30 protein-coding genes and 2 pseudogenes are annotated in these 41,750 nt (G+C 67.0%); 17 read left to right on the top strand and 15 right to left on the bottom strand.

Going from position 1 to position 41,750, the window contains the following annotated elements:
- The first annotated feature begins 79 nt into the window (after positions 1-79).
- The 6 genes from VGF12_RS00345 to VGF12_RS00370 all read left to right on the top strand — a co-directional run bounded on the left by VGF12_RS00345 (position 80) and on the right by VGF12_RS00370 (position 8,203).
- Complete coding sequence (locus tag VGF12_RS00345; RefSeq protein WP_331174059.1) at positions 80-1,201, top strand: sn-glycerol-3-phosphate ABC transporter ATP-binding protein UgpC; 1,122 nt, start codon at positions 80-82, stop codon at positions 1,199-1,201.
- On the top strand, positions 1,198-2,367 hold the full coding sequence (gene malE / locus VGF12_RS00350; RefSeq protein WP_331174060.1) for a maltose/maltodextrin ABC transporter substrate-binding protein MalE: 1,170 nt from the start codon (positions 1,198-1,200) through the stop codon (positions 2,365-2,367). The genes VGF12_RS00345 and malE overlap by 4 nt, the downstream gene beginning before the upstream one ends.
- Positions 2,364-3,944: a maltose ABC transporter permease MalF gene (gene malF / locus VGF12_RS00355; protein ID WP_331174061.1), complete on the top strand. Its 1,581-nt coding sequence runs from the start codon at positions 2,364-2,366 to the stop codon at positions 3,942-3,944. The genes malE and malF overlap by 4 nt, the downstream gene beginning before the upstream one ends.
- 5 nt (positions 3,945-3,949) lie before the next feature.
- Positions 3,950-4,840 carry a maltose ABC transporter permease MalG gene (malG, locus tag VGF12_RS00360; RefSeq protein WP_331174062.1) on the top strand — a complete coding sequence of 297 codons (891 nt, stop codon included), beginning with the start codon at positions 3,950-3,952 and terminating at the stop codon, positions 4,838-4,840.
- A 4-nt stretch (positions 4,841-4,844) separates the two neighbouring features.
- Positions 4,845-7,232 carry an alpha-amylase family glycosyl hydrolase gene (locus VGF12_RS00365; protein ID WP_331174063.1) on the top strand — a complete coding sequence of 796 codons (2,388 nt, stop codon included), beginning with the start codon at positions 4,845-4,847 and terminating at the stop codon, positions 7,230-7,232.
- A 77-nt stretch (positions 7,233-7,309) separates the two neighbouring features.
- Complete coding sequence (locus VGF12_RS00370) at positions 7,310-8,203, top strand: hypothetical protein (protein WP_331174064.1); 894 nt, start codon at positions 7,310-7,312, stop codon at positions 8,201-8,203.
- A gap of 722 nt (positions 8,204-8,925) precedes the next feature.
- Here the strand turns inward: VGF12_RS00370 and VGF12_RS00375 are convergent.
- The 4 genes from VGF12_RS00375 to glk form a co-directional block, all read right to left on the bottom strand.
- Positions 8,926-10,236, bottom strand: a complete 1,311-nt coding sequence (locus VGF12_RS00375; protein ID WP_331174065.1) for an alpha-amylase family glycosyl hydrolase — start codon at positions 10,234-10,236, stop codon at positions 8,926-8,928.
- 13 nt (positions 10,237-10,249) lie between these two features.
- On the bottom strand, positions 10,250-11,764 hold the full coding sequence (locus VGF12_RS00380) for a tryptophan halogenase family protein (protein WP_331174066.1): 1,515 nt from the start codon (positions 11,762-11,764) through the stop codon (positions 10,250-10,252).
- Positions 11,765-11,835: 71 nt separating this feature from the next.
- On the bottom strand, positions 11,836-14,610 hold the full coding sequence (locus VGF12_RS00385) for a TonB-dependent receptor (RefSeq protein WP_331174067.1): 2,775 nt from the start codon (positions 14,608-14,610) through the stop codon (positions 11,836-11,838).
- A 419-nt stretch (positions 14,611-15,029) separates the two neighbouring features.
- Positions 15,030-16,022: a glucokinase gene (glk, locus tag VGF12_RS00390; protein WP_331174068.1), complete on the bottom strand. Its 993-nt coding sequence runs from the start codon at positions 16,020-16,022 to the stop codon at positions 15,030-15,032.
- A 328-nt stretch (positions 16,023-16,350) separates the two neighbouring features.
- Here glk and VGF12_RS00395 point away from each other — a divergent pair, with 328 nt between their 5' ends.
- From VGF12_RS00395 to VGF12_RS00420, 6 genes are all read left to right on the top strand, one after another.
- The gene (locus VGF12_RS00395) at positions 16,351-18,255 is read left to right on the top strand and encodes a glucokinase (protein WP_331174069.1); all 1,905 of its coding nucleotides are present in this window, start codon (positions 16,351-16,353) and stop codon (positions 18,253-18,255) included.
- A 166-nt stretch (positions 18,256-18,421) separates the two neighbouring features.
- Positions 18,422-19,573: an efflux RND transporter periplasmic adaptor subunit gene (locus tag VGF12_RS00400; protein ID WP_331174070.1), complete on the top strand. Its 1,152-nt coding sequence runs from the start codon at positions 18,422-18,424 to the stop codon at positions 19,571-19,573.
- A 2-nt stretch (positions 19,574-19,575) separates the two neighbouring features.
- Complete coding sequence (locus VGF12_RS00405; protein WP_331174071.1) at positions 19,576-21,591, top strand: ABC transporter permease; 2,016 nt, start codon at positions 19,576-19,578, stop codon at positions 21,589-21,591.
- A 7-nt stretch (positions 21,592-21,598) separates the two neighbouring features.
- Positions 21,599-22,990 carry a TolC family protein gene (locus VGF12_RS00410; RefSeq protein ID WP_331174072.1) on the top strand — a complete coding sequence of 464 codons (1,392 nt, stop codon included), beginning with the start codon at positions 21,599-21,601 and terminating at the stop codon, positions 22,988-22,990.
- On the top strand, positions 22,987-23,325 hold the full coding sequence (locus VGF12_RS00415) for a phosphotyrosine protein phosphatase (RefSeq protein ID WP_331174073.1): 339 nt from the start codon (positions 22,987-22,989) through the stop codon (positions 23,323-23,325). The genes VGF12_RS00410 and VGF12_RS00415 overlap by 4 nt, the downstream gene beginning before the upstream one ends.
- Before the next feature lie 4 nt (positions 23,326-23,329).
- Positions 23,330-24,106 (top strand): glutaminyl-peptide cyclotransferase, encoded by a 777-nt coding sequence (locus tag VGF12_RS00420; RefSeq protein ID WP_331174074.1) that lies wholly within the window; start codon positions 23,330-23,332, stop codon positions 24,104-24,106.
- Positions 24,107-24,123: 17 nt separating this feature from the next.
- Here the strand turns inward: VGF12_RS00420 and VGF12_RS00425 are convergent, their stop codons facing one another.
- Together VGF12_RS00425 and VGF12_RS00430 are read right to left on the bottom strand one after the other, a co-directional pair.
- Entirely contained in the window at positions 24,124-24,585 is a 462-nt protein-coding gene (locus VGF12_RS00425; RefSeq protein ID WP_331174075.1) for a nuclear transport factor 2 family protein, read from the bottom strand.
- Positions 24,586-24,674: 89 nt separating this feature from the next.
- Complete coding sequence (locus tag VGF12_RS00430) at positions 24,675-25,853, bottom strand: acyl-CoA dehydrogenase (protein WP_331174076.1); 1,179 nt, start codon at positions 25,851-25,853, stop codon at positions 24,675-24,677.
- Positions 25,854-26,002: 149 nt separating this feature from the next.
- On the opposite strand from VGF12_RS00430, the gene VGF12_RS00435 reads away from it, so the two are divergent.
- Positions 26,003-26,878, top strand: coding sequence for a LysR family transcriptional regulator (locus VGF12_RS00435; protein WP_331174086.1), 876 nt, complete (start codon positions 26,003-26,005; stop codon positions 26,876-26,878).
- Between the two features lie 111 nt (positions 26,879-26,989).
- On the opposite strand, the gene VGF12_RS00440 is transcribed toward VGF12_RS00435, so the two are convergent.
- The gene (locus VGF12_RS00440) at positions 26,990-27,634 is read right to left on the bottom strand and encodes a PEP-CTERM sorting domain-containing protein (protein WP_331174077.1); all 645 of its coding nucleotides are present in this window, start codon (positions 27,632-27,634) and stop codon (positions 26,990-26,992) included.
- 258 nt (positions 27,635-27,892) lie between these two features.
- Between VGF12_RS00440 and kynB the strand changes: the two genes are divergently transcribed.
- From kynB to kynA, 3 genes are read left to right on the top strand one after another with little or no spacing between them, the layout of a single operon-like run.
- Positions 27,893-28,534: an arylformamidase gene (kynB, locus tag VGF12_RS00445; protein ID WP_331174078.1), complete on the top strand. Its 642-nt coding sequence runs from the start codon at positions 27,893-27,895 to the stop codon at positions 28,532-28,534.
- The gene (kynU, locus tag VGF12_RS00450; protein WP_331174079.1) at positions 28,531-29,787 is read left to right on the top strand and encodes a kynureninase; all 1,257 of its coding nucleotides are present in this window, start codon (positions 28,531-28,533) and stop codon (positions 29,785-29,787) included. The genes kynB and kynU overlap by 4 nt, the downstream gene beginning before the upstream one ends.
- Positions 29,787-30,614: a tryptophan 2,3-dioxygenase gene (gene kynA, locus VGF12_RS00455; RefSeq protein ID WP_331174080.1), complete on the top strand. Its 828-nt coding sequence runs from the start codon at positions 29,787-29,789 to the stop codon at positions 30,612-30,614. Before kynU ends, kynA begins: the two co-directional genes overlap by 1 nt.
- Here kynA and tnpB read toward each other — a convergent pair.
- The 8 genes and pseudogenes from tnpB to VGF12_RS00490 all read right to left on the bottom strand — a co-directional run bounded on the left by tnpB (position 30,548) and on the right by VGF12_RS00490 (position 40,035).
- Positions 30,548-30,712, bottom strand: a complete 165-nt coding sequence (gene tnpB, locus VGF12_RS26205) for an IS66 family insertion sequence element accessory protein TnpB (RefSeq protein WP_414709952.1) — start codon at positions 30,710-30,712, stop codon at positions 30,548-30,550. The two genes, kynA and tnpB, sit on opposite strands and share 67 nt — an antisense overlap.
- Positions 30,713-30,966: 254 nt before the next feature.
- Entirely contained in the window at positions 30,967-31,305 is a 339-nt protein-coding gene (locus VGF12_RS00460) for a hypothetical protein (protein WP_331174081.1), read from the bottom strand.
- Between the two features lie 682 nt (positions 31,306-31,987).
- Positions 31,988-33,031: pseudogene (gene tnpC, locus VGF12_RS00465) on the bottom strand (IS66 family transposase); the annotation flags it as partial.
- A gap of 178 nt (positions 33,032-33,209) precedes the next feature.
- Positions 33,210-33,353, bottom strand: a complete 144-nt coding sequence (locus VGF12_RS00470) for a hypothetical protein (protein WP_331174087.1) — start codon at positions 33,351-33,353, stop codon at positions 33,210-33,212.
- A gap of 279 nt (positions 33,354-33,632) precedes the next feature.
- Positions 33,633-33,704: pseudogene (locus VGF12_RS00475) on the bottom strand (hypothetical protein); the annotation flags it as partial.
- Entirely contained in the window at positions 33,691-34,029 is a 339-nt protein-coding gene (locus tag VGF12_RS00480; RefSeq protein WP_331174082.1) for a hypothetical protein, read from the bottom strand. The pseudogene VGF12_RS00475 and the gene VGF12_RS00480, both read right to left, overlap by 14 nt.
- The gene (locus tag VGF12_RS00485; protein WP_331174083.1) at positions 34,026-38,192 is read right to left on the bottom strand and encodes an RHS repeat-associated core domain-containing protein; all 4,167 of its coding nucleotides are present in this window, start codon (positions 38,190-38,192) and stop codon (positions 34,026-34,028) included. The genes VGF12_RS00480 and VGF12_RS00485 overlap by 4 nt, the downstream gene beginning before the upstream one ends.
- A gap of 211 nt (positions 38,193-38,403) precedes the next feature.
- Positions 38,404-40,035 (bottom strand): secretin N-terminal domain-containing protein, encoded by a 1,632-nt coding sequence (locus VGF12_RS00490; protein WP_331174084.1) that lies wholly within the window; start codon positions 40,033-40,035, stop codon positions 38,404-38,406.
- Between the two features lie 516 nt (positions 40,036-40,551).
- Here VGF12_RS00490 and VGF12_RS00495 point away from each other — a divergent pair.
- On the top strand, positions 40,552-41,750 hold a 1,199-nt coding region (locus tag VGF12_RS00495), incomplete at its 3' end, for an aminopeptidase P family N-terminal domain-containing protein (protein ID WP_331174085.1).

The following is a 41,750-nucleotide window of genomic DNA, read 5'->3' on the forward strand; positions in this document are numbered from 1 at the left end:
CGACTGTCGAAAGATGAAAATTTCGACATCAAAACGAGACAAGCCCGGCCACCCAATCCGGGTCACAGAAAGGTTTGAAGTGGCAGACGTTCGACTGACCGGCGTGGAGAAGGCCTATGGCGACATCCGCATCCTGCACGGCATCGACCTGGAGATCCGCGACGGCGAGTTCATGGTGTTCGTCGGTCCGTCGGGCTGTGGCAAGAGCACGCTGCTGCGCTCCATTGCCGGGCTCGAGGAGATCACCGGCGGCGAGCTGACCATCGGCGGGCGTGTCGTCAACGACGTGCCCCCCAGCGAGCGCGGCATCGCCATGGTGTTCCAGTCGTACGCGCTGTACCCGCACATGAACCTGTTCGACAACATGGCGTTCGGGTTGAAGCTGGCCAAGGTGCCCAAGGCCGAGATCGAGACGGCCGTGCGCAACGCCGCCAGGATCCTGCACATCGAGCACCTGCTGGACCGCAAGCCCAAGGACCTGTCCGGCGGCCAGCGCCAGCGCGTCGCCATCGGCCGCGCCATCGTGCGCAAGCCCGAGGTGTTCCTGTTCGACGAGCCGCTGTCCAACCTCGACGCGGCGCTGCGCGTGCGCATGCGCTACGAGTTCGCCAAGCTGCACGAGGACCTGAAGACGACGATGATCTACGTGACCCACGACCAGGTGGAGGCCATGACGCTGGCCGACCGCATCGTCGTGCTGTCGGCGGGCAAGGTCGAACAGGTCGGCTCGCCGCTGGAGCTGTACGAGCATCCACGCAACCTGTTCGTGGCCGGTTTCATCGGCAGTCCCAAGATGAACTTCATCGACGGCGAGCTCGTGGCCGTTCAGCCCGGCCATGTGGACGTGAAGCTGGCTGGCGGCAGCGTGCAGTTGCGCGCGCTGGTCGATGGCAGCGCGGCGAAGGTCGGCGACAAGGTCACGCTGGGCGTGCGCCCCGAGCACATCCGCACCGAAGGCCAGGGCAACCAACTGCAGAGCACCGTGGCCTTCGTCGAGTCCCTGGGCGGCGTCACGTTCGCCTACTGCCCCTACCCTGGGGTCGAGGAGGCGTTGACCTGCCAGTTCGAGGGACGCAACGGCGCCGACCGGTTGCGCAGCGGCCAGGCGCTGGACCTGCACCTGCCGGCCGAAGCGCTGTACGTGTTCGATGCGAGCGGCACGGCCTTGCGCCGCCTCGCCGCACCGGAGCTGTCGGCATGAGGTGGCTGCCCCTGCTGGCGGCGCTGGCCGCGGTGCCCGCGCTGGCCGAGCCACCCAAGCTGCTGGTCTGGATCAATGGCGACAAGGCCTACAACGGCCTGCAGCAGGTCGGTCATGCCTTCGAGAAGGCCTCGGGCGTCAAGGTCGTCGTCGAGCACCCGGTGGACGCGACCGACAAGTTCCAGCAGGCGGCCGGCGCCGGCAAGGGCCCCGACATCTTCTGCTGGCCGCACGACCGCGTCGGCGAATGGGCCAAGGCCGGGCTGCTGACGCCGCTGCGCCCCTCGCCCAGGCTCAAGGCCGAGGTGGAGGACCAGGCCTGGGCGGCGATGAGCTACCACGGTCGCATCTGGGGCTATCCGCTGGCCATCGAGACCACCGGCCTCATCTACAACAAGGCGCTGGTGAAGCAGCCGCCCGAGACGTGGGACGAGGTCATCGTGCTGGACAAGCAGCTGCAGGCCCAGGGCAAGCACGCCATCCTCTGGCACTACAACAAGAGCTTCTTCACCTGGCCCATGCTGGCCGGCGCCGGCGGCGTCATCTTCGGCCGCGACGCACGGGGTGACTTCGACGCCCGCCAGGTGGGCGTCAATTCGTCGGGGGCGGTGCGCGCCGCGCAGACGCTGGACGGCCTCGTCAGGAACGGCCACATGCCCAAGGGCGCCAACTACGCCGAAATGGAGTCCGCCTTCGCCCGTGGCGAGATCGCGATGATGATCTCCGGCCCCTGGGCATGGGACAACGCCCGCAAGGCCAAGATCGACTTCGGCGTCGCCCCCATCCCGGCCGTCATTCCCGGCCAACCGAGCAAGAGCTTCGTCGGCGTGCTGGGCTGCATGATCGCGGCGCCCAGCCGGAACAAGGACATCGCCAAGGAGTTCATCGAGAACCACCTGATGCGGCCGGAGGCGCTCAAGGTACTGGACGCCGACGTGCCCATCGGCGTGCCGGCCAACAAGGCCTTCTATGCCGAGCTGTCGGTCAACCCGCTGATCAGGGCGAGCATGACCAACGCCCGCAACGGCGCGCCCATTCCCAACATCCCCGAGGTAGGCCGCTTCTGGACCGCGATGGACGCGGCGCTGGAAGCCATCACCAACGGCCTGCAAAGCCCCAAGGACGCGCTCGATGGCGCCGCCGCACGGATGCTGCTGAACAAATGAACGCTGTCGCCTCCCCCCTGGGCCAGGGCAGCTACTCGACGCTGCCGCCCACGATGTCCGAGAAGCTCGGCCGGTGGCTGAAGGGGCCGGCCGTCGCGCTGGCCATCGTCGCCGCCCTCTACCTCGTCTTCGCCATCTACACCACCGGCCAGGCCGCTTGGGCCGCGGGCGTGCTGGTGCTGTTCACGGCCGGCTTCTACGTGTACCTCAGCCGCGGCGGCCTCGCCTGGCGCTACCTCTTCCCCGGCGTGGCCGGCATGCTGGTGTTCATCGCCTTCCCGCTGGTCTACACGGCGCAGATCGGTTTCACCAACTACTCCAGCACACACCTGCTCAGCGAAAGTCGCGTGCGGGAGTACCTGCTGGAGCAGCACGACGCTGTCGAGGCCCAGGTGCTGGGCTACAGCCTGCATGCCAGTGGTGCCGAGTACCGCCTCGTGCTGAGTGCGGACGGCGAAGCGACGCCGCGCTGGGTGTCGCCGCCCCTGGCGCTGCGGTCCGGCAAGCCGCTGCGCGTCGACGTCGCGCCAGCAGGCGCCACGGCGTCACCCACCGATGCCGCCCTGCCCTTGCCCGAGCTCATCCAGCACCGCGACGCGCTGGCACGGCTGGTCCTGGTGCTGCCTGACAAGACCGAACTGCACTACCTCGGCCTGCGCGAATTCGGCCCCGTCCAGCCGCAATGGACGGCGAATGCCGACGACAGCCTGACGCGCACCGCCGATGGCGCCGTCTTCGCGCCCAACCGGGACACCGGCTTCTTCCAGGCTGCATCCGGCGAAACGCTGCAGCCGGGCTTCAAGGCCTTCATCGGCACGGCCAACTACGCCCGCATGCTGTTCGATGCCGAGTTCCGCGGGCCCTTCCTGGCCATCTTCACATGGACGGTGGTGTTCTCGGCGCTGACGGTGCTCTTCGCCACCGCCATCGGCATGCTGTTCGCGGTGCTGCTGAACTGGGAGGGCATGAAGTACCGCACCACCTACCGCACGCTGCTGTTCCTGCCATATGCGGTGCCGGGCTTCATTTCCATCCTGGTCTTCAAGGGCCTGTTTAACCAGAACTTCGGCGAGATCAACGCCATCCTGGACGCCCTCTTCGGTGTCAAGCCCGCCTGGTTCGCGGACCCGCTGCTGGCCAAGACCATGCTGCTCATCGTCAACGTGTGGCTGGGCTACCCGTACATCATGATCCTGTGCTCGGGCCTGCTGAAGGCCATCCCGCAGGACCTGTACGAGGCCTCGGCCCTGGCCGGCGCCAGCCCGGCGACCAATTTCCTGCGAATCACCGCGCCGCTCATCATCAAGCCGCTGGCGCCGCTGCTGGTCAGCGCCTTCGCCTTCAACTTCAACAATTTCGTGCTGATCGCGCTGCTGACCGATGGCCGGCCGGACTTCCTGTCCACCAAGCTGCCGGCAGGCCAGACCGACATTCTCGTGAGCTACACCTACCGCATCGCCTTCCGCGACTCGGGCTCGGACTTCGGCCTCGCCGCGGCGATCTCGACGCTGATCTTCTTCCTCGTTGCGGCGCTGTCGCTGATCAACCTGCGCATGAGCGCGAAGGCACAGAGGTAATCCGAATGGCCATCGTCCTCGGCAAACAGGCCCGCTGGCGCATCCTTGCCGCGCATGCGGTGATGTGGGTCTTCATCGCCATCACCCTCTTCCCGCTGCTGGCCGTCGTGTCCATCTCGCTGCGCCCGGGCAACTTCGCCACCGGCAGCCTGATCCCGACCGAGATCAGCCTGGAGCACTGGAAGCTGGCGCTGGGCATCCCTTACCAGAGCGCGGACGGCAGCCTTGTGCAGCCCCCCTTCCCCGTGCTGACCTGGCTGTGGAACTCGATCAAGGTCGCCACCGCCTCGGCCTTGCTCATCGTCGCGATCTCGACGACCGCGGCCTATGCGTTCGCGCGGCTGAGGTTCAGTTTCAGCAAGCCCGTGCTCAACGGCATGCTGCTGCTGCAGATGTTCCCGCCGGTGCTGGCGCTGGTTGCCATCTACGCCATCTTCGAGACCATCGGCACCTATGTGCCGGCCCTGGGCCTCGAGACCCATGCCGGGCTGGTGCTCGCATACCTGGGTGGCATCGCCACCCATGTGTGGACCATCAAGGGCTACTTCGAGACCATCCCCGTGGAAATCGAGGAGAACGCCAAGGTCGACGGCGCAACGCACTGGCAGGCCTTCAGCCGCGTGCTGCTGCCCATGGCCGTGCCCATCCTGATGGTGGTCTTCGTGCTGGCCTTCATCGGCACCATCATCGAGTACCCCGTCGCCTCCATCCTGCTGCGCGAAGAAGCACACCTCACGCTCGCGGTGGGCTCCAAGTACTTCCTGCACGACCAGCGCTTCCTGTGGGGCGACTTCGCGGCGGCGGCCGTGTTGTCGGGCCTGCCCATCACCGCCGTCTTCCTGCTCGCCCAGCGCTGGATCGTCTCCGGCCTGACGGCCGGCGGCGTCAAGGGGTGAAGCCATGTTGAAGGCCCTGGCGCTGCTTGCGGCGCTGATCTCGCTCGCTCCGGCGGTCCAGGCCGCCGACTGCAAGCCGCCGCCGCTTGGCGACGCTGTCCTCTATCTGCGCGGGGGCCTGAACAACTGGGCCGCCCAGGACGAGCAGGCCTTCGAGTACCGCTGCGACGCCTACTACCTGAACATCACGGCCCAGGGCGCGCAGGAATTCAAGCTGGCGGACGAGGAGTGGACGGCCAGCCTGACCTTCGGCGGCGACGCCCAGGGCCACCCGGCCCGCAGTGCGACAGGCAGCCTCAAGCGCGAGTTCGCGGGCGAACACACGCTGCGCCTGGCCATCGCCGCCGACGGCAGCGCCCGCCTGACGGTCGGTCCCAGGACGTTCAAGCCCTCGCCGCCGCAGGTCCTCACCGACCGCGCTGCGCTCAGCACCCGATTCGACTCTCGAAGTGCCGAGGCCAAGACGCCCTTCGGCGCCCAGCCCGCCGGCACCGAGATCAGCTTCAGCGTCGCCAACGACGTGCCCGGCCTGAAGCAGGCCACGCTGGTCATCGAACGCCGCCGCCTGAGCGGCAACCAGGAGCAGCTGGACTACGAGCCCCTGGCCCGCATCGCGATGACGCCGCAGCCGAACGGCCAGGGCCGCCGCTTCAGCGCGCGCTACCGCTTCACCGACATTGGCGTCTACGGCTACTGGTTCGAGCTGGAAACGGACGAGGGGCGCTACGCGCTGCAGAACAACACCGACACCGTCTACTGGACGCGCGAGAAGGGCGCCATGGGCGCCGCCACGGTGGAGCCTCTGCCCGCCCGCGCCAAGCGCATCCGCCGCTACCGCCAGACCATCTACGCGCCCGACTTCAAGGTCCCCGACTGGGCCCGGGACGTCGTCTACTACTACGTCTTCCCCGAGCGCTTTCGCAACGGCAACAAGGCCAATGACCCCCGCCCCGGCGGTGGTCGTCCGCAGGACCGGTACCAGGACCGCGACGTCGAGCGCCACGCCAGCTGGAACGAGAAGCCCTTCAAGCCGGGCAGCGGCGACGGTTCCGACGCCCTCTACAACAACGACTTCTTCGGCGGCGACCTCGCCGGCCTCATCGAGAAGCTGGACTACATCCAGCGTCTGGGCGCCAACGCGATCTACCTGACGCCGGTGTTCCGTGCGCCCAGCAACCACAAGTATGACGCGGCCGACTACAAGCAGATCGATCCCGCCTTCGGCACGAACGACGACTTCGTGCGCCTGTGCGCCGAAGCGGCGAAGCGCGGCATCCGCGTCATCCCCGACACCTCGCTCAACCACGTGGGCGCGGACTCGCCCTACTTCAACCGCTACCTGAACTTCCCCAGGGGCGGCGCCTTCGACGGCGGCAAGCCCAATCCCGCCTCGCCCTATCACGGCTGGTTCAAGTTCAGGCCGCAGGAGCGCAATCCCGATCGCCAGTACCAGGGCTGGGTGGGCGTCGCGGACCTGCCCGAGATCGACAAGGACTCGCCCTCCTTCCGCGCCTACGCCTACCGAGACGCCGACTCGGTGACGAACTACTGGCTGGACCGTGGCGCAGCCGGCTGGCGCATGGACGTGGCACCGTGGGTCCCCGACGACTTCTGGCGCGAATGGCGCCTGGCCGTGAAGGCCAGGAAGCCCGACGCACTGACGGTGGCGGAGACCTGGTTCGACGCGAGCAAGCATCTCTTGGGCGACATGTTCGACTCGACGATGAACTACATCTTCCGCAACGCTGTGCTGGACTACGCCGCGGGCAAGCCCGCCACGCAGGCGTATGCCAACCTGGAGCTCATCCGCGAGGCCTACCCGCCCCAGGCCCTCTTCGCGCTGATGAACCTGCTGTCCACCCACGACCAGGCGCGCGCCCTTCACCACTTCGGCTACCGCGACGACGGCAATGCCGAGGCGTTGAAGCTCGCCAAGCAGCGCCTGCGCCTGGCCGTGTTCTTCCAGATGACCTACCCCGGTTCGCCCACCATCTACTACGGCGATGAAGTGGGCCTGGGTGGCGGTGACGACCCCTACAACCGTGCGCCCTATCCCTGGGCCGACGAAGGCGGCCAGCCGGACCTGGCGCTGCTGGCTGACTTCAGGCGCCTGACCAAGCTGCGCCACGACCTGCCGGTGCTGCGTCACGGCGCCTTGGGTGCGCCGCTGCACATCGACGAACACGTCGTGGTGCTGGCGCGCCGGGACGGCAACCAGTGGGCCATCACGGCCACCAACAACAGTCCCGAGGCCAGGACCGTGAGCCTTGCGCTGCCCTTCCCGGCCGATCGGCTCCGAGATGCCCTCGGTGGCGAAGCCGTGACCGTCACGGACGGCAGGATCCTGTTCACCGTCCCGCCCCTGTTCGGGCGGGTTCTGGTTCGCCCCTGATCCCGGGCCAGCCGGCCCCGCGCGCTTCGGGTTGACGACAGGGCCCGCCCGCATGCGCGGGCGCATGATGCGGGCCCATGCCACGCCTCACGCTGTCGAACCCGGGCCGCCGCCCCCTGCTGGGCCTGCCCCTGCTGCTCGCCGGCCCCGCCCTGCGCGCGCAGGCCGACGAGTCGGTGCGTCTGCCGCGCCACATCAGCATGCCGGACCCACAGCTGGGCTACGTGCGCCGCGTCGTCGAGCTGGCGCTGAGCCACGTCGGCAGCCGGCTGGAGATCCGCCATGTCGACCTCGACATGACCCAGGGCCGCACGCTGATCGAGCTGGCTGCGGGCCACAGCCCCGTCGACCTGATGTGGACGATGACGGACATCCAGCGCGAGGGCAGCGGCCTGCTGCCCGTGCGAATTCCCATCGACCGCGGTCTGCTGGGGTGGCGGTTGCTGCTTGTGCGTCGCGGCGAGCTGGCCCAGTGGCAGCGCGTACGCAGCCTGGACGAACTGCGCCAGCGCCTTGCCGGCCAGGGCCATGACTGGCCCGACACCACCATCTTGCGCGCCAACGGCCTGCAGGTGGGCACCAGCAGCGTCTACGAGGCGCTGTTCCGCATGTTGGCGGCCCGGCGCATCGACTACTTCCCACGCTCCATCCTGGAGATCGACGCGGAGCTGGCCGGTGGCCGCCACCCCGAGCTGGCCGTTGCACCAGGGCTGATGCTGCACTACCCGGCGGCAGCCTATCTCTTCGTGAGCCCCACGCGGCCCGAACTGGCGGCGGAACTGAAGGCAGGGCTGGAGGCCGCGATCGCCGCGGGCAGCTTCCAGCGCCTGCACCGCGAGTTCTACGGCGGGCTCGTCAAGGCACACCCGGTCTCGCCGTCGCGCGTGCTGCGCCTGAGCAACCCGCTGCTCCCGCCGGAGACTCCCGTCCAGCGCCGCGAACTCTGGCTGCAGCCGGGCGAAGCACCCTAGCCTGGAGATGTCGCGAGCAGGCGTCGGGCAATTCCAGAAGCGAGTCGGTGACCGAGCGGTCTGTCATCGAAAAGTGGGCACAGTCTTTGGCTGTGGCAACTGCCCGATGTCGAACCGAGATGTGAGCCCGGCAGCTGCAGCTCATTGGGTGAGACACAGGTCGGCGGTCAGCCTGTCCTGGGTTCTCGAGCAAGCCCATGTCACGAACAACTTCGGCGACACCATCACTTGCGTCATTCCAACGCAGCCCGACTGACGGCCGCAGTAGTGTTTCGCTTCTTCGCGATGCCTGCGCGCCTGGTCGACGAACGTGCCGGCAAGCTTGGGGACCTGCGCGATCTGCGCTTCGACTACCCCCGCACGCCCCTGGAGAATGCGCTGCTGGACTCGGCCTCCGTTGGATCTGGAGCTCTCCGTCTTGGATCAGCGGCGGCTTCAACGATTGGCAAAGGGCATGAGGATCCAGCACCTCCTGGACGAATGGCTGCTGCACCAAGGTCGCGGGAAGGAGCCGAGAACAGGCGAGCCGCGCTGCTGAGCGGCATTCACGGATCCACACAGGCGCGGCTTGGAGCGCCTTTGGCCGCAGCCCGAAGTCCGCTTCGCGCGGCATTCGCACGGCATGGGTGCCGAATGCTCTTTGCAGCACGCCTCAACGGCGCCGCCTGCTTCTTTGCGGGCGAAATCGCCAGGCCAGGACGCCCTCGGACGCCCAGTCTGGCTCAGGCCAACAGCCACCCCCAGGGGTTGAGCTGACGCCCCCGCCAGGTCTGCTCGACCGGGGAGAGGTTCACGGTGACGCGCACGACGTCCGCACCCAGACGGCGCTCGAAGGCCACGATGTCCGCCGGCGCGTCGAGCAGCTCAACCGGTGCGCCGTACTGGCCGGCGGCCAGCGCAGGATGCACGTGCTTGAGCGCAATGAGCCCGGCGTAGAAGTCGCCCAGCTCGTGACGCTTCCAGTCGATGGCATCCTTCTCGAAGAACGCCAGCCGCTTCGCCAACCCGGACTCCTGGCCGTTGTAGATCAGCGGCATGCCGGGCAGCGTGAACGCGAGCACCGTGAGCGCCCGATGGGCGTCGCCGTACAGCTCGGCGTCCGTGCCGTGCCAGGAGTTGAAGTCGTGGTTGCTCGTGAAGCGCATGCGGTAGGCATGCGCCGGATAGCCCGCCGGCTGCCTGGCCAGCCAGGCCTTCAGCAGCGGCGCCCCCGCTTCGCCCTTGCCAATCTTCTTGAAGACCTGGTCCGCCAGATCCCAGCCATACGTCATGTCGAACGCGCCGCTCGTGTGCAGCTCGACGGCGTCGGACTCGGCCAGCATGAACATGGGCTTGACGGCGTCCAGCGCCCGGCGGGCGCGCACCCAGAAGTCCGTCGGCACGAGGCTGGCCACGTCGCAGCGAAACCCGTCCAGGCCGGTCTCGCGCACCCAGAAGGACATCGCGTCGATCATCGCCGTGCGCAGGCCCTCGCTACGGTAGTCCAGCGCGACGACGTCGTCCCAGTGCTCCTCACCGGGCTGGCCTTCGTTGAACGTGACGGCATAGACCTCGCCCTGGGCATTGAGCTTGTACCAGTCCTTGTGGGCCGAGGCCCAGGGGTGGTCCCAGGCGGTGTGGTTGGCCACCCAGTCCAGGATGACCTTGAAGCCCAGCGCGTGCGCCGCAGCGACAAAGGCCTTGGCGTCCGCCATCGTGCCGAACTCGGGGTTCACGGCCGTGTAGTCGCTGATCGAGTAGTAGCTGCCCAGCGTGCCCTTGCGGTTGCGCTTGCCGATGGGCTGGATGGGCATCAGCCACAGGATGTCCACGCCCAGCCGCTTCAGCCGCGGCAGGTCGGCATGCACGGCAGCCAGCGTGCCGGCCTGGGAGAACTGACGCACGTTGACCTGGTAGATGACGGCCTGGCGGGTCCAGGGCAGGTGCGGCATGTCGGCGACAGCGTGGGCGTTGGCGTGGGCGGTCATGGGGGACAGTGCAATGGAAGTGGCGGCAGTCAGCACGGCACGCCGGCGCAGCGCAAGAGGTGTCATGGCAGGCCTCCGTTCAGGTGGGCGCCGCGCAGTGCTGCGCGATGTAGTCGGCGTGGTCGGGCATGACATCGACACACTTGGCAATGACGTCCCGGACGCCCTCCATGTAGTCGTGCGTGTCCTGCTCGCTTTGCAGGTCGGCCAGCGGATGATGGCGCTGTGGCGTGAGGTTCTGCCCCTCCATGACCTGCACCCAGCCCACCTCGGCAAAGAGCTCGTTGTCGCGCCGGACCACGCGGCCGTGGCTGCCGTACAGCGCCAACTTCTCCTGCAGGGTGTCGGGCACGGTCATGTGGGCGCAGTCCCGCCAGAACGCCGAGTCATCACGCTGGTTCAGGTGGTAGTGCAGGATGATGAAGTCGCGGATGCGCTCGTAGTGGAAGCGGTTGCTGCGATTGAACTCGGCGATGTCCGTGGCACTGAAGCCGCGGTCCGGGAAGAAGTCGATCAGTTGCTGGACCGCGGACTGGATGAGGTGGATGGAGGTGGACTCCAGCGGCTCGAGAAACCCGCTTGCCAGGCCGATGGCGACGACGTTCTCGTTCCAGGCCAGGCGGCGCATGCCGGTCCTGAAGCGGATGGGGCGCGGGTCGGCCAGCGGCTTGCCGTCCAGGTGGGCCAGCAGGGTTGAGGCGGCCTCGTCGTCCGAGGTGTAGCGGCTGCAGTAGACGTGGCCGTTGCCGATGCGGTGCTGCAGCGGGATGCGCCACTGCCAGCCGGCCCGGTGCGCGGTCGAGCGTGTGTAGGGGGTCAGTGGCGCCACCGACTCGCAGGGCACGGCCAGGGCCCGGTCGCAGGGCAGCCAGTGCGTCCAGTCCTCGAAGCCCGTCTGCAGCGTCTGCTCGATCAGCAGGCCGCGAAAGCCCGAGCAGTCGATGAAGAGGTCGCCCTCGACCCGCTCTCCACTCTCCAGCACGACGGCGTCGATGTGCCCTGCATGCGCGCCCTCGCCCCGGCGCGTCGCATGGGTGATCTTGCCCTCGGTGCGCTGCACGCCACGCGCTTCGCTGAGCCGGCGCAGGTGACGCGCATAGAGGCTGGCGTCGAAGTGGTAGGCGTAGGCAATGTCCGCCAGCGGCGAGTTGCCAATGTCCGTGCGCGGCGGCATGAACTTGTTGGCCTTGGCCGCCATGCGCGTGATGGAGTAGTTCTCCAGCGGCAAGGCCCGGCCCAGCGCCCGCATCCGGTGCCAGTACTGCTCGAACGGCACGGTCCACAGATCCTGGCCCAACCGGCCGAAGCCGTGCATGTAGCGCTCGCCCAGCCGGCCCCAGTTGACGAACTCGATGCCCAGCTTGAAGCTCCCCCGCGTCTCGCGCAGGAACTCGTTCTCGTCCAGGCCGATGACGCGGTTGAAGCGCTGGATCATCGGAATGGTGGCCTCGCCGACGCCGACGATGCCGATCTCGTCGGACTCGACAAGCTGGATGCGGTAGCGGCCGCGCAGCACGGTCGACAGCGCCGCGGCGGCCATCCAGCCGGCGGTGCCGCCACCGACGATGACGATGCGATCAATCTGAGCTTGCATGAGGAAGGTCCCGCCGGATGGAAAAAGCCCCCGCCACCTTGCGCTGGCGGGGGCCGCGAGGCGCAACCGGATTACAGCTTGTAGTTCAAGCCGAACAAGTAGGTCTTGCCGTACTTGGTGTTCTCGCGGATGTCGCTCGGGTTGTTGGCGTAGCGGATGAAGGGTTCGTCCGTCACGTTGTTGACCTGGAACACCAGAGACAGGCCCTTGAACATGCCGCGCTGCACTTCATAGCCCAGCTGCAAGTCCGTGACGGTGTCGCCCTTGACCCAGGTGAACTGGCGGTCGCCGGTGAAGCTGCTGACCTCGCCGATGAAGTCGCTGCGCTTGCGGGCCGCGACGCGCGCCGAGAAGCCGTACTTCTCGTAGTACAGGGTCAGGTTGCTGACGTTCTTGGACAGGCCCGGCAGCGGGATGTCAACCGAGCTGATGCCGTCCACGGTGACGCCGCCGATCAGCAGCTTCACCGAGCTGTTGGTGTAGCTGTAGTTGGCCTGCACGCCGAAGCCGTCCAGCGCCGACCAGAGCATGCTGAAGGGCATCGAGGCCGACAGTTCCAGCCCCTTCAAGGTGCCGCCATTGCCGTTCAGCGGCATCGTCAGCGCACCGATGTTGCTCGGCAGCTTCTTCGTCGACGGCGTGATGTAGGGCGTGAAGTCGAACGGCACCGACTGACGCAGCACGTAGGTGCGCAGGTCCTTGTAGAAACCGGCGACGCCGACGTAGGCCTTGGTGCCGAAGTACTTCTCGTAGGCCACGTCGAAGGCGTTGGCGCGGGTGGGCTTCAGCGAGGGATTGCCGGCGTCGCCGGTGTAGATCTCGCGCTGCTGGCCGTTCTCATTGAAGGTGCTGACGCTCAGACCCAGGCTGGCACGCATCTCGTTCAGGTTGGCGCGTGCCATCACGCGGGACACGCCCAGGCGCACGATCTGGTCGGAGCTGAGCTCGAAGTTCAGGTTCAGGCTCGGCAGGATGTCGGTGTAGTTCGCGCCGCCCTTGCTCTCCAGGGCCGGGCAGTTCTGGTCGCTCGGGCAATTGCCGCGGTCGACGTTGAAGCCGGTGGAGTTCTGCTTCGTCCCCACCACCTGCAGGCCGACGTTGCCGCGCACCGGCATGCCCAGAAGCTCGGTGTCGATGTCCGCCCGGGCGAAGGCGGTGCTGAGCTTCTCCTGCACCTTCCAGTCCTTGTTGTAGATGTCCGGATGGAGCTTGGGCGCGATCTGGTAGACCGAGCCGATGGCGTTCGTCGGATCGAAGGTGGCGAAGGTGATCCCGCTGAGCGTCAGCGTGCCGGAGCCGGGCATGTCGGCCGCCCCCAGCGGGCCGGCGCCGGCGATGACGAGACGACCCTCGACATAGGCGCGGGTCTTCTCGCGCTCGGTGTAGTTGGCGCCGAGCTGGTAGCCGGAGAACCAGGCGTTGTCCTTCAGTGCCTTGTGAAGCACCAGCTTGCCGGAGTTCAGCTCGTCGTTGACATTGGGGAGCTTGGAGTAGCCCGCCTGAGGCGAGTTGACGCCGCCCCCCCAGCCCTGGACGTCGGTCAGCTTGACGATGTTGCGGTCCGCGTAGTTGAAGCCCGGCTTGAAGCTGCGGCCGTCCGTGAACTGCAGGGTGTCCATCTGCGCGGTGTTCGGCGCGGACTGCGCCAGGCCGGCCGTCGTCTCGATGATCTGGCCGCGGCGCTTGGCGGTCGAGCGGTTCAGGTCTGCCTCGAGCATCCAGTCGCCGTCGAACTTGAACTTGTTGTTCCAGCCGACCGAGCTCAGGCGGTCCTTCAGGTCCTCGGCGTCGTTGCGGATGACCGCGCGGACGTTGTTGAACGTGCCCTGGGTCACGTTGCTGCCGCTCAGCGTCGCGTTGATGAGCTGACCGGGCTTGTCGTAGCCGTTGCCCCCGGCGTCCAGCCACGAGTCGTTCAGCGGCGCCTGGAAGCCCTTGGTGCTCTTGACCTGGTCGAACTTGGAGTAGTAGACGTCGACCGTGCTCTCGAAGTTGGCGTTAGGTTTGAACTGAAGCACCGCCATCGCGCCGTCACGCGTTTGCTTGGTCTGATCGGCGAAGAGGCCGAAACCGTTGTACGGCACATTGACCGTCTGGCCGTTGAAGGGGGCCGTGCCACCGCCCCAGGAGTCGAAGCGCTCGGTCTGGCCGGTCGTCTCATCCAGGCGCGCAAAGCCCAGGGCCACGCCGATGGTGCGATCGGCGAAGTTGTCGATGTAGGAAACGCTGGCGCGGAAGCCATCGCCCTCGCTGACCGTGCCGACCCCCAGCTTCTGCTTGCGGTAGTTCAGAGCCACGGCGCGATCCTTGAACGCGAGCGGGCGGGCCGTCTGCATGTTGAACGTCCCCGACAGGCCGTGGCCGACCAGGGCGGCGTCGGGCGACTTGTAGATGTCGACCTTGCTGATCAACTCGCCCGGGAACTGGTCGAACTCGACTCCACGGCTGTCACCGGTGGTGACCTGCTCGCGACCGTTCAGCAGCGTGGCGGCGTAGTCGGGCGCCATGCCGCGGATGCTGATCTGCGACGCACGGCCTCGCGTGCGCTGCGCCGCAATGCCGGGCAGACGCGCGATGGACTCGGCGATGCTGGTGTCGGGCAGCTTGCCGATGTCTTCGGCGGAGATCGACTCGATGATCGAGTTCGAATTCTTCTTCGTGACGATGGCGTCTTCGATGCCCTTGCGGATGCCCGTGACGACCACGGTGTCCAGGGTCTGCGCCGCGGCGGCCTGCTGCGCCAGGGCGCCGGTCGAGGCAATCAGCAGCGTGCAGCCGATGGCCACCGGGCTGATGCGGAAGGACATGGCGGCCGGCTTGCCGCGCCCGTCGTTGCTCATGGTCATGAATGTCTCCTTTATGTCGTGGAAAGCGACGTGGCCCCTGTCGCGGCGCTGCTGAGCGCACATTCGGGCGAGAACTCAACGTCTCGACCATGTTTGTATCAAAACTAGATTTTGAGCCGCACCTGCGTAAACCCTAGAAGTGGCGCATAAACGACCCAATTTCCGACCAATACTAAGGGAAAACCATCATTTAATCGATGCATCCCTTCCATCCTCGCTCCACTTAAGTTCAGCCAAGCATCCAAATGTGTAGCTCAACTACAGACTCAGGATTCGGCCGATACGGCGCAGGCCGCCGCAGCAAGCACGAGCCACGAAGCCGGAAGCGGCTGCGCCGACCGGGCGGCGCCGGGCGCCACCAGTCGGACAGGAAAGACGGTGGAAAAAAAGGTGCAGGCCCGCGCGCGGCGGGCCGGACGTCAGGCCTCGGCCTGCTCCAGCGCCAGGGCGGCGCCAGAGAGTGCGGCCAGCGTGTCGGTGATCAGGGCCGTCGGAATGCCGGCCAGGAAGGCCTGGAAGCGACCCTTGGCCTCGAAACGGCGGCGGAACTCCGACTGGAAGAAGCGCTCTCCCAGGCGCGGCACGATGCCGCCGCCGATGAAGACACCGCCGCGCGCACCCAGCGTCAGCGCGACGTTGCCGGCGAACCCGCCCAGCATGGCGCAAAAGACATCCAGCGTGCGGGCGCAGGCCGGCGACTCGCCCGCCAGGCCGCGGGCCACGATCTGCTCGGTGGACAGTGCGCCCACCTCCTCACCCTGCCCCAACACCGCAGCCACGGCGCGGCACAGCACCGGCAACCCGATGCCCGACAGAAATCGCTCGGCCGACACATGAGGGTACTCGCGTCGCGCCTGGCTCAGCACGGCGCCCTCGAAATCGTCGGCCGGCGCCAGCGTCGCATGCCCGCCTTCGCCCGGCAGCGCCAACCAGCGACCGGGCGCCCGAACGACGCCGCCCACGCCCAGACCCGTACCCGGGCCGATGACGGCCATCACCGTGCCGGCCGCCACGTCGCCCGCGGCGGGCGGCGACGCCTCCCAGGCGCGCAGCTGATGCGCGCGCAGCCGCGGCAGCGACAGCGCCTGGGCCTCGAAGTCGTTCAGGCACAGCAGCGTCTGCAGGCCCAGCTCGTCCTGCGTGCCGGCGCGCGAGAAGCTCCAGGCACCGTTGGTCAGCTCGATGTGGTCCCCGTGCAGCGCCGTCGCCAGTGCGAAGGCCGCACTGCGCGGCTTGGCCTGGCCCGGCGCCTGGCCGGCCAGGTAGGCCCGCACCGCTGCGGCCGGGCCGGCATGCCCGGCCACGGGCAGAACCCGCACATCCTCCACCGGGGCACCCGGGCCGGCCACGGTGCCGAAGCGGGCGTTCGTGCCACCGACATCGGCGACCAGCCAGGGGAAGGCCGCGCTCATGCCCGGTCTCCCGAAACGCTAGAGACGATGACGAAGGCGGGGACTTGCAGGATTCGAGCTTGAACGGACACGGCGGGAAGGCGAAATTTCGGTCGCGGCGGACGGTAGCAAAACTACACGTCTTCCACAATACAGAGCTCCCCGGATCTCGCTTCTTCTTGGGGGCAAGCGCTTTCAGAACTGGCAAAGCGGGGCTTTTCGCGGGGAGAATTCGGTGCACTTCAAGCTGTAGTGCAGCTACAGCCCCAAACCGACCGCGGCGAGCCGGTGCTCGCGCCCGCCTGCTGAATAATCCGCCGCTCGACTCCATCCAGCCCTGGCCGCACCCATGCCCCGTTTCGACAGCCCCCGCCTGCTTGCCGACATTGGCGGTACCTATGCCCGCTTCGCGCTGGAACTCGGGCCGGGCGAGTTCGCGCAGATGGCGTCGCTGCGCTGCGCCGACCACGCCGACTTCCACGCCGCCGTGCGCGCCTACCTGGGCGGGCTGAGCCTGCAGGACGTCGGCGCGCAGATCGCCCACGCGGCCATCGCCATCGCCAACCCGGTCGAGGGCGACCGGGTGCGCATGACCAACTACCACTGGCAGTTCTCCATCGACGAGATGCGCCAGCGCCTGGGGCTGGACACGCTGGTGGTCGTCAACGACTTCACCGCACTGGCCATGGCCCTGCCCCGGCTGGCCGACGTGGACGTGCGCCAGGTCGGCGGCGGCCAGGCGCGCCGACCGAGCGTCATCGGCCTGCTGGGCGCCGGCACGGGCCTGGGCGTGTCGGGCCTGATCCCGGCCGGCGAAGGCTGGATCGCGCTGGGCACCGAGGGGGGCCACGTCAACTTCGGCCCGCGCGACGAGCGCGAGATGGACATCCTGAAGTTCGCCTGGAAGACGCTGGACCATGTCTCCTACGAACGCCTGATCTCCGGCGCCGGCCTGGAACTCATCCACCGCGCACTGACCGCGCGCAACGGCGTCGCCGCCGAGCCGCTGCTGGCGCCGGCCATCACCCAGAGGGCGCTGGAGGACGGCGACGCACTGTGCCTGGAGACGCTGGAGGTCTTCTGCGGGCTGCTGGGCACGGCCGCGGCCAACCTCGCGGTGACGCTGGGCTCGCTGGGCGGCATCTACATCGGTGGCGGCATCGTGCCGCGCCTGGGCGAGTACTTCGATCGCAGCCCGTTTCGCAAGCGCTTCGAGGACAAGGGGCGCTTCCACGACTACGTCTCCGCCATCCCGACCTTCGTCATCACGGCCGAGAACGCGACGTTCAAGGGCGCATCGGCCATTCTCGAGAACCAGCTGCGCAACCTGCAGGCTTCGCCCGGCTCGGCCATCCTGGGCCAGATCCGCCGTGCCCGCAGCGAGCTGTCGCCGGCCGAGCTGCGCGTGGCCGACCTCGTGCTGGCCCAGCCGCGCTCCGTGCTGAACGACCCCATCGCCGAGATTGCGCGCGCCGCGGGCGTCAGCCAACCCACCGTCATCCGCTTTTGCCGGTCGCTGGGCTGCGAGGGCCTGTCGGACTTCAAGCTGCGCCTGGCCTCGGGCCTGACCGGCACGGTGCCCGTCACGCACACGCAGGTGAACATCAACGACTCCATGCTGGAGCTGGGCGCCAAGGTGCTGGGCAACACGGCCAGCGCCATCCTGCAGGTGCGCAGCCACCTGAACCGCGACACCATCGACCGCGCCATCGACCTGCTGCTGTCGGCCAGTCGCATCGAGTTCTTCGCGTTGGGCCACTACGGGGTCGTCGCCCAGGACGCGCAGTTCAAGTTCCTGCGCTTCGGCATGCCCTGCGGCGCCTATACCGACCCTCGCCTGCAGCTGCTCGCCGCCGACGTGCTGCGCGAAGGCGATGTCGCCGTCGTCGTCAGCAGCGGCGGACGGCTGCCCGAGCTGTTGTCCGTCGTCGAGAAGGCGCAGGAGCGCGGCGCCAAGGTCGTGGCCATCACCGCCAGCCAGAGCCCGCTGGCCAAGAAGGCCGACGTCGCGCTGATCGTCGACCATGTCGAGGACATCGCCACGCACCTGCCCATGGTCAGTCGCATCCTGCACCTGCTGGTCATCGACATCCTGGCGGTGGGCGTGGCGATGCGCCGCAACCCCGACAGCATCGCCGCGCTGACCCATGGCGCCGAAGACGACGAGGCCAAGGCCGGCCGCGGCGCCACCACGGCGGCTCCCGGCGTCAGCATGGCCTCGCCGCTGGCGCGGCTGACGTCGCACAGCCGCTAGGCGCAAGATCTGACCCCGCATGACTTTCGCCAAGACCGACTTCACTCACGACGATGTGTGAATCCGGTGCGCGAGACGCCATCCGACTGCTACGCTAGGCCGGACAACCATCCATCGCGTCGACGCCGGCCGACGGGGCGAGAGACCTCGGGATCCTGGGAGGGACATGAAAGCATCGTTTCTGAAGCGCTGGCGCCTGCGCCTGATCGTCATCGGCCTGCTGGCCGCCGCCGGTGCCGCCTGGTGGTTCACCCGCACGCCCCCGCCCCCACCGCCGCTGCCCAGCGGCGTCGTCGCGCCGGCGGACATCACCCAGACCGTGCAGGCCGCCGGCGTGCTGCAGGCCAAGACCCGCGTTGACGTCGGCGCCCAGGTCAGCGGACAGATCCAGACCATCCACGTCCAGCTGGGCCAGCAGGTCAGGAAAGGTGAACTGCTCGTGAGCCTGGACCCGGAGCTGGCCCGCAGCGACGTCGCCCAGGCCGAGGCCTCGGTGGCCCAGGCCAGCGCGGCGCTGGACAGCCGCCGCATCGACGCCGACGCCGCGCGGCGCGAACTCAAGCGCCAGCAGCGCCTGCTGGCCGGCCAGGCCACCTCGGGCAACGAGGCAGAGAAGGCCGAGGTCGAGCTGGCCAAGATCGAGGCCGACCTGCGGGGCCAGGCGGCCACCGTCGCGCGGCTGCAGGCCGACCTGGACAAGAAGAAGGTCAATCTCTCCTACACGCGCATCACCGCGCCCATGGACGGCACGGTCGTCAATCTGCCGGTGCAGGAGGGCCAGACGGTCATCTCGGTGCAGATCACACCGGTCATCCTGACGCTGGCCGACCTCGACACCATCACCGTGCGCACCAAGGTGCCCGAGGCCGACGTGCAGGCCATCAAGGTGGGCCAGGCCGCGCGCTTCTCGACGCTGTCGGGCGAAGGCAAGCGCTACGAAGGCAAGGTGCGCGTCATCCAGCCGGTGCCCGAGCGTGCCGGCAACGCGGTCTTCTACAACGTGCTCTTCGAGGTGGACAACCGCGACCGGGCGCTGTTCAGCGACATGACGGTGCAGGTCGACATCGAGACCGGCTCGGTCAAGCAGGTGCCGGCCATGCCCATCGTCGCACTGGGAGAACGCGGCAAGGACGGACGCTTCACGGTGACGGTGCTGGATGCCGCCAACAAGCAGACGCCCCGCCAGGTGAAGGTGGGCCTGCAGGACGGCGCCAAGGTGCAGATCATCGACGGCCTGAAGGCCGGCGAGAAGGTGCTGCTGGCGCCGCCGAGCGCCGACGCCGCCGCGTCCGCCCCCGCCAGCGCTGCCAGCAACTGACCATGGCTCTCATCGAGCTGAAGGACGTCGCCCGGCACTACCAGCTGGGCGAGATCGACGTCCCGGCGCTGGACGGCGTCAGCCTCGCCATCGAGGCCGGCGAGTTCGTCGCCATCATGGGCCAGTCGGGCTCGGGCAAGAGCACGCTCATGAACGTGCTCGGCTGCCTGGACAACCCCACGCGCGGCCGCTTCCTCATCGGCGGGCAGGACGCCGGAACGCTGGGGCCCGACGAGCTCGCCGCGCTGCGCCGCGAGCGCTTCGGTTTCATCTTCCAGCGCTACCACCTGCTGCCCCACCTGGACGCCCGCGCCAACGCCGCCCTGCCCGCCGTCTACTCCGGCGTCGGCCAAGGCCCGCGGGCGAGTCGCGCCCAGGCGCTGCTCGAACGCCTGGGCCTGGGCGAGCGCCTGCACCACCGCCCCAACGAACTGTCCGGCGGCCAGCAGCAGCGCGTGTCCATCGCCCGCGCCCTGATGAACGGCGGCCAGATCATCCTGGCCGACGAGCCCACCGGGGCGCTGGACTCGGCCTCCGGCGCGGAGATGCTGCGCCTGCTCAAGGAGCTCAACGAGCGCGGCCACACGATCATCCTCGTCACGCACGACGCCGCCGTGGCCGCCCACGCACGCCGGGTCATCGAGCTGAAGGACGGCAAGGTCGTCGCGGACAACGGCACGCCGGCCGACCATCGCGCCCCGAGCGAGCTGCCCAGCGACGCGCCGCCGCTGAAGCAGGGCGGCCACCTGCGCCGCGTCCAGGTGCAGTGGCGCGAGGCCGTCGCCACGGCCCTGCTCGCGCTCCGCGGCAACCGGCTGCGCACGGCGCTGTCCATGCTCGGCATCAGCATCGGCATCGCCTCGGTGGTCAGCATCGTGGCCCTGACCACCGCCGCACGGGCCTCCATCGAGACGGACCTCTCCAGCCTGATCTCCGGCCGCATCCCGGTCTGGCGCGGCAACCCCGCCCTGCCGCCCGGCGCCGTGGCCCAGCCCTTCAGGCCGCATGAGATCGACTCGCTGCGCGCGCTCGCCGGCGTCAAGGGCATCACGCTCAACCGCCAGATGCAGCTGACCGCCCGCCACCAGTCGCGCGACGCCATGCTGGAGGCCGTCGGCGGCGATGCCAACACGCTGAAGGCACGCAAGCTCAAGCTGGCGCAGGGCCGCTACTTCAATGCGATGGATCTGGAGACGCGCAGCCAGGTTGCCGTCATCGACGAGAAGGCGCGCGACGCACTGTTCAAGAAGGGCGAGTCGCCGCTGGGCCAGCTGATCTTCGTCAACCCCGGCATGGCGCCCGCCCCCGAGGCCCAGGCGGTGCCGGGCGCCCCGCCACCGCCGACGGCCGCCCTGCCCTTCACGGTGGTCGGCGTCGTGGCGCCCGAGGGCGGCGCCTTCAGCTTCGGCAGCTGGCTGGGCCAGCTCTACCTGCCCCACACCACCTTCTCCCGCAAGCTGGATGCGCGCGCCGACGTCGACAACTTCGACGTGCTGCTGGACCTGAGCGTGCCGCCCCAGCAGGTGCGCGAGCAGCTCATCCACCGCCTCAAGGCCCTGCACGGCCGCGAGGACTTCGGCACCTGGAACGGCGAGGAGGAGTTCCGCAAGTTCCAGAGCGTGACGAGCGCGATGGCGGCGCTGTTCGCCGGCGTGGCGGCCATCTCGCTGCTGGTGGGGGGCGTGGGCGTCATGAACATCATGCTGGTGTCCGTCTCCGAGCGCACCCGCGAGATCGGCATCCGCATGGCCGTGGGCGCGCGCCAGGGCGACGTGAGGCTGCAGTTCCTCATCGAGGCCGTGGTGCTGTGCTGCCTCGGCGGCCTCGTGGGGGTGGCCCTGAGCTGGCTGGCCGCCCAGGGCCTCAACGCGGCCCAGCAGCACCTGCATGTGGACATCAGCTGGACGGCGCTGGGCGTGGCCTTTGCGGTGTCCAGCGGCGTGGGCCTGGTGTTCGGCACCCTGCCCGCGCGCCGCGCGGCGGCACTGAGTCCGGTGGACGCGCTGGCACGGGAGTAACCCAAAGATGAAGCTGACCTCGATCGCCCTGGCAACCCTGCTGCTCGCCGGCTGCGCCCACGGCCCTGCCGACCGCGCGCCGGACGTACCCGTGCCCACCGCCTGGGCGCTGGACGCCGGCGACGCCGCCCCCGACTGGGCCGGCCTGCTGGACCCGACGCTGGCCGCCCTGCAGGCTCGCGCGCTGCAGGCCAACCGCGACATCGCGCTGGCCGCCCAGCGCTGGAAGCAGGCCCAGCTGCTCGTCGAGCAAAGCCTGCTGCGCTGGACACCCAACGCCAGCCTGTCCGCCAACGCCAGCCGCCCGGTGCAGACGCAGAGCACGACCCGCAATGTCGACGTCGGCGGCGTCACGGTGCCGGTGACCACCTCCACCGGCTGGAGCCGCAGCTACGGCGCCTCGCTGGGCGTCGGCTACGAACTGGACCTGTGGGACCGCCTGGGCCAGACGACGGCGCTGCAGCGCGCCCAGGCCGAGGCCGCACGCACGGACATTGCCGCGGCCCGCCTGCTCATCCGCAGCCAGGTGGCCGAGGCGTACTGGACGCTCGCCGCCATCGACGCCCAGCGCCCCCTGGCCGAGGCCCAGCTCGTGCTGACCCGCGAAACGCTGGTGCTGACCCGTGCCCGCGTGCGCGAGGGCAAGCTGCTGCCCATCGAGCTGGACAAGATCGCCGTCAACGTGCAGGCCGCCGAATCACGCCTGGCCGACCTCGCGGCCGATGCCCGCCTGCAGCGCCACGTGCTGGCACTGCTGCTGGACGAACCGCTGCCCGGTCCCGCGCCCGAAACCGCCCTGCAGGCCGTTCTTCCCGCCGGCGAACCACCGCGCTGGCGCCTGGCCGAGCCGGCCGAGGTGCTGGCGCAGCGTCCGGATGTCCAGCGCGCCCGCCTGGGCGTGGACGCCGCGCTGGCCCGGCTGCGCGTCAGCGAGGCGGACCGCTACCCGCGCCTGAGCTTCTCCGCCGCACTCAGCACCGGCGGCACGCGCTCGAGCGACTGGCTGTCCCAGCCTCTGGCCGCCTTCGCCGCCAACCTCGCCGTGCCGCTGATCGACTGGCAGCGCCTGAACCTGCAGCGGGACAGCGCCCGCACCGAGCTCGACACCGCGGCCCTGACGCTGCGCGACACGCTGCACAAGGCGCTGGCCGACATCGAAGCCCAGCGCATCGAGGCCGAACGCACCGCCCAGCAGCTGCAGGCCAATGCCGGTCGGCTCAGGGAGGCCGCCGAGAACGAGCGCCTGGCCGCGCTGCGCTACGAGGTGGGTGCCATCGCGCGCGCGGACTGGCTGCAGACCCGCAGCGCCGTGCTCGACGCCGAGCAGACCCGCATCCGGCTGCGGCTGACGCAATGGGTCCGACAGGCGGCCCTGTTCAAGTCCCTCGGCGGTGCATGACGGCACGGCGCAACGTCCTCTTCATCTGCAGCCGCAACCAGTGGCGCAGCCCGACCGCGGAGCAGGTGTTCCGCCGCCACCCGGCGCTCAATGTGCGCTCGGCCGGCACCAGCGCAAGCGCGCGCCGGCGGGTCGGCGCCGCCGACCTCGACTGGGCTGACGTCATCCTCGTCATGGAGACGCACCACAAGTCGCGCCTGCTGCAGGACCACGCCGCACGGCTGGCCGGCAAGCCACTGCATGTGCTCGACATCCCCGACGACTTCCGATTCATGGACCCGGACCTGGTGGAACTGCTCCAGACAGCTGTGCCGGCGCTGCTTGATTTACGCTGACGGCATGAACCCGCCTTTCGAATCCCGCCGGCGCGCCCTGCTGACGGCGCTGGCCAGCACGACGGTCACGCCCTGGGCCTGGGCCGCCCCGCCCGTGCAGGGCTACAAGGTCGTCAACAGCTACCCGCACGACCCAGATGCGTTCACCCAGGGCCTGTTCTTCCATGACGGCTTCCTGTACGAGAGCACGGGCCTGCGCGGCCGCTCCAGCATCCGCAAGGTGGACCTGGCCACCGGTCGTGTTCTGCAGGCCGTGGAGCTGCCGGGCGAGTTCTTCGGCGAGGGCATCACGATGTGGGGCGACCGCCTCATCGGCATCACCTGGCAGGAGCAGACGGCGTTCGTGCTGGACTTGAAGACCTTCAAGCTCTGGCGCAAGTTCAACTACGCCGGCGAGGGCTGGGGCATCACCCATGACGGCCGCGAGCTCATCATGAGCGACGGCACGGCTGAGCTGCGCTTCCTGGATCCGTTGACCTTCAAGGAGTTGCGCCGCGTGCGCGTGACGGCGAGCGGCCGTCCCGTCGACCTGCTCAACGAGCTGGAGTGGGTGGACGGCGAGGTCTACGCCAACGTCTGGCAGACCGACCGCATCGCCCGCATCAACCCCAAGACGGGCCAGGTGACCGGCTGGATCGACCTGACCGGCCTGCTGCCCCAGCGCAGCGGCGCCGACGACGTGCTCAACGGCATCGCCTACGACGCCAAGGCCCGGCGCCTGTTCGTCACCGGCAAGCTCTGGCCCAAACTGTTCGAGATCCAGCTGACCAAGCCGCGCTGAGCGGGACCGGCGGCCCTTCAGCGGCAGACGTCGCTGCCCTGGTCGAACACGATCTCCCAACCGCCGGCCGGCTTGCGCCGCCAGACGGACTGGAAGCGCGCCACCACCTTGCCCTCGGGATCGGTCACCGGACCACTGCTCTGTGCCAGCTCTCCACTCGGCAGCACGACGACAAGCTCGGGCTTCCACGCGAACGGCGCCGTGGCGCCTTCGAAGAACTTCTGCCACACGGCCATCACGCCATCCGGCCCGCGCAAGGGCTGCTTGCCGTTGATGAAGATGACGTCCGGCGCCAAGAGCCGCCTGAAGCCGGCGGCATCGCGCGCTGCCATGCGCGCGGCAAAAGTGTTCTCGACGGCCGTGACCTCCGAGACGCGGCGGGCGATCTCATCCGGTGCCGGCCACGCATCGGCCGCTTGGGCGGCGGCCGCGGCAGGCATCGCGGCAGCGGCAAACAGGGCTTGGCGGCGGTTGGTCAAGGGTGGCTCCTCTTGCGTTGAGCCACCAGCATGCCCGCCGCCGTCCTCCCTGACTCAAGTCACCCGCCAAGTCCCTCGAGGGCAGGCCTTCAAAACGCGGCGATGCCCGTCTGCGCGCGACCGAGGATCAGCGCGTGGATGTCGTGCGTGCCCTCGTAGGTGTTGACCACTTCGAGGTTGACCAGGTGGCGGGCGATGCCGAACTCGTCGGAGATGCCGTTGCCGCCCAGCATGTCGCGCGCCATGCGGGCGATCTCCAGGCTCTTGCCGCAGGAGTTGCGCTTCATGATGGAGGTGATCTCCACCGCGGCCGTGCCGTCGTCCTTCATGCGCCCGAGGCGCAGGCACCCCTGCAGGCCCAGCGTGATCTCGGTCTGCATGTCGGCCAGCTTCTTCTGGATCAGCTGGTTGGCCGCCAGCGGCTTGCCGAACTGCTTGCGGTCCAGCGTGTACTGGCGGGCGGTGTGCCAGCAGTCCTCGGCCGCACCCAGGGCCCCCCAGGCGATGCCGTAGCGGGCGCTGTTCAGGCAGGTGAACGGGCCCTTGAGGCCGCGCACCTCGGGGAAGGCGTTCTCTTCCGGCACGAACACCTTGTCCAGCACGATCTCGCCGGTGATGGACGCGCGCAGGCCCACCTTGCCGTGGATGGCCGGCGCCGACAGGCCCTTCCAGCCCTTCTCCAGCACGAAGCCCCGGATCTGGCCGCCGTCGTCCTTGGCCCAGACGACGAAGACGTCGGCGATGGGGCTGTTGGTGATCCACATCTTGCTGCCAGTCAGCTCATAGCCCCCGTCCACCTTGCGGGCGCGGGTGATCATGGAGCCGGGGTCGGAGCCGTGGTTGGGCTCGGTGAGGCCGAAGCAGCCGATCCACTCGCCGGTCGCCAGCTTGGGCAGGTACTTCTGCTTGGTCGCTTCGTTGCCGAACTCGTTGATGGGCACCATCACGAGGGAGGACTGCACGCTCATCATCGAGCGGTAGCCCGAATCCACGCGTTCGACTTCGCGGGCAATCAGGCCGTAGCAGACGTAGTTCAGGCCGGCACCGCCGTACTCGGTCGGGATGGTGGGCCCCAGCAGACCCAGCTCCCCCATCTCACGGAAGATGCCCGCGTCCGTCTGCTCGTTGCGGAAGGCCTCCAGCACGCGCGGGCGCAGTCGGTCGGTGCAATAGGCCGCAGCGGCGTCGCGCACCATGCGCTCGTCGTCGGTGAGCTGCTCATTGAGCAGCAGCGGGTCGTCCCAGTGGAAGCTTGCCTTGGTGGCCATGGTGGTGTCCTCGTTGATCAGGTCAGGCCGGACGATGAGCCCGGGCGCGTATGGCGCCCAGTATTCCTCCCGTCACGATTCGTGTCCAATTCAATAAACGACTTCGACGATTCGCCGCACCTATGGACATCCCCGCCGCCACCCGCTCGATGGAATTCCGACACCTGCGCTATTTCATCGCGCTGGCCGAGGAACTGCACTTCGGCCGCGCCGCAGAACGGCTGGGTCTGACGCAGCCGCCGCTGTCGGTCGCCATCCAGCAGCTGGAGGCCAGCGTCGGCGCCCGCCTGTTCGATCGCGACAGCAGGGGTGTGCGCCTCACGCCCGCCGGCGAGGCCTTCCGTGGCAGCGCGTCCGCGCTGCTGGCGCGCGCCGAGGAAGCCTGCGCCCAGGCCCGTGACGTTCAGGCCGGCGAGGTGGGCCGGCTGCGCCTGGGCTTTGTCGGCTCCACGCTGTTCCACGGCCTGTCCGCCTGGCTGCTGGCCTTCCAGGCCGCCCGCCCCAAGGTCGAGGTCATCGTCGTGGAGCTGAACTCGCAGGACCAGATCGACGCACTGCTGGGCGAGGAGCTCGACCTCGGGCTCGTCCACACCGACCGGCTGCCGCCGACCCTCGCCTCGCAACCGCTCTACAGCGAACCGTTCTTCGCCTGCCTGCCGGCAGGCCACGCGCTGGCGGCGCTGGACGCCATCCCGCTGGCGGCCCTGAGCGACCAGCCCTTCATCCTGTTCTCCCGCAAGGGCTCGCCGGACTATCACGCCCGCATCGTCGAGATCTGCCGCCAGCACGGCTTCTATCCACGGCTGCAGCACGAGGGCCGCCATTGGCTGTCGGTGGTGTCCCTGGTCTCCCAAGGGCTGGGCGTCAGCATCGTGCCGGCCGCGTTCCAGCAGGCCGGCATCCAGGGGGCGGTGTTCAGGCCGCTGGCCGAGAGCATCGAGCCGTCGGCGGTGTTCGCGGCGTGGCGAACGGACGCGGCCGGCGTGCTGCGCGAGCGCTTTCTGGCGGCACGCCCCGGCACCTGACGTCACCACGCAAGGCCAAACCACGTCCACTGGGTCACAGGGCCCGCTACGTCCGCTGCACCGAACACCCTGCCCAGCCGCCGCCTGGCACCCCCAAGTCGAGATGACGCGTCAGCGGCGGCGCCGGGTGGCCGCCAGGCCTGCCAGGGCCAGGCCCGCCAGCGCCAGCGATGCGGGCTCCGGCACCGTGGTGCCAGCCGTGCCATAGCGGAAATTGTCGATGGCGTTGTACAGCGGCGCGTCGGGCATCGAGATCTCCACGGAGGTGATGCCGACCGACGAAGTGAAGCCGATGAAGGCCAGCGACGGGTCGGCGATGCTCTGAGAGGCGGAGGCGCTGAACGAGCTGCCGTCCGAGAAGGCGAAGTTGAACGTGACGGAGCCGCCGGGGAAGAGTCCGCCGAAGTCCATGGCGATCGCCGTGACGGCACCGGCCAGGGTCGCCGTCACCGTGTTGACGCCGCTGGTGGCAAAGTCGGAGTTCAGGTAGCCCCCCCCGGTATAGCCGGTGCCGTAGTAGTCCTGGCCGATGACGAACATCGAGCCGTTGGACGTGAACGTGACGCCGCCCTGGGTCAGCGAGGCCAGGCTCGTGAACGAATTGCTGGGAACCAGCCCCTCGAAGTCCACGAGGCTGACGCCCGAAGTGGCGGCCTGGAAGTCGGCCAAGCTGGCATAGCTGACCAGGACGGCATGGGCGCTGGCGGCGCCCAGCGCCAGCGCCGCGGCCAGGGAGACGGATTTCAGGACTTGCATCGCGTGACTCCTTCAGCGCTTTGTTGCGCTGACGCTGACAAGCAAGGCCCGTACCGCCCTTCCCACACCTCCGGGAAAATCGCGCCGCCAAGGCCTGCGGGCGGCCCCGACGGCGCCACGATGTAAAGAACACCGACGGGGCGCCACGGAGCCGACCGGGTCAGGGGGCGGTCGCACGGCCGCAGCCTCGCCGGTTGACACGCAGTTGGAATTAACCGACACCATGACCCTTCAGGCAAAGCTATGGTGCCGCCCGCCATGCCTTCCAACGCCGCTCCCCGCCTCTGGGACATCTCCCCCGTCGTCGCGCCCGACGCGCCGATTTTTCCGGGCGATGAGCCTTACAGCCTGCGCTGGACCGCCCAGCTGTCCCCAGGCTGCCCGGTCAACCTCAGCGCCATCACGATGTCGCCCCACGTGGGCGCACACGCCGACGCGCCACTGCACTACGCCAACGACGCCCCGGCCATCGCCGAAGTGCCACTGGACACCTACCTGGGCCGCTGCCGCGTCATCCACGCGGTGGGTGCGACACCGCTGATCACCGTCGAGCATCTGCGCCACGCCGAGGCCGGCCTGCCGCCGCGGGTGCTGGTGCGCTGCTGCGAGAGGGCCGACACGGTGTGGAACCCCGCCTTCACCGCCTACGCCCCCGAGGCCATCGCCTGGCTGGCCGCCCGCGGCGTAAAGCTGATCGGCATCGACACGCCCAGCGTGGACCCCGCCGATTCCAAGGTGCTGGACAGCCACCAGCAACTGCGCCGCCTGGACCTGCGCGTGCTCGAGAACCTGGTGCTCGACGACGTGCCCGAGGGCGACTACGAACTGATCGCACTGCCACTGAAGCTGCAAGGCGCCTGCGCCTCCCCGGTGCGCGCCATCCTGAGAGAACTCCCATGACGTCCCGAGAACAAGCCCTCGCGCTCGACGCGCGCGACCCGCTACGCCCCCTGCGAGAGCATTTCACACTGCCGCCCGGCGTCATCTACCTGGACGGCAACTCCCTCGGCGCGCTCCCCAAGGCCACGCCCGCCCGCATCGCGCGGGCCGTGGAACAGGAATGGGGCCAGGGCCTGATCGCGAGCTGGAACAACGCCGGCTGGATCGACCTGCCGCGTCGGCTGGGTGACCGCCTGGCGCCCTGGGTGGGCGCCGGGGCCGGCGAGGTCCTGGTGGGCGACTCCACGTCGATCAACCTCTACAAGGTGCTGCACGCGGCGCTGCAGCTGCAGCCTGCGCAACGCCGTGTGGTGGTGAGCGAGCGCAGCAACTTCCCGACCGACCTCTACATCGCGCAGAGCGTCGTGAACGCCCATGGCGGCGAATTGGTGCTGGCCGATGCCCCCGAGGACATCCCTGCCCTGCTCGACGGCCGCTGCGCGGTGCTGATGCTGACGCATGTGAACTACCGCAGCGGCCGCATGCACGACATGGCCGCGCTGACGCGCGCGGCCCACGAGGCCGGCGCGCTGGCGCTTTGGGACTTGTGCCACAGCGCCGGCGCCGTGCCGGTGGACCTGCGCGGCGCCGACGCGGATTTCGCCATCGGCTGCGGCTACAAGTACCTCAACGGCGGCCCCGGCGCCCCGGCCTTCGTCTGGATGCACCCGCGCCACGCCGGCCGCGCCCATCAGCCGCTGACAGGCTGGCTGGGTCACGCGGCCCCGTTCGCGTTCACCACCGACTACCGACCCGCCGACGGCATCCAGCAGTTCCAGTGCGGCACGCCGGCGGTACTGGCGATGACGGCGCTGGAGGCCTCGTTGGACGTGTTCGACGCCGCGCAGGCGCTGGGCGGCATGGCCGCACTGCGCGCCAAGTCGCTGGCGCTGACGCAGTCCTTCATCACCGAGCTGGACACGCGCGTGCCCCAGGCCCGCGTGGCGTCGCCGCGCGAAGCAGCACTGCGCGGCTCGCAGGTGTCTTTCTCGCTGCCGGCGGAGATCGACGGTTACGCCGTGATGCAAGCGCTCATCCAGCGTGGCGTCGTGGGCGACTTCCGCGCCGGCGAGCCGGGGCTGCTGCGCTTTGGCTTCACGCCGCTCTACACCCAGCATGTGGACGTGGTCGACGCCATCAACGTCCTCGTCGACGTGCTCGCCACCCAGTCCTGGCGCGCCCCCGAGTTCCAACGCCGCAGTGCAGTGACCTGATGACCAAGATCGAACACCACGGCGCCCAGCTCGACTTCTCCCAGGACATGAGCTATGGCGACTACCTCCAGCTCGACGCGCTCCTGAACGCGCAGCGGCCGCTCTCGCCCGACCACAACGAGATGCTCTTCATCGTCCAGCACCAGACCTCGGAGCTGTGGATGAAGCTGATGCTGCACGAGCTGCACGCGGCCGTCGCCAACGTGGCGGCCGACCGGCTTCCCGAGGCCTTCAAGATGCTGGCGCGGGTCTCACGCATCATGGAACAGCTGGTACACGCCTGGGACGTCCTGGCGACGATGACGCCCCCCGAGTACAGCGCGATCCGCCCCTATCTCGCGAAAAGCAGCGGCTTCCAGAGCGCGCAGTACCGGCGCATCGAGTTCATGCTGGGCAACAAGAACCCCGCCATGCTCAAGCCGCACGAGCACCGGCCGGACCTGCTGGCCCAGGTGCAGGAGGCCTTCCAGGCGCCGTCGCTCTACGACGAGGTGCTCAAACTGATGGCCCGCCGGGGCATCTCCGTGCCGGCGGCCAACCTGGACCGCGACTGGACCCAGCCCCACGTGGCAGACGAGGGCGTGAAAGCGGCCTGGCTGACGGTATACCGCGCACCCGAGAAGCACTGGGACCTCTATCAGATGGGCGAGGAACTGGTGGACCTGGAGGACGCCTTCCGCCTCTGGCGCTTCCGCCACGTGACGACCGTGGAGCGCGTCATCGGCTTTAAGCGCGGCACCGGCGGCACCGGCGGCGTCAGCTATCTGCGCAAGATGCTGGACGTGGTGCTGTTCCCGGAGCTGTGGGCGCTGCGCACCGAGCTTTGAGGCTGGCACTCCAGCCGCTTGGCCCACACGCACCAACCGCTGCGGTCGAAGTACAGCACCTTGATCTGCGGGCCTCGCCGATTGACGAAGGCGAACAGCGTGCTATCCGTAAGCGCTCAGCGAAGTCATGTTGACGGCGCGACTACAACGGCGAACGGCTGCGCGGCCGGCAAGAGCCGGCAGGCAGCGCCCTTGCCAGACTACTTCTGAAGTGGCTGGCTTGCCGCGCTTTTGAAACGAATCGGGATGGGCTTGGTTGCATCGAGGGGTGATGGTCGAGTAGCTAGGCCATAGGGCTTCGCCCTCACAGATCCGATCATGCGGCTTTCCCGCACTCGGCTCTTCCCGAAGGTCACACACGCCATATGCGTTGCTCCACCCAAGAACGAGTGATCCGCACGGGAGGCAGTGGGTAGCGCGCCGTCACCGTCTCGAACCAGTCCCAGCCTGCCCGCCGCGAGCGCTGGCTGCGCCGCTTCAGACAGGTAAACCATATTCGCCGCAGTGCCTGTCGGAAGCCGGCCAGGGCCCGCCAGTTGTGCGGCATACCGTAGTTCGCGCAATGGCGCCGCAGCACGCTGACATAGCAGCGGCACTGGTCGTCCAGGGAGTCGTGCACGCGACGCCACACGTCACGGCGAAGCTCGTTCAACTTGCGAGTGATGCGCTTGCTCTGCGTCTTGTGCTTCACGATGAATCGCCCATCCCGTGGCCACCGACGCGCCAGGCTCGCTGCATTCGGCCAGCACCTGCGCCTTCTTCAACTCGCTGTATCGCCGCCGTGTCTTCTTGTCGCCTGTCATGCGTCCACCTACGTTACGTGGACAGCATCCTTGTCGCAGGCGACTGCCGGTTCAAGATGACTTTGCCGGACGGATACGCATCAGCCCCGTTCAAGACGGAATGGCTGGACGCTTACGCAGCAGACGCTGCTAGCATCAGCCAACTCCGGGCGGGCGACCGTGTGCTCTTCGGTGGCCTAGGGGCCACACGCACACTCGCTGGGCGTGAAGGCCCAGCGTCTGCCGTCGTCGCCCCTGTTCGCTGTCGCGCCCAGTGGCTCAGGAGCGCCGCTGCCTGCTCGCCCCCCCCGCCTTCGTCGGCGCGTCGCGCAGGAAGCCACCCCAGCTGTCGGGCGCCTGTGCAACGTGCCGTCGCGCTGGCTCTACGCTGGACGCTTCGCCGCCATCCCGGGTGGCTTCCTGCGCTTCGTCAGCGGCGGGCTTCGGTCAGCTTCGCTGACCTGCACCCCAACCTCGTTCTTCGCGTGGGCGCGGACCGGCGCTTGGACCGCGCCTGAACAAGGTCGGCCCCCCGCAGCGCTGCGGCAACGTAAGCAGACGGTGAACCCGTCTTGACGTTAGCAGTGCGGGTCAGTTCTGGGCGGATGCCGCGATCCAGCGATGCGGCAGGAGCTCGCCGATCCGGCTGGCCGGCTGCAATGGCAGACGCTCCAGCACGTCACGGAGGTAGGCGTAGGGGTCATGCCCATTGATGCGCGCCGAGTGAAGCAGGCTCATGATGGCCGCGGCCCGCTTGCCGGCGCGCAGGCTGCCGGCGAAGAGCCAATTGGACCTTCCGAGCGCAATCGGTCGGATCTGGTTTTCTACCCAGTTGTTGTCGATCGGTAGTCGCCCGTCGCCCAGGTAGCGCGTGAGCGCTTCCCAGCGTCGTCGGCTGTAGTCGAGGGCCTTGGCGGTCGCAGAGCCATCCGGCACCTTCTGTCGGTGCTCGTCGAGCCACTGCTTGAGTGCATCGGCGACGGGCTTGGCTCTCTCAAGTCGCAGGGCTCGTCGCTCCTCTGTGCGCAGGTCTGCGGCGTCGCGCTCGACGTCGTACAGCGCCTGGAAGAACTTCAACGCCTGCTCGCCCACCTTGCTCTGGTTGTTGACCCAGAGCTCGTGGAACTTGCGTCGGGCGTGGGCCATGCAGCCCACTTCAGTCACGCCCAGGTCGAAGCACTGTTTGTACCCACTGAAGTCGTCGACGACCAGGCTGCCCTTCCAGCTGGCATCGGTGCCGAGCTGCAGGAAGTCCCGTGCGTTCTGGCCACCGCGGGTCTCCGCGAAGTTGAAGACCACCGCTCTGATGTCATGGAAGTGCGTCGTGCACCAGCTCCACATGTAGGCCCGGTGCGTCTTGCCCTTGCCGGGCTTAAGCATCGGCACCGGTGTTTCGTCGGCATGCAGCACCGGCGCCTTCATCAGCTCCGCGGTCAGCGCGTCCACGAGCGGCTGCAGCTGCACGCCGCACTCGCCAACCCACTGCGCGAGGGTTGAGCGTGCGATGGCATGGCCCGCGCGCTCGAAGATGGCTTCCTGACGGTACAGCGGCAGGTGGTCGAGGTATTTGGCCACCAGCACTTGGGCGAGCAGCCGAGTGGTCGGGATGCCCTTGTCGACCCAGCGGGCAGCTACGACAAGGACTACAGCCCCCAAATCGCCTCGAAGAGATTACGAATCCACTCACCAAAAGCAAGGCGCTTGGACTCGCCTCTTCTCAGACGATGCATCAACAGCCACGTTGCGTACAGTGCAATCGCAAGGACGGCCACCACGCTCACGACAAAGACGACGACTTGAGCGGCAACCGACATCAGAAGTAGCCCGCTTCCTTGATGAACTGCCAGACACCCCGACTCTGTATGTAGTCAATCGGGCCTTTGAACTCCCCAGGGTCGTCGTAGTGCGTGCCGCCAGGAAGCACGCCCATGAGGTTCTTCCAGGACGCGTCTGACATTTTTTCGCACATTGCTTCGCCCCACTGCTGCCGCGCGCGATTCCAAGCCGCCGAAGCCGCCTTCAGGTTCCACGTTCCCCAAGCTGCCAGGGCCACAGGCGGCAGGGCTCCGACTCCGGTGGCTGCGGCTGGTGAAAGGCCTGCGGCAATTGCAAGCTTCACGCCTCCCGACCCTGCGGAGAAGCCAGCTATCGCAGCGTTGCCCAGTGCGGACACCCCTTTGACAACATTGAACAACCCAGCCGGGTCAACATAGCTCAGCGGATTCCCACCCACATATGCGTAGGTGTTGACGCCACCCGCTAGCCCGATAGGGTCAGATTGGGTGTACGTCCGTTCATGTAGCGGCACGACGAGAATTCAAAAAGAGAGTTGCAGCCAGCACATCCAACTCTGCATCAAAGTTCGCAGCCTTGCGTATGTACTGACGAACGTCTTCACCCAGCATTGGGTCGGGGTCACAAGCCGCTAACCGAATCAGATTTTCGACTTGCTCCCTTGTCGGATTGCGTTTAAGCCACCAATGGAAAGCGCCGTTCCTGTCATGTTCTGACCCGTTTTCGTGGCCAGGCTGATATCCCGAAACCTGCCAACGGTACAAATCGTCAGGATACATGCCTAGCGATTCCCATTCGGGAGGAAAATGCATCAAGGTGAGAAAATCTGACTTGGTCATGGCAATACCCCAGCGTCAATTTGCTCTGAGCACCATTGAGGGTCATTTCGGCAGGCCGCAGCGATAGAGGCCAAGCCACCCGCCTGAATTTGCGCAATGATTCTGCCATTTTTGAAGATAGATTGCTGGGCCTTACGAATTTTGTCTTTGGAAGATTCCGCAAGGCCTTCGCAAAACTTTTTCTGTTTACGGGTCATACGCTGCGCATCAGCATCCGAAAAAGGTTTAAAGTCACTAGTGCGCACACGGGGGCCATCATTTGCGCCAAGATGTACATGGTCCGGACCATGCTCGGGACGGAATGTAGTTGCATCTGGTCCAGGATTCGCGTGGACTGATGTTTCGCCTTGCGCCCCCGGAATTCCAGGAATATTGACTAATCCTGTCGGGTCTACGTAGCTCAGCGGGTTCCCGACCACATATGCGTAGGTGTTCAGTCCGCCGGCCAAGCCTATCGGGTCACTTTGGATATATCGCCCAGTCTGCGCGTCGTAATACCGATTCCAGTTGTAGTACAGCCCGCTCTCCGCGTCAAAGTACTGCCCCGGGAAGCCTACGTTGAATCCGCCGATATTGTCCTGAGCGATCTCTCGATCGAACGCTGCATTGGTGGCGCGCCACACAGATTGCCCAGCCGTGTTGCTCAGCACTTCCGGCCGGCCCAGATGATCGTTGTGGCTCGCGTAGAACTGACTGTTGCGCACGATACCGATCAGCTCGCCATTCAACCAGATGTAGCTGGTGGCCTGGACACCGATCTCGGCGATCATTTCACCGTTCGAGCCATAGACATAGCGCGTCTGCCCGGGGCTGGAGTTCTTGTAGACACGCTGGTTGAAGGCGTTGCTGAGATAGCTGCCCGCGGTGCTGCCGCTGATCTGCACGCTGTTCATGCGGTTGAACGCGTCATAACCGAAGACCCGGTTGAGCCCATCCCAGCGGGTCTCGGTCGTCATGTTGCCGATGGTGTTGTGGCCGAAGATTCGCCACTGCGTGCCCGTCACTCCGTCCAGCCGGTTACTGCTGCCGCCCTTGCTATAGCCCAGGGTGACGCCCTGGCGGGTATGGCTGTCCCGATTGCCCACGCCGTCCCAGGTAAAACTCTGGCTGTCACCACTGCGTGCCACCGTGGCGAGCCGGTCCCTGCCGTTGTAGGTGAAGCTGGCGGACTGGCCGGCATAGATGCTGTCGGTGATCTGCTGTATGGTGTCCGTGGCGTGGTATCCATAAGCGAGGTCATGAAGCGCGCCGCCTTCCAGCCGAGCCACGCGACCATCCGTATCCAGATGGATCAGCCTGGGCACGCCGTTGCCGAAACGCCAGGCATACAGGCGATTCGTTGCGGGCTGGTACAAGAAGTTGCTGCTGAGCGTGGTCAGGCTACCGGTGTGAGTGCTTGTGATGTTGTTCGGACGGCCATAGCTGTCGTAGCCATAGGTCAGACTGAAACCCGTGGGGTAGCTCATACCGATGTTGCGGCCCGCCGAGTCGTAGCTCCAGCTCGAGGTGTAGGTTTGCCCACTGATCACAGCCACTTGAGTGAGCAACTCGCCTGCCGCGCTATAGGTGAAGCTGGTCTGGCCCGAGCCATCGACGATGCTGGTTAGCCTGCCCTTCCCGTAGCTGCCCGCGTCAAAGGTGAAGGTCTCCGTCTGACCCGATTTCGTTCGGGAAAGCATACGCCCGAGCTTGTCCCACGTGTAGACGGTCTGACCGCCGGCATTGGTTTCGGTTTGTACGCGGCCCAGATCGTCAAGTGCATAGGTCGTCGAGCCCGTATCCGGACTGCTCTGGGTCAGCCGGTCGCCGAAGGCGTTGTAGGTGTAGTTGGTGACAAAGTTGCGGGGGTCTTTCACCCAGTCGAGCTTGCCCTCCGTGTCATAGTGAAACTCAGTAATTCCATTGTCGGGCGCCGTGACCGTCCTGAGTCGGTTATGGGCATCGTAAGTGTTTGTCGTCACGCGGCTGATCGCGTCCGTGATCGTCACAACGTTTCCATTGCCGTCGTACCCGTAAGTCAGTTGCTGGCCGGCATTACCTTTCGCTTTCCAAGGTCGACCCAATGAGTCCAGCTCGGTTCGGGCCAAGAAGCCACTAGCGGCGGCAGTCCCTACGGGCACGCCGCCACTCAGGCTCGGCGTATGACGACTCGATTTGGTCTCAAGTGTTCGGCTTCCGACCAGAAAGTCGAAATCCACGTACTCCGAAGCCGCATTGCCCAACCGGTTCAGTCGCGCGGATGCCGTGTAGCGGCGGCGTTCCACACTGCCGTTCGAGTGCGTAATGTCCAACGGCTGATGGTTGTTGTCGTACGTGATGGTCGTCGTGCGCGTCCCAGTTGGCAAGTTCCTAGCGATGCTGTAGAGGTTGCCGCGGACGTCGTAGAGGTAGCTGGTACTGACACCATTGATATCGGTATAGGTGCTCGGCTGCCCAAGGCCATTGTGTCCAGACCAAGTCTCTTGCTGGTTGAGCGCGTTTGTCCGCGAAGTCAGGTTGCCCTTGTTGTCGTAGCCTTCAACACTGACGACGTTGCCCGTGCTCGACAACAGGGTCACCGTTTTGGTCGCCAGCATGCCGTTAGCATGGAAGGTATAGGCATAGTTCCTAGTTCGAGAGGCGGTGGCAGTCCGCAGGTCGCTCCACACCTCACTGGCAATCCACTTCTTGGCATACCCTGAAGTGACATAGGTGTAGTTCACTTTGAGGTAAGCCGTGCCGGATGCGCTCTTGAATTGAACCTCTTGCAGGTCATCTCCAGACCAGATGTTGGCGCGTGTCGCTTGGCTCGCAGTGACGGCAGCAGTTGTCACGTTCAGCAGCTTGCCCGCGGCGTCGAAGGTGTAGTCGGTCTTGTTGCCGTTCCAGTCGAGGGTGTAGTCCAAATACCCATTGGCGTCATACCGGGTTTCTGAGGCGGCGGCTGCGCAGCTGGCATTGGCGACCCTGGACTGGGTGAACGGCTTCGTCATGCCGAGCACCTGCTGGGATTGGTAAGAGGTAACCTGACCGAGCGCGGTGGTCACGGTCGTCGTACCGCCGGAGTAGGTGAAGTTGTCGACCTCCTCGCCCCCCGCCAAACCGCTTTGCTGGACCCGGAAGTCGGGGTGATAGCTGTAGGTGCTGTAGCGCACGTTATTGATCGATATGCCAGTCAGTGCCTGCGGCATGCCTACCTGCTCGTAGTGGTACGTCCGCACGTCCGGCGAAGAGCCTGGCGAAGTCACACTGGTAAGTACGTTGTTGGCGTTGTAGCCATAGGTCCAGGTATTCCCATTGGGGTCGGTCACACCGGTCACCCGCCCACCAGTCCAGGTGAAGCTGATCGTCTGACCGGCCGCATTCGCAACTTGCGTCAGTTGCCCTGCGACGGAGGGGTTGTACGTGAAGGTCCTATAGAGCGTGCCGTTCTCGGCAATACTCGTGATGTAGCCACCCGCGGAGTAGGACTCGACCTTGTTGTCGGCGGCTATCTCGAAGTGCTTGATCAGAGCGCCATTCGGCTGTTTGTAGAAGTAGTAAAGCAATTCGCCTGTGGACGACGCCCCGTCAACGGTGTAGCCAACGATGGCCGACGCTGGGTTGTCCTCCAGTTGCGTGCGCACCAATTTGTAGCGCCGCTGTACACCGTTCGGTAGTGTCACAAGGATGGACTGCGGCACCTGCTGCGTCCCAATGACCGAACTCAGGTACATGGATGTCATGGACTCCAGCACCAGGGCTGGGTGCTCGACATTCGCCAACCATTTGGCACCGAACATCGAACCAGTCGCGGTAGACAGGCTGCGATAGGTGCGGCGGAGGCTCAGCCCGAATTCGGCCAACGAGGCGAAGTCCGATTCCTCTTTGAACTTCTCGCCGGTATAGATGTCGACGGGATTCGCTGTCAAACGACAGGGGTCAAATGAGTTGATCTCGAGCGGAGGGTTGCTCTTGTCCCCCGCGCGTCCTCCGGAGTACCCATTGACCCTTCGCGCGGACGAGTAGCCACCGTCCACCATTGAGTAGGTGCGATCCCAATTTGCATTGCGGCCAGTGTTTACCGACCTGCTGCACTCGGGCCGGTGTTCACTACCCGGCGGGCACACGTAAGGGCCATCTGCCCAGACGAAATTAGTGTTCGTCGCAATCAGTGCAAAGGTCGCAATGCGCAAGTGGCGCATGACCATGCTCTTTCGACCGAGTCCAACAGATCGCATCATGTTTTAGGCTCCCATATCAATTGGCCCATGAAGAACGCAGGCTTCTTGAAGACGAGAGTCTCATTCCTAACTTCACTTTAATGCGTAGTGGTATCCACTGAACCTCGAACTCTTGCGGCTCCGGCCGGTTCTGCCGTGTGCCCCGGGGCTCCATGACCAAAAGTCGGCATCGCTACGGGCGGGCCGTCGGGTCGGCCTCAACGCTCAGCAACCCACGCCCTTCAAGCCGCACTCGCACGGGTGCCGAGATCTGCTCGACCGCGCGATTGCCTGCCGTTGCCGACATATTGCCCGCGCCGACCATCAACAGTTGCCCCCCCGCAGATGGCAAGGCGCGCAGCAGCAGCCCCAATTCGGCGCCAGGCTGCAAAACGATGGGAAGGCGGCCAGATGATGCGCCGGGCGGCGCCTGTAGGGGCTGAAGTTTGGTGGCATCAAACTCCACCACGCCACGAATGGTGAAAGGGCTGTCATTCTTCAGCATGGCCAAGGCCGTGCCGCCAAACGGAATCTTGGACGGCACGCTCAGGTGCACTGTTGCAGTCGTGACCTCTGGCGCTTCTGGCAGTGCCTCGGGCACAGCATGGACGACTGTCGAAGCCTCCTGTGCCGCAACGGGGCCGCTGCCTATCGCAGCGTCCGGACTGATCCGGATGCTGGCTGCACCTGGCAGACGGTCGGTGCCACCATCCGCCCAGTTGATTGCCACATCCGGCACGGACAGGTTGCGGACAATCCGTGGCGTGAGTAGCAGCAGCAGTTGGGTCCGATCTCGGGTTTCGGCCTTCACGCCGAACAGGCGACCAAGCAGGGGAAGCCCTACAAAGCCGGACAGTCCCGAAGTCGTAGCACGGTCCTCCTGCCCGATCAGACCCGCCAGCATTTGCGTCTGGCCATCGCCTATCTGCAGCGAGGTCGAGATCTGGTGCATGCCTACCTCATAGGCGCGGGTGCCTGCGGGCCCGGTCACTTGTCGGATCATCTGGCTGGCTTCCAGCGCCAGCTTGATGGCGACTTCGTTGTCGGCCTGTATGACCGGCTCCACTTCCAGGGACAGGCCCAGGTCCAGATAGCTCACGGATGCCGCCACGGAGGTGCTGACGTCGTGGCTGGACGTGGTCGTGAAAACTGGCAGCTTCTGACCAAGATGCAGCTTCGCCTTGTCGCGGTTGCGAACCCGAACCCTTTGACTGGCAAGCAAAGCGGCTTTGCCGGTGCCGCCGCGCAGGTCGGCGAGCACGGCAGGATTGACGATGCTGACCTGGAGCTGATCGCGCTGGCCCCAAGGCACTTGGGCTGTCCCGCCGCCTTGCCCAAAGGTCAGTTGCTCTGGCCATCGCAAACCGAGATTCTCCAGACGGTCATCGGAAAGCCGCAGCACCTCGAGCTCCAGCATGACCTCGGGTTCGGGCACATCGACAGTGGCGATCAGCTGCTCTACCAGGCGCATCACCTCGGGCGTGTCGCGCACCACCAGCAAGTTCAGGCGCTCGTCGGCGTGGATGTCGCGCACCTTGGCGATCGTGCGCAGCAGGGCCTGCGTCTGCTTCAGGTCTGCGTTGCCGAGTGGGATCGTCCGCGTGATCAGCTCCTGATGCTCACGCTGTTTGGCCGGCGTATTGGGATAGATCAGGATGGCGTTGTCGCCAAGGAGCTTTCGATCCAGTTGCTGGGTCGCCAAGATGACCCTCAACGCTTCGTCGAGGGTCACATCGCGCAGGAAGAGGCTCACCGGCGTTTCGGTAGAAACGTCCTTGTCAAATTCGAAGTTCACCGCCGTCGCCTGCGCCAGAGCATCAAACATCTGACGCAGAGAACGCTCACGGAATTCCAGGCTCAGTCGCCTCCGCAGGGCAGCGCCGAGCTCCCCTGTGGTCGCATCAACGGCGCCCGCTAGCGTCGAATGCAGAACGGGTTGGACGCCTTGCCCGGCGGAAGCTGCCACGGACTCTGCCAGGGCTGAGGTGGCGCCCATGAGCCCAAGAACGTGACAACTGAGGAAGACGAAGGCGCGCAGCAAGGATGTCCGCGAAAAGTAATGAAGTTCGATCGTCCAGGAATGCTTCAGGGGTCAACAGCGACAAGCCATCGTGGCCTGCCTGCTTGTCCAGATGCTAAAGACGTAGAACGATTTGGATCGTCAAAAGCCGACATCAGCCTCGGCCGCTGCGCACGTCGCCGTCTAAGAAAGATGGGGCGTGATCCTTCGCGATGCTGCGGCCAGCGCCTCCTTCCGACGCCGTCGGCGTGACGATCGGGCCAAGACACGGCGCCAAACCTAGAATCCCGCCACCGCTTCAGCCGACCAAGGTCCGCCACCATGGACACCCGCACCTCCGAAACCCGCCTGCGCATCGAGCGCCTGCGCGACGCCCTCAACGCCCAGGGCGCTCACGCCGTGCTGGTGCCATCCAGCGACCCGCACCTGTCCGAGTACCTTCCCGACCGCTGGCAGGGCCGGCAGTACCTGTCGGGCTTCACCGGCTCCATGGGCAGCCTGGTCGTCACGCGCGACCGCGCCGCCCTGTTCGCCGACAGCCGCTACTGGGCCCAGGCCGAGGCGCAGCTTGCCGGCAGCGGCATCCAGCTCGAGAAGATGCCCACCGGCGCGTCCACGCTCTACATCGACTGGATCGCCAAGACCCTGCAGCCCGGTCAGGTGCTGGCCGTGGACGGCCAGGTCCTCGGCCTGTCGCTGGCCAACGCGCTGCGCGCGGCCATGCAGCGCGTCGGCGTCACGCTGCGAACCGACCTGGACCTGGTGCAGGACGCCTGGGACGACCGTCCCGGCCTGCCCACCGAGCCCGTCTACGAGCACCTGCCGCCCCAGGCCGCCGTGGCTCGTGCCGACAAGCTGGCCCGCGTGCGCGCCGCCATGGCCTCGGTGCAGGCCACCCACCACCTGGTGTCCACCGTGGACGACGTGGCGTGGCTGCTCAACCTGCGCGGCTCGGACGTGGAGTGCAACCCCGTCTTCATCGCCCACCTGCTGCTGGACGCGAACGGTGGCCGGCTCTTCGTCGGCGACGCCAAGCTGCCGGCCGACGTGGCGGCCCGCCTCGCGGCCGACGGCATCCAGCTGGCGCCCTACGCCCAGGCCGCTCAGGCCCTTGCCGCCCTGCCCGCCACGGCCCGGCTGCTGATCGACCCCAGGCGCGTGACACTGGGCCTGCGCGAGGCCGTGCCGGCCACCGTGTCGGTCGTCGAGCAGATCAATCCCAGCACCCTGCTGAAGAGCCGCAAGACCGCCGCAGAGGCCGCCTTCATCCGCGAGACCATGGTCGAGGACGGTGCGGCCATGTGCGAGTTTTACGCCGAGTTCGAGGCCTCGCTGGCCCGGGGCGAGCGCTGGAGCGAGCTGGACATCGACACGCGGCTCACGGCGGCGCGCAAGCGCCGCCCCGGCTTCGTCGGCCTGTCCTTCAGCACGATCGCCGGCTGGATGGCCAACGGCGCCCTGCCCCACTACCGGGCCACGCCCGAGTCCTTCTCCCAGATCGAGGGCAACGGCCTGCTGCT

The organism is Roseateles sp. (genome assembly GCF_036404855.1).
Classification (GTDB): domain Bacteria; phylum Pseudomonadota; class Gammaproteobacteria; order Burkholderiales; family Burkholderiaceae_C; genus Pelomonas.

Excerpts from the sequence above, each read along its gene's own strand:
- VGF12_RS00485 (WP_331174083.1), bottom strand. The coding sequence starts at position 38,192 with ATGCGCCACTTGCGCATTGCGACCTTTGCACTGATTGCGACGAACACT.
- VGF12_RS00440 (WP_331174077.1), bottom strand. The coding sequence starts at position 27,634 with ATGCAAGTCCTGAAATCCGTCTCCCTGGCCGCGGCGCTGGCGCTGGGC.
- VGF12_RS00365 (WP_331174063.1), top strand. The coding sequence starts at position 4,845 with ATGTTGAAGGCCCTGGCGCTGCTTGCGGCGCTGATCTCGCTCGCTCCG.
- VGF12_RS00490 (WP_331174084.1), bottom strand. The coding sequence starts at position 40,035 with ATGTTTGATGCTCTGGCGCAGGCGACGGCGGTGAACTTCGAATTTGAC.
- VGF12_RS00410 (WP_331174072.1), top strand. The coding sequence starts at position 21,599 with ATGAAGCTGACCTCGATCGCCCTGGCAACCCTGCTGCTCGCCGGCTGC.
- VGF12_RS00400 (WP_331174070.1), top strand. The coding sequence starts at position 18,422 with ATGAAAGCATCGTTTCTGAAGCGCTGGCGCCTGCGCCTGATCGTCATC.
- VGF12_RS00385 (WP_331174067.1), bottom strand. The coding sequence starts at position 14,610 with ATGACCATGAGCAACGACGGGCGCGGCAAGCCGGCCGCCATGTCCTTC.
- VGF12_RS00405 (WP_331174071.1), top strand. The coding sequence starts at position 19,576 with ATGGCTCTCATCGAGCTGAAGGACGTCGCCCGGCACTACCAGCTGGGC.
- glk (WP_331174068.1), bottom strand. The coding sequence starts at position 16,022 with ATGAGCGCGGCCTTCCCCTGGCTGGTCGCCGATGTCGGTGGCACGAAC.
- VGF12_RS00420 (WP_331174074.1), top strand. The coding sequence starts at position 23,330 with ATGAACCCGCCTTTCGAATCCCGCCGGCGCGCCCTGCTGACGGCGCTG.
- kynA (WP_331174080.1), top strand. The coding sequence starts at position 29,787 with ATGACCAAGATCGAACACCACGGCGCCCAGCTCGACTTCTCCCAGGAC.
- VGF12_RS00430 (WP_331174076.1), bottom strand. The coding sequence starts at position 25,853 with ATGGCCACCAAGGCAAGCTTCCACTGGGACGACCCGCTGCTGCTCAAT.
- VGF12_RS00370 (WP_331174064.1), top strand. The coding sequence starts at position 7,310 with ATGCCACGCCTCACGCTGTCGAACCCGGGCCGCCGCCCCCTGCTGGGC.
- VGF12_RS00395 (WP_331174069.1), top strand. The coding sequence starts at position 16,351 with ATGCCCCGTTTCGACAGCCCCCGCCTGCTTGCCGACATTGGCGGTACC.
- kynU (WP_331174079.1), top strand. The coding sequence starts at position 28,531 with ATGACGTCCCGAGAACAAGCCCTCGCGCTCGACGCGCGCGACCCGCTA.
- malF (WP_331174061.1), top strand. The coding sequence starts at position 2,364 with ATGAACGCTGTCGCCTCCCCCCTGGGCCAGGGCAGCTACTCGACGCTG.
- VGF12_RS00470 (WP_331174087.1), bottom strand. The coding sequence starts at position 33,353 with ATGTCAGACGCGTCCTGGAAGAACCTCATGGGCGTGCTTCCTGGCGGC.
- malE (WP_331174060.1), top strand. The coding sequence starts at position 1,198 with ATGAGGTGGCTGCCCCTGCTGGCGGCGCTGGCCGCGGTGCCCGCGCTG.
- VGF12_RS00435 (WP_331174086.1), top strand. The coding sequence starts at position 26,003 with ATGGAATTCCGACACCTGCGCTATTTCATCGCGCTGGCCGAGGAACTG.
- VGF12_RS00375 (WP_331174065.1), bottom strand. The coding sequence starts at position 10,236 with ATGACACCTCTTGCGCTGCGCCGGCGTGCCGTGCTGACTGCCGCCACT.
- VGF12_RS00415 (WP_331174073.1), top strand. The coding sequence starts at position 22,987 with ATGACGGCACGGCGCAACGTCCTCTTCATCTGCAGCCGCAACCAGTGG.
- VGF12_RS00380 (WP_331174066.1), bottom strand. The coding sequence starts at position 11,764 with ATGCAAGCTCAGATTGATCGCATCGTCATCGTCGGTGGCGGCACCGCC.
- VGF12_RS00480 (WP_331174082.1), bottom strand. The coding sequence starts at position 34,029 with ATGACCAAGTCAGATTTTCTCACCTTGATGCATTTTCCTCCCGAATGG.
- kynB (WP_331174078.1), top strand. The coding sequence starts at position 27,893 with ATGCCTTCCAACGCCGCTCCCCGCCTCTGGGACATCTCCCCCGTCGTC.
- malG (WP_331174062.1), top strand. The coding sequence starts at position 3,950 with ATGGCCATCGTCCTCGGCAAACAGGCCCGCTGGCGCATCCTTGCCGCG.